At 34.3% G+C, this 57,671-nt stretch carries 48 protein-coding genes and 2 riboswitches (2 of these 50 cut by a window edge); of the genes, 8 read left to right on the top strand and 40 right to left on the bottom strand.

What is annotated here, in order from left to right; translation table 11 throughout:
• The 4 genes from ACNQF8_RS06525 to ACNQF8_RS06510 all read right to left on the bottom strand — a co-directional run.
• Positions 1–698: the 5' portion of an energy transducer TonB gene (locus ACNQF8_RS06525; protein ID WP_417951263.1), read on the bottom strand. It extends 100 nt beyond the left edge of the window; 698 of the gene's 798 nt are visible here — the first part of the coding sequence; it begins with the start codon at positions 696–698; its stop codon lies off the left edge, out of view.
• A 37-nt stretch (positions 699–735) separates the two neighbouring features.
• Entirely contained in the window at positions 736–1,284 is a 549-nt protein-coding gene (locus ACNQF8_RS06520; RefSeq protein WP_417951262.1) for an ExbD/TolR family protein, read from the bottom strand.
• 19 nt (positions 1,285–1,303) lie between these two features.
• On the bottom strand, positions 1,304–1,903 hold the full coding sequence (locus ACNQF8_RS06515) for an ExbD/TolR family protein (protein ID WP_417951261.1): 600 nt from the start codon (positions 1,901–1,903) through the stop codon (positions 1,304–1,306).
• 90 nt (positions 1,904–1,993) lie between these two features.
• Entirely contained in the window at positions 1,994–2,812 is an 819-nt protein-coding gene (locus tag ACNQF8_RS06510; RefSeq protein WP_315208847.1) for a MotA/TolQ/ExbB proton channel family protein, read from the bottom strand.
• A 374-nt stretch (positions 2,813–3,186) separates the two neighbouring features.
• On the opposite strand from ACNQF8_RS06510, the gene ACNQF8_RS06505 reads away from it, so the two are divergent.
• A complete protein-coding gene (locus tag ACNQF8_RS06505; RefSeq protein WP_417951260.1) occupies positions 3,187–4,707 on the top strand; it encodes a helicase HerA-like domain-containing protein in 1,521 nt (506 codons plus the stop codon).
• A gap of 60 nt (positions 4,708–4,767) precedes the next feature.
• Complete coding sequence (locus tag ACNQF8_RS06500; RefSeq protein WP_417953091.1) at positions 4,768–5,130, top strand: cupin domain-containing protein; 363 nt, start codon at positions 4,768–4,770, stop codon at positions 5,128–5,130.
• A gap of 56 nt (positions 5,131–5,186) precedes the next feature.
• On the opposite strand, the gene ACNQF8_RS06495 is transcribed toward ACNQF8_RS06500, so the two are convergent.
• Complete coding sequence (locus ACNQF8_RS06495) at positions 5,187–6,524, bottom strand: FAD-dependent oxidoreductase (RefSeq protein ID WP_417953090.1); 1,338 nt, start codon at positions 6,522–6,524, stop codon at positions 5,187–5,189.
• 62 nt (positions 6,525–6,586) lie between these two features.
• The gene (locus tag ACNQF8_RS06490; protein WP_417953089.1) at positions 6,587–8,977 is read right to left on the bottom strand and encodes a penicillin acylase family protein; all 2,391 of its coding nucleotides are present in this window, start codon (positions 8,975–8,977) and stop codon (positions 6,587–6,589) included.
• 163 nt (positions 8,978–9,140) lie between these two features.
• Between ACNQF8_RS06490 and ACNQF8_RS06485 the strand changes: the two genes are divergently transcribed.
• Positions 9,141–9,782: a flavin reductase family protein gene (locus tag ACNQF8_RS06485; protein ID WP_417951256.1), complete on the top strand. Its 642-nt coding sequence runs from the start codon at positions 9,141–9,143 to the stop codon at positions 9,780–9,782.
• Positions 9,783–9,785: 3 nt separating this feature from the next.
• Complete coding sequence (locus tag ACNQF8_RS06480) at positions 9,786–11,318, top strand: cryptochrome/photolyase family protein (RefSeq protein ID WP_417953088.1); 1,533 nt, start codon at positions 9,786–9,788, stop codon at positions 11,316–11,318.
• A 74-nt stretch (positions 11,319–11,392) separates the two neighbouring features.
• On the opposite strand, the gene ACNQF8_RS06475 is transcribed toward ACNQF8_RS06480, so the two are convergent.
• Together ACNQF8_RS06475 and kynU are read right to left on the bottom strand one after the other, a co-directional pair.
• On the bottom strand, positions 11,393–11,815 hold the full coding sequence (locus tag ACNQF8_RS06475) for a YMGG-like glycine zipper-containing protein (RefSeq protein WP_417951254.1): 423 nt from the start codon (positions 11,813–11,815) through the stop codon (positions 11,393–11,395).
• Between the two features lie 101 nt (positions 11,816–11,916).
• Positions 11,917–13,191, bottom strand: coding sequence for a kynureninase (gene kynU / locus ACNQF8_RS06470; protein WP_417951253.1), 1,275 nt, complete (start codon positions 13,189–13,191; stop codon positions 11,917–11,919).
• A gap of 177 nt (positions 13,192–13,368) precedes the next feature.
• Here kynU and ACNQF8_RS06465 point away from each other — a divergent pair, with 177 nt between their 5' ends.
• Positions 13,369–14,103, top strand: coding sequence for an SIMPL domain-containing protein (locus ACNQF8_RS06465; RefSeq protein ID WP_417951252.1), 735 nt, complete (start codon positions 13,369–13,371; stop codon positions 14,101–14,103).
• Between the two features lie 192 nt (positions 14,104–14,295).
• On the opposite strand, the gene queA is transcribed toward ACNQF8_RS06465, so the two are convergent.
• From queA to ACNQF8_RS06400, 13 genes are all read right to left on the bottom strand, one after another.
• Complete coding sequence (gene queA / locus ACNQF8_RS06460; RefSeq protein WP_282713097.1) at positions 14,296–15,345, bottom strand: tRNA preQ1(34) S-adenosylmethionine ribosyltransferase-isomerase QueA; 1,050 nt, start codon at positions 15,343–15,345, stop codon at positions 14,296–14,298.
• 174 nt (positions 15,346–15,519) lie between these two features.
• Positions 15,520–16,749 carry a 3-phosphoshikimate 1-carboxyvinyltransferase gene (gene aroA / locus ACNQF8_RS06455; protein WP_417951251.1) on the bottom strand — a complete coding sequence of 410 codons (1,230 nt, stop codon included), beginning with the start codon at positions 16,747–16,749 and terminating at the stop codon, positions 15,520–15,522.
• A 106-nt stretch (positions 16,750–16,855) separates the two neighbouring features.
• Positions 16,856–17,182, bottom strand: coding sequence for a nucleotide pyrophosphohydrolase (locus ACNQF8_RS06450; RefSeq protein WP_035668323.1), 327 nt, complete (start codon positions 17,180–17,182; stop codon positions 16,856–16,858).
• 2 nt (positions 17,183–17,184) lie between these two features.
• Positions 17,185–19,200 (bottom strand): transglutaminase family protein, encoded by a 2,016-nt coding sequence (locus ACNQF8_RS06445; protein ID WP_417953087.1) that lies wholly within the window; start codon positions 19,198–19,200, stop codon positions 17,185–17,187.
• A gap of 4 nt (positions 19,201–19,204) precedes the next feature.
• Positions 19,205–21,229: a transglutaminase family protein gene (locus ACNQF8_RS06440; protein WP_417953086.1), complete on the bottom strand. Its 2,025-nt coding sequence runs from the start codon at positions 21,227–21,229 to the stop codon at positions 19,205–19,207.
• 4 nt (positions 21,230–21,233) lie between these two features.
• Positions 21,234–23,144: a DUF3857 domain-containing protein gene (locus tag ACNQF8_RS06435; RefSeq protein ID WP_417953085.1), complete on the bottom strand. Its 1,911-nt coding sequence runs from the start codon at positions 23,142–23,144 to the stop codon at positions 21,234–21,236.
• Positions 23,145–23,191: 47 nt separating this feature from the next.
• Positions 23,192–23,644 carry a D-aminoacyl-tRNA deacylase gene (gene dtd, locus ACNQF8_RS06430; protein WP_417951247.1) on the bottom strand — a complete coding sequence of 151 codons (453 nt, stop codon included), beginning with the start codon at positions 23,642–23,644 and terminating at the stop codon, positions 23,192–23,194.
• A 30-nt stretch (positions 23,645–23,674) separates the two neighbouring features.
• Positions 23,675–24,652 (bottom strand): ribosome small subunit-dependent GTPase A, encoded by a 978-nt coding sequence (gene rsgA / locus ACNQF8_RS06425; protein ID WP_417953084.1) that lies wholly within the window; start codon positions 24,650–24,652, stop codon positions 23,675–23,677.
• 141 nt (positions 24,653–24,793) lie between these two features.
• Positions 24,794–25,876, bottom strand: coding sequence for a chorismate mutase (locus ACNQF8_RS06420; RefSeq protein WP_417951245.1), 1,083 nt, complete (start codon positions 25,874–25,876; stop codon positions 24,794–24,796).
• 63 nt (positions 25,877–25,939) lie between these two features.
• Positions 25,940–26,797 (bottom strand): prephenate dehydrogenase, encoded by an 858-nt coding sequence (locus ACNQF8_RS06415; protein WP_417951244.1) that lies wholly within the window; start codon positions 26,795–26,797, stop codon positions 25,940–25,942.
• A 67-nt stretch (positions 26,798–26,864) separates the two neighbouring features.
• The gene (locus tag ACNQF8_RS06410; RefSeq protein WP_417953083.1) at positions 26,865–28,016 is read right to left on the bottom strand and encodes a pyridoxal phosphate-dependent aminotransferase; all 1,152 of its coding nucleotides are present in this window, start codon (positions 28,014–28,016) and stop codon (positions 26,865–26,867) included.
• 51 nt (positions 28,017–28,067) lie between these two features.
• Complete coding sequence (locus ACNQF8_RS06405) at positions 28,068–28,895, bottom strand: prephenate dehydratase (protein ID WP_417951242.1); 828 nt, start codon at positions 28,893–28,895, stop codon at positions 28,068–28,070.
• Positions 28,896–29,284: 389 nt separating this feature from the next.
• Positions 29,285–30,538, bottom strand: a complete 1,254-nt coding sequence (locus tag ACNQF8_RS06400; protein ID WP_417953082.1) for a dicarboxylate/amino acid:cation symporter — start codon at positions 30,536–30,538, stop codon at positions 29,285–29,287.
• 148 nt (positions 30,539–30,686) lie between these two features.
• Between ACNQF8_RS06400 and gldA the strand changes: the two genes are divergently transcribed.
• Positions 30,687–31,583, top strand: a complete 897-nt coding sequence (gene gldA, locus ACNQF8_RS06395) for a gliding motility-associated ABC transporter ATP-binding subunit GldA (RefSeq protein WP_417953081.1) — start codon at positions 30,687–30,689, stop codon at positions 31,581–31,583.
• Between the two features lie 69 nt (positions 31,584–31,652).
• Here gldA and metF read toward each other — a convergent pair whose 3' ends face one another.
• From metF to ACNQF8_RS06310, 17 genes are all read right to left on the bottom strand, one after another.
• A complete protein-coding gene (gene metF / locus ACNQF8_RS06390) occupies positions 31,653–32,609 on the bottom strand; it encodes a methylenetetrahydrofolate reductase [NAD(P)H] (RefSeq protein ID WP_315208791.1) in 957 nt (318 codons plus the stop codon).
• 78 nt (positions 32,610–32,687) lie between these two features.
• Complete coding sequence (metH, locus tag ACNQF8_RS06385) at positions 32,688–35,366, bottom strand: methionine synthase (protein ID WP_417951239.1); 2,679 nt, start codon at positions 35,364–35,366, stop codon at positions 32,688–32,690.
• Positions 35,367–35,449: 83 nt separating this feature from the next.
• Positions 35,450–36,451: a homocysteine S-methyltransferase family protein gene (locus ACNQF8_RS06380; RefSeq protein WP_315208785.1), complete on the bottom strand. Its 1,002-nt coding sequence runs from the start codon at positions 36,449–36,451 to the stop codon at positions 35,450–35,452.
• 269 nt (positions 36,452–36,720) lie between these two features.
• Positions 36,721–36,840: riboswitch (SAM riboswitch) on the bottom strand.
• Positions 36,841–36,932: 92 nt separating this feature from the next.
• On the bottom strand, positions 36,933–37,985 hold the full coding sequence (locus ACNQF8_RS06375) for an NAD(P)/FAD-dependent oxidoreductase (RefSeq protein WP_417951235.1): 1,053 nt from the start codon (positions 37,983–37,985) through the stop codon (positions 36,933–36,935).
• A 110-nt stretch (positions 37,986–38,095) separates the two neighbouring features.
• Positions 38,096–38,686, bottom strand: a complete 591-nt coding sequence (locus tag ACNQF8_RS06370) for a precorrin-2 dehydrogenase/sirohydrochlorin ferrochelatase family protein (protein WP_417951234.1) — start codon at positions 38,684–38,686, stop codon at positions 38,096–38,098.
• A 2-nt stretch (positions 38,687–38,688) separates the two neighbouring features.
• Positions 38,689–39,462, bottom strand: a complete 774-nt coding sequence (cobA, locus tag ACNQF8_RS06365) for a uroporphyrinogen-III C-methyltransferase (RefSeq protein WP_417951233.1) — start codon at positions 39,460–39,462, stop codon at positions 38,689–38,691.
• Complete coding sequence (locus ACNQF8_RS06360) at positions 39,455–41,545, bottom strand: nitrite reductase (RefSeq protein WP_417953080.1); 2,091 nt, start codon at positions 41,543–41,545, stop codon at positions 39,455–39,457. The genes cobA and ACNQF8_RS06360 overlap by 8 nt, the downstream gene beginning before the upstream one ends.
• Before the next feature lie 67 nt (positions 41,546–41,612).
• A complete protein-coding gene (locus tag ACNQF8_RS06355; RefSeq protein WP_417951230.1) occupies positions 41,613–42,857 on the bottom strand; it encodes a sulfate adenylyltransferase subunit 1 in 1,245 nt (414 codons plus the stop codon).
• Positions 42,858–43,016: 159 nt separating this feature from the next.
• Positions 43,017–43,916 (bottom strand): sulfate adenylyltransferase subunit CysD, encoded by a 900-nt coding sequence (cysD, locus tag ACNQF8_RS06350; protein WP_099713587.1) that lies wholly within the window; start codon positions 43,914–43,916, stop codon positions 43,017–43,019.
• Between the two features lie 81 nt (positions 43,917–43,997).
• Positions 43,998–44,699 (bottom strand): phosphoadenylyl-sulfate reductase, encoded by a 702-nt coding sequence (locus ACNQF8_RS06345; protein ID WP_417951229.1) that lies wholly within the window; start codon positions 44,697–44,699, stop codon positions 43,998–44,000.
• A 14-nt stretch (positions 44,700–44,713) separates the two neighbouring features.
• A complete protein-coding gene (locus ACNQF8_RS06340) occupies positions 44,714–45,616 on the bottom strand; it encodes a sulfite exporter TauE/SafE family protein (protein WP_417951228.1) in 903 nt (300 codons plus the stop codon).
• A gap of 117 nt (positions 45,617–45,733) precedes the next feature.
• Complete coding sequence (locus ACNQF8_RS06335) at positions 45,734–46,144, bottom strand: RrF2 family transcriptional regulator (RefSeq protein WP_315208763.1); 411 nt, start codon at positions 46,142–46,144, stop codon at positions 45,734–45,736.
• A 93-nt stretch (positions 46,145–46,237) separates the two neighbouring features.
• Positions 46,238–47,410 carry a trans-sulfuration enzyme family protein gene (locus ACNQF8_RS06330; RefSeq protein ID WP_417951227.1) on the bottom strand — a complete coding sequence of 391 codons (1,173 nt, stop codon included), beginning with the start codon at positions 47,408–47,410 and terminating at the stop codon, positions 46,238–46,240.
• A 66-nt stretch (positions 47,411–47,476) separates the two neighbouring features.
• Positions 47,477–47,902, bottom strand: a complete 426-nt coding sequence (locus ACNQF8_RS06325) for an OsmC family protein (RefSeq protein ID WP_417951226.1) — start codon at positions 47,900–47,902, stop codon at positions 47,477–47,479.
• 147 nt (positions 47,903–48,049) lie between these two features.
• A complete protein-coding gene (gene thrA / locus ACNQF8_RS06320) occupies positions 48,050–50,464 on the bottom strand; it encodes a bifunctional aspartate kinase/homoserine dehydrogenase I (RefSeq protein WP_417953079.1) in 2,415 nt (804 codons plus the stop codon).
• An 18-nt stretch (positions 50,465–50,482) separates the two neighbouring features.
• Positions 50,483–51,445 carry an alpha/beta fold hydrolase gene (locus tag ACNQF8_RS06315; protein WP_417953078.1) on the bottom strand — a complete coding sequence of 321 codons (963 nt, stop codon included), beginning with the start codon at positions 51,443–51,445 and terminating at the stop codon, positions 50,483–50,485.
• 78 nt (positions 51,446–51,523) lie between these two features.
• Positions 51,524–51,661: riboswitch (SAM riboswitch) on the bottom strand.
• Positions 51,662–51,890: 229 nt separating this feature from the next.
• Positions 51,891–52,100: a hypothetical protein gene (locus ACNQF8_RS06310; protein WP_417953077.1), complete on the bottom strand. Its 210-nt coding sequence runs from the start codon at positions 52,098–52,100 to the stop codon at positions 51,891–51,893.
• A gap of 762 nt (positions 52,101–52,862) precedes the next feature.
• Here ACNQF8_RS06310 and metK point away from each other — a divergent pair.
• Positions 52,863–54,113, top strand: coding sequence for a methionine adenosyltransferase (metK, locus tag ACNQF8_RS06305; protein WP_417953076.1), 1,251 nt, complete (start codon positions 52,863–52,865; stop codon positions 54,111–54,113).
• Positions 54,114–54,199: 86 nt separating this feature from the next.
• Here the strand turns inward: metK and ACNQF8_RS06300 are convergent, their stop codons facing one another.
• Positions 54,200–54,325 carry a hypothetical protein gene (locus ACNQF8_RS06300; protein ID WP_417983470.1) on the bottom strand — a complete coding sequence of 42 codons (126 nt, stop codon included), beginning with the start codon at positions 54,323–54,325 and terminating at the stop codon, positions 54,200–54,202.
• A gap of 273 nt (positions 54,326–54,598) precedes the next feature.
• Between ACNQF8_RS06300 and ACNQF8_RS06295 the strand changes: the two genes are divergently transcribed.
• Positions 54,599–56,023 carry a DUF4153 domain-containing protein gene (locus ACNQF8_RS06295; protein ID WP_417953075.1) on the top strand — a complete coding sequence of 475 codons (1,425 nt, stop codon included), beginning with the start codon at positions 54,599–54,601 and terminating at the stop codon, positions 56,021–56,023.
• 54 nt (positions 56,024–56,077) lie between these two features.
• On the opposite strand, the gene ACNQF8_RS06290 is transcribed toward ACNQF8_RS06295, so the two are convergent.
• Positions 56,078–57,671 carry the 3' portion of a carboxypeptidase-like regulatory domain-containing protein gene (locus tag ACNQF8_RS06290; protein WP_417953074.1) on the bottom strand. 1,109 nt of this gene lie beyond the right edge of the window, so 1,594 of the gene's 2,703 nt are visible here — the last part of the coding sequence; its start codon lies beyond the right edge, outside the window; the stop codon is at positions 56,078–56,080.

The raw sequence follows: 57,671 nt of genomic DNA, 5'->3' as shown, positions 1-57,671 counted from the left end.
CGGATAGCCTCTTTTCCAGTACCGTAACCAATATCTCTAATTACTTTGATATCAGTTAATGAACCATCTTTTTCAACTACAAAAGTAACATAAACTTTACCTTTTAATCCTTCTTCTTCTGGAGTTTGATAGTTATTACCAACAAATTTATAAAACTTGTCAATACCACCTGGAAAATCAGGTTTAACTTCAATACCAGCAGTGTTATAAATTTGGTTATCAACCTCTTCTACAACAGCTGCAGTTCCTGTACCTACTGGTTCAACAGTTAAGACAGCATCAGGATCTCCTTTAATAGTTTCTGCACCTAATTTCTTATCTTTTATTTCGACAGTTTTAGGTGGTTCTTCGGTTACCTCTTCCGCTTTAGCAACAACAGGCTTAACAAATTTTACCTGATCTACTTTTGGCGGTGGTGGAGGTGGTGGAGGAACATCTTTTTTTACTTCTTCTTTTTTAGGAGGTAATTTGATACTAACAATTTTAGTATCTAAAGTATCATCACCATCAGAAGAATCAGGCAATAACCCTAAAATAAGTGGCATACTAACTGCTATAGCAAAAATAATTGCACCAAAGATAAGCGCTCTAACAGTAGTCTTGTTATTTGATTTTCTTAGTTCGTAAGCGCCATAAGCCTTATTACGACCTTCGAATACAATATCAAGCCATTGGTTTGTGAATATATCTAATTTCATTTTTCTTAATTATTAGGTTATAGAGTAAATATGAATATTATTTACTTTCTAACAATTTTAGTTCTTCTGGAGAAAAATCATTAACAATTGCATTAGAAGGTACTCCTACAATTGCCATCTCATCAAGTATATCTACTAAATTACGATAATTTGATTTTTTACTTGGTTTGATAATTACAATTAAACCTTTGTCTTTGTTCCCAGTGTATTCAACTACTGATTTTTTTCTTTTCAATAATTCCTTACGAATTCCTTCTTTACCATAAGAAATATCTTTAGGACCAGCAATTGGAGTTGCTAATAAACCCATATAATATACCATTTTATCATTGTCTCCTAATAAAACCGTTAGTGTGCGGTTTTCGTCAACTTTGATTGGCTTATCCTTAGTCTTATCATCTTCTTTATCTGGCAAACCCAAAGGCATCGATTGCGGTTTAGACAACGTAGTTGTAAGCATAAAGAATGTAATCAATAAGAATGCCAAATCCACCATAGCAGTTAAATCTACTTTTGAATTTGATTTTTTACTTCTTACTTTTCCACCTTTTTTGCCTCCACCGTCGCCAGTATTTAATTCAGCCATTTTAGTGTATTTTTTTTAGTTATTTATCTGTTGCTCTTAAACCAGTAACTAGGTTAAAGCTATTGATTTTTTGATCTTGTAAAACATCCATTACTTGTTTGATAGCAGGATATTCTTCTTTCGCATCACCTTTTATGGCAATTTGCAATTCTTTATCATTTACATCAATATTTGCAATACGAGAATTGTAAATCCATTCTTTCAATTGATTATCTAGTGAATCCTTAGGAACCCCTGATTGTACACCAGGCTTACTTCTGTCAGCAGTTTTCATAGCAATCAATTGTTTAAGTCCTGAAATTGGAACTCCAATACCTTCCATTAAACCAAAAGTTTCAGATTCACTTTCTGTAAATTCAACACCATATTTTTGTCCCATCAACTCAAGAGCTCTTTTTCTAACCTCTCTCCCTTTCAGGTCGTAGAAAACTTTTCCTTTACCAATAGTTATAGTAGCTAAATTATCTTCTGGCAACTTAGATTGAACCGTTGACGCAGGCGTATCTACTGGCAATGCTTCCGGTATCTTAGCCGTTGCTGTCATTACAAAGAACGACAACAAAAGAAAAGCGACATCACACATAGCAGTCATATCGGTAGACCCTGCTTTTTTCTTCATTTTTATAGCCATCAATATTATTTTTTATATTTACAAGAAAATAGGATCTTTCTTTTCAGACCACTATTTTCCTGTAAATTAAATTATTAATTATTTTTGTGTACTTCTGAAGTGTCTGTAAGTATTCACAATTGTATTACCCGCCTCATCAATAGAGTAAGTCAAAGTATCAATTTTAGAAGTAAAAAAGTTGTAAGCGATAATTGCTAATGCTGAAGTAGAAATTCCTGTAGCTGTATTAATCAATGCTTCAGAAATACCATTTGCAAGTGCAGCTTGATCCGGAGTACCAGCAGCAGATAAAGCACTAAATGCTTTAATCATCCCTGTTACTGTCCCTAATAATCCCGCAAGAGTTCCTAAAGATACCATTGTAGAAAGTACAGTCATGTGCTTCTCTAACATTGGCATTTCTAATGAAGTAACCTCTTCGATTTCTTTGTGGATAGTTTCTGCAGCAGCTTCGCTGTCTAAACCTTCTCTTTTAACTTCTTGATATTTCAATAAAGCTGATTTTATTGGATTTGCAACAGAACCTTTTTGTTTGTCACATGAAGCGATAGCTCCTTCAATATTACCTGCTTTAATATCTTTTTGTACACTTGTCATGAATTGATCAAGATTTCCTGTACCAGCCGCTTTTGAAATTACAGCATAACGCTCAAATGAGAACACAACAACCATTAACAATAATCCTAACAATACTGGTACAATAGGACCTCCCTTGTAAACCATTGCTAACATATTCCCAGGTAATGGATGACCTGTATTAACGCCGCCCTCGAAATTAGCGCCATTACCCATTATGAAATTCCAAATTAACCATCCAACAAAAATACATGCTACAATAATGATTCCTGAAATCATTCCTCCTCCGTTTGCCGCTTTTTCTTTTTTAACGTTTGCCATTTTTTTTTAATTTTAATAGTTTTAAATAAATTATCTTAGTTATATTAAACTTGTAGTGGAGCAAATTTATATTTTTAGTTTAAATAAAAAAACTTTTTTTTATTTTATTATAATTAAATTTATTTCAAAAACATATTCACCATTTGTTAGCTTACATTTATATCAATAAACACAATCAAATAGTCCTTTTTATATAAAATACCATATTTTTTTAAGAATAATTAACACAATATTTCAAAAATAAACTATTTAGCAAGAAAACTATTATTTTATACTATTAACAATAAAAAAGCAGGAAAACTGCAGTATGCACTAAAATTTCAGGTTTTGTAAAAAAAATAATACCTTGCAAATGATTTAAATCTATACTTATTATGAGCAGAAAAGCAGATTTCATACAACAAATTACAGACGGATATAGTTCTAAAGGAGAAAGCATTACTCTTGGGGGAGCCATATTAGACGGAGAAGCTTTGGCTGACGTACATGTAAAAATACCTCTAAAAACATTAAACCGTCATGGATTAATTGCCGGTGCAACTGGAACAGGAAAAACCAAAACCATACAAGTATTATCAGAACAATTATCATCCTTTGGAATACCGGTATTGATGATGGATATAAAAGGAGATTTTAGTGGTATTGCAAAAGAAGGAGAAGAGAAAGCATTTATTACCGAACGTCATGCTAAAATAAACATCCCTTATAATACGGCAAATTTTCCTGTTGAATTATTGAGTTTATCTGAACAAAATGGTGTACGTCTTCGCGCTACTATCTCTGAGTTTGGACCGGTTTTATTTTCCCGAATTCTAAATTTAAATGACACCCAAGCTGGAGTTGTTTCTGTTATTTTCAAATATTGCGATGATCATAAAATGCCTTTATTGGATTTAAAAGACATCAAAAAAGTAATTAATTATATCACTGAAGAAGGAAAAGACGAAATTGAGGAAAGCTATGGTAAGATTTCCACTTCAACAACGGGTACAATACTTAGAAAGATAATAGAATTAGAACAACAAGGTGCCGAACTATTTTTTGGCGAAATGTCTTTTGAAGTTGACGATTTAATGCGCATTGACGAAAATGGAAAAGGATACATCAACATCTTAAGATTAACCGACACTCAAGACAAACCAAAACTATTTTCAACATTTATGCTGAGTTTATTAGCTGAAATTTACCAGCAAATGCCTGAAAAAGGAGATTCGGATCAACCAGAATTAGTAATTTTTATTGATGAAGCTCATTTAATTTTCAACGAAGCCAGCAAAGCATTATTAGAACAAATAGAAACGATAGTAAAACTAATTCGTTCTAAGGGAATTGGAATTTACTTTATCACACAAAACCCAATGGACATTCCAAGTGGTGTTTTGGCGCAATTGGGTTTAAAGATCCAACATGCTTTGAGGGCTTTTACTGCCAATGATCGAAAAGCCATCAAACAAACTGCAGATAATTACCCTACATCTGAATTTTATAAAACTGATGAAATCTTAACTAGCCTAGGAATTGGTGAAGCGCTCGTTACAGCTCTGAATGAAAAAGGAATTCCAACACCACTTGCAGCTACAATGATGCGTGCTCCTATGAGCCGAATGGATATTTTAACCGAGAGTGAGATTCAAGAAATCAACAACAAATCTAAACTGGTGAAAAAATATAGCGAACTTATTGATCGCGAAAGCGCTTATGAAATGCTAAATAAAAAAATTACCGTTATTGAAGAAGAAGCTGCAGAGCAAGAACAGGAAAAAGCATCTGAAAAAGAAGAAAGTAAAGGTCCAAGCACCGCTAGTGTAGTGGGGAAATCTGTTTTAAAAGTATTGACAAGTGCTACTTTTATAAGAGGTGCTTTTGGTGTATTAACCAAAATGTTTAAAAAATAAAGTATAATACCCTTTTAGAATTAAACCTCTAAAAGGGTATTTTAAAAAATAACATTAAAAATGAAAAAATATTTTATTCAAAAAACACCTTTTGTTGTTCCAACAACTGATGGCAAATTGATAGAAGAACATCACGGAATTGCAACCACAAACAATCCTGAAATTTCAATCGCCCATATGATTGCTCCGCCTAAATGGAGCGAACCCTTTCAAATACCAGAATTTGAAGAGTACACCTATGTCATAAAAGGAAAAAAGCAATTCATCATCGAAGATGAAATTGTAATTCTTGAAGCGGGTCAATCTATAAAAATTGAGAAAAATACTCGGGTGCAATATTCCAATCCTTTTGACGAACCTCGTGAATATATTGCCATTTGTAAACCTGCTTTCGATTTTACTAAAGTTCACCGTGAAGAATAAACAGTGTGAGTAAAATAAATACTATCGTAAATATTCAAGTGAGTAACTTGGAAAAACTATCGCAACAGCTCTAGTATTTTATTTTCAACAGCTTCTGAATCCCATATTTCAGTAATATTCTCCATTTTCAAAACTTCTTCCATAATAGCATTTTGATAATCTCCAATAGCCAAAGCTTCTGCATAAGGACGATTACTAAAGGTAACTCTACTATAAAGTGGAATCCATTTTTCAGGATATTTATCTGAAAATGATTTTTCTATTTTCTTTTGCAACAAGAATTTCTCATCAGCCGTTTTAGAACTCATTTCCATAAAATTGCGATAGGAAAGTTCTGCAATGGCATCAGCATTAGGTTTACGGGATTTTTGGTATTCAGAGAAAATCGTTTCCCAATCATCGCCATACTTTTCAATCATATCATAAAGAATCGAAATATCCTCAAAGCCCGCATTCATTCCTTGTCCGTAAAATGGAACAATGGCATGACAAGCATCACCTATTAAAGCAATTTTATCTTCATAAGTCCACGGAAAACATTTCATGGTCACCAATGTACTTGTTGGATTTTTAAAAAAATCCTCAGTCAATTTTGGAATTACATCAATAGTATCCGGTAAATTCTTTTCAAAAAAAGCTTCTACCGCTTTTTGATCTTTCAAAGAAGCAAAAGAATTATCGCCTTCAAAAGGCATGAACAAAGTGCAGGTAAAACTTCCGTCCAAATTAGGTAATGCAATTAACATATATTCACCTCGCGGCCAAATATGAAATGAATTCTTGTCTAGTTTATGCGTTGCATCCGAATTTGCAGGAATATTTAATTCCTTATATCCAATAGGTAAAAATTCTTGGGAATAATCAAACATGCTTTGACGTTGCATGCGATGGCGGATTCTGGAAAAAGCTCCATCAGCACCAAAAACCATATCGTATTTCATTTCTTCCCAGGCACCTCTTTCAGTTTCTCCAATATGCAAAGTAGCATCATCAAGGGTTACATCCCAGATTTTATGTTCGAAAAAGAATTCAGCTCCTGCAGCTTCTGCCAAATCTATCATTTTCCTGTTCAAAGTCCCTCTGGAAATGGAGTAAATAGATTCGCCTACTTGTCCATAATTTTGAAAATTAAGTTTATCAACAAGATGAATGGCCCTTTTATCCATCGGGATGGCAATTTCTCGCACGGCATCACCCACTCCTACGCCATCAAGCGCTTTCCAGCCTCGGTTAGACATAGCTAAATTAATAGAACGACCGGAAAACTGAATTTGTCTAATATCTGGGCTTCTATCGAAAACATGAACCGTATGACCAGCTTTGCGAAGGTAAATAGCTAATAAAGATCCAACTAATCCAGAACCTACAACCGCTATTTTTTTTGGAATTTGCATTAATTTTTTATAAAAAGTTAAGCAAAATTACTGATTTTATTAGACTAAGAACTTTAAAACTATTAATTTTTACGTGGAATAAAAATCAATTTTGTTGAAGTCCTAACAATCTCCTCCTTGTTCAGCATCATTCTTCTAAATTTTCCTGCATTGTAAAGCTCCGCTTGATCACTGTAATGCGCGCTTAAAGGATTCCCCGATTGCCCTGTAGGTAGGACACTCCAGCTATTTTCTATATCCGAAAAATCAATAATCCTTCTCGTTGACGGACCTCCTTTTACGATATAATTTCCATCATCGGTAAAATCAAAAAACAAATTATTAATAACTTCTGTGGAACCTGAAACTTCAAAAGGACCTACATTGAAAATCCTTCTTAAAGCAGCCACTTTCCCCAACGGATGCTGATGTTCTACCGTATGCACTTTATTCCAAGTCCAATCAGTAACTGTCGCTCCCAATTGTTCTTCTAAAGCTATAATCGACTCTTTAAACGATTGTGATATAATTTTACTTCGGGTTTCTTTTTCGTTTTTAGTATTGACATTATCCCACCAAAGTGACGTTGCATTAACAATTTGCTTTGCGATAATTTGCTTCATAATATGAGTTCCTAAAAATTGCTTGAAATTAGCGGCGCCAAGTTCATCCTCGAAAGTATTTTTCAAATAGTTAAAAATCCATTTATTGTAAATCGTTGGCCCAACATCAGCAAGGTTATTCGAACCTTTCCATTCTTTCAAAACTGTCAAAGCTTCTTTCTCGTTTTCAGAAAGTGATTTCTCGTCCAAATTTGAGATTAACTGCTTCACTACTTCCGGGGAAACAGATGATGTATTATCAAAAATCATTTCCCCAACAGCAGTTTTATCCCAATTTGATTTTGGCTCTAATAACTGCGTAATTCTTTTTGCTCTGTCTTCAGGAAGGTAATAACCTGGATATAAAAATCCATCTATAGGTTCCGGCTGATTATTAGCAGAATATACATAATTCCATTTTGGATTTACTGCCGAAGGATTTTTGGAAAAATCTAAATATTCTTTAATATCATCTTTACCACTGGCACCATCCAAAATAAAATTAGGGTTTACGTCCGCATTATGCTTGTATAATTTTCCCGTTGCCCACCAAGCCACATTTCCTTTGGCATCACCATACATCACATTCAATCCTGGCGCCGCTATTAAACTGACCCCTTTCTGGAAATCGGCTTTACTTTTAGCGTGCGAAAGTTGATAAACAGCATCTAGAATTTGTATGGGTTGCTGCGTATAAATCCAAGACATTGCAACAGGTTTATCTTTTATTAAACCATCAATCAAGTCATTAACAACCGGCCCGTGGCGAGTCACTTTTACATTCAAAACCACATTAGCAGAATCTTTTACTTTTATTGTTTTTTTTCGAATTTCATACGCACTGAAACCAGTTGGTGTCTTATAAGCATTTGCATCATTTGGATTATTCTCCTCTTGGTACAAATCAATATCATCATTCTCAAACATTGTCAAACCATAAGCATACTCGCGATTGTGCCCCAATAAAGGATACGGAGTTCCAGCCAGATAACAACCATACAATTCAAAATCTGGCGTTACAAGATGTGCTTCATACCAAGTTCCCGGTTGCGAAAACCCAATGTGTGGATCATTAGCAAAAATGACTTTCCCGTTTTTAGTTTTCTTTGGAGCAATAACCCAACTGTTACTTCCTATAAAAGGAGAAATTGGAGACTGATCTAAAATCGAGGCTACTGACTTTGAAATAGCGCTATATTCTTGAGCAGTTTCTTTGGCATTTTTAATTCGGGTGGTATTAAACGAACCATCAATACCAAAATCTTTGAGATACTCCATTCCGTATTTGTTTCGAATATCAGTAAATAACGGATCTGATTTTTGAGCCATCGCAAAACTAAAAGACATGTATCCAAAAATATTATAAACGTCTTTGATTGTAAATTTCTCTTTTTTGACGCCTACCAAACTGAATTCTATTGGTGTAGTTCCTTCGTCCATATATTGATTGATTCCATCTAAGTAAGCCATCGTCAATTGATAACTTGGACTGTTTTTATCCAAGCCTGCGATTGCTTTGGAGGAAGCTTCTTCGATTCCCAATCCAGCAAAGAATTTATCGTTTTTCAATGCCACTGAACCAAAAATTTCTGATAATCGTCCCGGTGCAATTCGACGCATCAATTCCATTTGCCATAATCGATCTTGGGCATGCACATAACCCAAAGCCATCATCGCATCTTTTGAATTTGTTGCATAAATATGTGGAACGCCAAACTCATCAAAATACACTGTTGTTTCTTTTTGAATATTTTTCAGTTGCAATTTGCCTTCGTATTTTGGTTTTAAATAAAACCCATAAATAATTAAAGCTACCGCTAAAACGGCTACTACCGAAAGTAAAGTCAGAAGGACTATTTTAAGTTTTTTCATATTTAAATAAATTGATAAACAAATATATAGGATTTGAAAATGATTTAAAACAATTTATTTAAACGAGTGTAGTTTTAGTAAAATCGATTAAATACAATTATTTTGTTTAATTTATTTTAAAATTAATTAAACAAAAAGTATATTTGTTCCAAATTAAAAAGATATGAAACACATTTCTAGAGATGATATTTCTCAAATGGAGAAAGTCGAAAGATTGAATTTAATTAATTCTTGCACTGGTTATAAATCAGCTAATCTTCTAGCTACAAAATCCCTTGATGGAAAATCTAATGTGGCTATTTTTAGCAGCGTAACGCATTTAGGAAGCAATCCTGCTTTGATAGGATTTATCATGAGACCCACAACCGTACCAAGAGACACATATAAAAACATCCGAGAAACTGGTTATTTTACTGTAAATCATATTACGTTAAACATGATTGAAGATGCGCACCATACATCGGCAAATTATGAATTAGGTATTTCTGAATTTGACAAAACCAATCTGGAAGAGGAATATAAAAATGATATAGAAATTCCATTTGTAAAAGGAAGTCCCGTGCAATTGTATTGTAAGTATGTAAATGAATATTACATCAAGGAAAATGATACGATTCATGTGATTGCGTCAATCGAAAATTTATTTTTTGAAGAAGAATTAGAAAATAAAGACGGCTGGCTACAAATTGACAAAGGAAATGTTGTGGCACTAAACGGACTCGATGGGTATTGTTTACCCAAATTAGTGGATCGTTTTCAATATGCTCGAAAAGAAATTCCAACCACTTCATTTTTCAAAAAATAAAAAATGAAAAAGCTGCGATTAATCCTTGGTGATCAGTTGAATTTAGAACACTCTTGGTTTCAAGAAAGTGATGACAACACAATATATGTTTTGACCGAAATGCGTCAGGAAACGGATTATGTAAAACATCATATCCAAAAAGTAGTGGCGTTTTTTCTGTCGATGAGGAATTTTCACACAGCGATAAAAGAAAATGGACATCAAGCAGTCTATTTTCAAATTACCGATGCTGAGAATCCACAAAATTTAGAAAAAATCATTGCCTTTTGTATTGAAAAATATAAAATTCAAAAATTCGAATATCAATTACCCGATGAATACCGCCTGGACCAACAACTAAAAACGATTTGTTCCAATCTAAAAATCGAATCAGAGGCATTTAACTCCGAACATTTTTACACCACGCGTAACGAACTTTCTGATTTTTTTGAAGGAAAGAAGTTGTTATTAATGGAGAATTTTTATCGGAGCATGCGCAAAAAACACCATGTTTTAATGGATGGAAGCACTCCGTTAGGCAATCAATGGAATTTTGATGCTGATAATCGCAAAAAATATAAAGGTGAAGTTCCGGTTCCTTCAGAAAAAAATTTCCATACCAATGTTTCTGAAGTTATTGCACAAATCAAAGAAGCAGGAATCATGACTTTTGGAAACATCGATCCAGATAATTTCAGTTGGCCTACTTCGCGTGAGCAATCATTGGAGGTTTTAGATTATTTCTGCACTAATCTGCTGAAACATTTTGGTGATTACGAAGATGCGATGCATACAGATGAAAAATTCCTTTTCCATTCCCGTTTATCTTTTGCAATGAATAGTAAAATGCTTTCGCCAAAAGAAGTAATCGAAACCGTTCTTTCTTTTTATCATGTAAATGAAACTGAAATAACTATCTCACAAGTCGAAGGATTCGTAAGACAAATTTTAGGTTGGCGCGAATACATCCGAGGAATTTATTGGAAAGAAATGCCCAATTATGCCCAAATGAACATCTTGGAAAACACAAATAAATTACCAGATTTTTTCTGGACGGGTAAAACCAAGATGAATTGTATGAGCCATGCTATCAATCAAAGTTTAGACGAAGCTTACGCGCATCATATTCAGCGGCTGATGGTAATTGGAAATTTTACGCTACTCACACAAATTCATCCTGATGAAGTAGACGCTTGGTATCTTGGCGTGTACATAGATGCTATTGAATGGGTCGAAATGCCCAACACTCGAGGTATGTCACAATATGCAGATGGTGGAATTATAGCCACAAAACCCTATGTTTCCTCCGGAAGTTACATCAATAAAATGAGTAATAATTGTGCCAAATGCCATTACAATGTAAAAGAAAAATTTGGAGAAAAAGCGTGTCCTTTCAATTCGTTATATTGGAATTTTCTAGATGAGAAAAAAGAATATTTTAAGGGAAATCAACGCATGGGAATGATGTTGAATTTATTAAATAAAATGAATCCCGAAGAATTATATAAAATTAAAGTTAAGGCCAATGCCATTATTCAAGACATGGATTCCTATTAAACTGAAACATCCATAAATAAAAAGAGTGCTTAAATTCTATACGAACTTAAACACTCTTCATTATAAGAATAAATTTATTCCTTTTTACTTCCGTCTATAATAGCTCCTGTTCCCGCACCAATACCAGCACCTGCAACACCACCAATTATAGCTCCTTGAACTTTTTTCTTACTTATGATTGCACCTGTGGCAGCTCCAACTCCAGCTCCAATTACAGCACCTTTAGCAGTACTACTCCAACCTTTCTTTTGTGTGGTTGTAGTAGTTGTAGTGGTCGCAGCCGGTTGATTGACAACAACAACTTCTTTTTGAGTTTCAATTTTAGCTTCCTCAATTTTAGCCATTTCAACCTGCATGGAATCAATAACTCTTTGTTTTTCAATTTCTACTTTCATTGAATCTACAGTCGCTAGTTTCGCTTTTTCAATTTCCATTTTTCCTTGATTTTGACAAGAAACAACAACTGCAGCTATTAGTATAAAATATAATGCTTTCATAATTTTAAGTTTTGTAATTAATAACGCTACAAAGAAACATGTAAAACTATCAATAACCTTTATACAATTTAAACTATTTTTTATATAATTCAATGTCTAAATTATTTTAGAATACCCGATTTCAATATTTGTCCAAAGTGATACATGTCTTCAAAAGAACAATACAATGGAACTGGTGCTAACCGAATTACATTAGGTTCACGCCAATCCGTAATCACCCCATTTTTCATAAGATAATCAAACAAACTGCGTCCTTCCCCATGCAGTAGCACTGATAATTGTGACGCTCTTTCTGATGGATTTGACGGTGTAATAATTTCGAAAGTACTATCGACTTCTTTGTCTATTTCATGCAGAATGAATTCTAAATACGAAGTAATTGCATCTCTTTTTTGAATTAAAGCGTCCATTCCTATTTCATCAAACATTTCCACCGATGCTAAATAAGGTGCCAAAGAAAGCACTGGTAAATTACTTATTTGCCAACCATCGGCTCCATGAATTGGGTCAAAAGTTTGTTCCATTTTGAAACGACGTTCTTTATTGTGTCCCCACCAACCCGCAAATCTTGGTAACTCCGAATTGTTGTGGTGTTTTTCATGAATAAAACATCCTGAAGCATTTCCAGGACCTGAATTCATGTATTTATAACTGCACCAAGCTGCAAAATCTACATTCCAATCGTGCAATTCCAGTTTTATGTTTCCTGCAGCATGCGCTAAATCCCAACCCACATAAGCACCCGCTTTATGACCAGCAGCAGTTATGGTTTTCATATCAAAAACTTGTCCTGTGTAATAATTAACACCGCCAATTAAAACTAAAGCCAACTCGTCACCTACCTCATCAATTTTGGCCAAAACATCTTCTAAGCGAATGTTGTGTTCGCCTTCGCGACGCTTGATTTCAACAATCGCATCTTCTGGTTTGTAACCATGAAAATGAACCTGACTTTGAAACATATATTGATCCGAAGGAAATGCTTTTTCTTCGCAAATAATTTTATATCTTGTCTTTGTTGGTCGGTAAAAAGAAACCATCAACAAATGAAGATTTACGGTCAATGTATTCATCACAGTAACTTCACTCGGTAACGCGCCCACAATTTTACTCAACGGATTTGCAAATCGCTCGTGGTAATCCCACCATGGTTTATTACTGTAAAAATGACCTTCAACGGCGAGATTTGCCCAATCATTCATCACCTCATCTACATAATTTTTAGTACGTTTGGGTTGTAATCCCAGTGAATTTCCTGTAAAATAAATTACTTTTTTTCCATTTACCTGGGGAAAAATAAATTCATCTTGGTATTTATGTAATTGATCTTGTGAATCAAGTTGTTTTGCAAATTCAAGGGTGTTTTCGAAAGTCATGATTTGTATTTTGTTTTGTAAAAGTAGTAAAAAAGGACCGATAGATAAAAGACTTTTAACTGATTGGTATACCATAAAAGAGTTAAATTTTCGAATGCAAAAAAATAGTTTCAGATTCCTATACGGAATTAAGGAACTACTCGTTATTTAACTATATTGAATTTAAAACTCCTAACTATGCTTAAAAACAGTTTGAACGTTATTATTATTGCTATCGCCTTGGTAATTTCCTCGTATTTATTTTCGAATGCTTTTCAGAATCGAAATAAAAGTAATGATACCATAAGTGTTACTGGCTCGGGAAAGAAAGATTTCGTCTCGGATTTGATTGTTTGGAACGGTTCTTTTTCTAAAAAAAGCGTGACATTGAAAGAAGCCTACGCAGCATTGGATTCTGACAGAGAGAAAATAAAAAGTTATTTATCAGGCAAAGGAATTGCTCCGAATGAGATGGTATTCTCAGCGGTGAGTTTCAATAAAGATTTTGAAACTACCTTTAACGAAAACGGAACGACAAGACAGCAAATTTTTACTGGATTTACCTTAACCCAAAGCGTGAGCATCCAATCAAAGGAAGTAAATAAAATTGAGGAATTATCCAGACAATCTAGTGAGTTAATAAATTCTGGTGTGGAATTTTATTCGTCTCCTCCTGAATATTACTACACTAAACTTGCCGAATTAAAAATAAAAATGATTGCCGAAGCTACAAAAGACGCCAGTATCAGAGCTAAAAGTATTGCTGAAAATGCAGATGCGAGTTTAGGAAATCTAAAAAAATCAGACATGGGTGTTTTTCAAATTACGGGTCAAAACTCATCGGAAGATTTTTCTTATGGCGGTTCCTTTAATACGCAATCCAAAAACAAAACAGCTAATATTACGGTACGACTGGTGTACCAAGTGAATTAGGAATACAAATCATAAATCCTCCCGAAATTGTTTTGTGTGAGGGATGGAAGCGGCATCCTTTATTTTCTTTCTTTAAGAAAATAAAGATACAGCGTACAGCCCGACCCTTGGGGCACACACAAAAAAAAATCTCGCCATTACTGACGAGATTCTGTTATTTAGAATATGATTATCCCGAAGTTTCGGGACAGATTAGATGATTAACATCGCGTCACCGTAAGAATAGAATTTATACTCTTCTTTGATAGCTTCCGCATACGCTTTTTTCATTAAATCATGTCCACAAAATGCGGAAACCATCATTAATAAAGTTGATTTTGGCGTGTGGAAATTAGTAATCATACACGTTGGAATTGTAAAATCATGTGGAGGAAAAACAAATTTATTTGTCCATCCATCAAAAGGATTCAAAGTGTTTTGTGACGATACTGAACTTTCAACGGCACGCATAGAAGTGGTTCCTACGGTACAAATACGTTTCTTTTTAGCTTTGGCTTCATTCACAATATCACAAGCTTCTTGAGTAATTTTTAATTCCTCAGAATCCATTTTGTGTTTTGATAAATCCTCAACCTCAACTGGGTTGAAAGTTCCCAAACCTACGTGAAGCGTTACTTCGGCAAATTTAATTCCTTTGATTTCCAGTTTTTTTAATAAATGTTTCGAGAAGTGCAATCCTGCAGTTGGCGCTGCAACAGCTCCTTCTTCTTTAGCATAAATGGTTTGGTAACGTTCCGCATCTTCCGGGGTTACGTCTCTAGAAATATATTTTGGGATTGGAGTTTCTCCAAGTTCTGTTAATTTATTTCTGAATTCTTCATAAGAACCGTCGTAAAGAAAACGCAATGTTCTTCCACGAGAAGTCGTGTTGTCGATAACCTCAGCTACTAACGAATCGTCATCTCCAAAATATAGTTTGTTACCAATTCTGATTTTACGAGCCGGATCAACTAAAACATCCCAAAGTCTTTGCTCAGAGTTTAATTCTCTAAGTAAAAAAACTTCGATTCTTGCTCCAGTTTTTTCTTTGTTTCCATACAAACGCGCTGGAAAAACCTTAGTATTATTCAAAATTAAAACATCGCCGTCATCAAAATAATCGATAACATCTTTGAACATTTTATGCTCTATAGTTCCTTTCTTACGATCAATAACCATTAGACGTGCTTCGTCTCTGTTTTCAGCCGGATATTCAGCAAGAAGTTCTTTAGGTAAATCGAATTGAAAATGTGATAATTTCATTTGATAAAGTTATGAGTTATAGATTATGAAGTGTGAGTTTTGAGGTCATGCTTCTAAATCGTGTGCAAATATACGATTGTGAGATAGGCGTTGTCAAGTGTTTTGCTGTTTAATTTAGTTTCAAAATTGCAAAGTAACAAAGCAGCAAAGCTTTAGCCCCGTAAACATTGAGAATTAAGATGTAATTTCAGATACATTAAAATCTAATTTTTTCATGTCTTCCCAAAAATCAGGGTATGATTTAGAAACTACTTCGGCATTTTCGCTAATTATTGGCACTTTTAAAGCTAATGGGGCAAATGCCATCGCCATTCTGTGATCGTTATAGGTAGCGATTTTAACATTGTGATTGATTTCATTTGAAGCCACAAGCGTCAAGCTATCATTAGTCACTGAAATATTGGCTCCTAATTTTGTTAACTCAATTCTAAGTGCTTCGAGTCTGTCAGTTTCTTTAATTTTCAAGGTGTGAAGCCCAGTAAGATGGCAACCAATTCCTAGTCCAAGGCAAGTAACCACTATCGTTTGAGCGATATCTGGCGTATTATTTAATTCTAAGTTTAAAGTTTCGGGTTTAAAACCCACTTGTTTTGTAAGCGTCATTTTGTTTTCTTCAAAATGCGTTTCAACTCCCATTTGTTTGTAGATTTCAACCAAAGCCGAATCGCCTTGTAAACTGGTTTTTTTATAACTGGTCAATGAAATAGTGGCATTTTCAGCCAAAGCAGCCAAACTAAAAAAGTACGATGCAGAACTCCAATCGGATTCTACGGTCATTACTTTCGTTTCAACTTCTTGTTTTGGATAAACGGTAATTACATTCCCTTCGAAACTGGTTTTAATATCCAAATCATTCAACAAAGCCAATGTCATTTTTATATAAGGAACTGAAGTAATCTCACCTACTAAAGTGATTTCGATACCATTTTCCAGTTTTGGCGCCACTAATAACAATGCCGATATGTATTGACTGCTTACATTTGCAGGAATATTAACCTTAGAAGCTGTGATTTTTTGTCCTTTGATTCGAATTGGCGGATAACCCACTTCTTTCTCGTAAGAGATTTTCGCACCCAATTGTTCCAAGGCTTCCACCAAAACTTTTATGGGACGCTCTGTCATTCGCTGAGAACCAGTTAAAATTACTTCACGACCTTCGTTTACTGCAAAATAAGCCGTTAGAAATCGCATCGCTGTTCCCGCATGATGAATGTCAACTATTTCTTCATTTCCCTTTAAAGCTTTTTGCATCACTTCACTGTCATCTGAATTAGAAGTATTGGCCAAAGTAATATTTGGAAACAAAGCTTGCAATAATAATAGTCTGTTGGTTTCGCTTTTTGAACCGGTAACTGCAATTTGAGCTTGTAAATTAGAATGGGAAGTTTGTAACAGTAAATTCATATTTTTAATTATGAGTTATGAGTTATAGCTTTCGCTTACGACTCAAAAAATTTAAGGTCGCAATTTACCACTACTCACTCACAATTCATAATTTACAATTCACAAATTATTTGAGTTTTTCGTTGTTTTTGTGACGATCTTTGTCTCGAATAGATTTTAAATCCATCTTTTTATCGAAAGCAGCCTGCAAATCGATTCCAGTTTGATTTGCTAAACACAATACTACAAAAACCACATCAGCTAATTCTTCACCAAGATCTTTGTTTTTATCACTTTCTTTTTCGGATTGTTCTCCATAACGGCGGGCAATAATTCGGGCTACCTCACCTACTTCTTCAGTAAGTTGCGCCATATTGGTCAATTCGTTAAAATAACGAACGCCGTGTTCTTTGATCCAAGTATCTACGTCGAGTTGGGAATTTTTTAGGTTCATGATTATATTTTAATTAATACTATTCTCTCATTTTGTTTTTCAATCATTTTTTGATAAAACTCTTTCAACATTGGATAATAATCTGCAACAACGATTGGTACGTTTATTTGATGCGTAAGTACTAACTGAATCAAGTTTCCAGATGTATTTATCATAAATTTAAATCCTCCCAAATTATCCTCCATATTTAAAAGTAGCGGAGTAGGAATTGTTTCGACTTTATAACCGTCTGGGATTTTAATTGTAATGTTATATTTATCGATAAAAGGAAATCCATAATCTACAGGATAAGCCCTATTTTCTTGTTTAAAAGGATTTTGTTCTACAGCAAAAAAAAGCATTGGATTTATATAAATTGCACCACCAATGTTCTCACTAAAATTTGAACCAGAAAACGAAAAATTCTCCACAATTGGTAACTTTAAATCATTTTCGTTTGTTCTTGAATACTCACTTATCTCTATTTTATTATTATCATTCTCTAATTTTTCAAGATAAGCATCTTCTTTAACATTCTTGATATTTCCTCTAAAAATAATCGCATTATAATCTGTTCTTTGACGTTTCAACTTTCCAGAAACTTGTCCGTTAATATCAATCTCATAGCTCATCATTACTACGTCATTTGATGGGACCTTCGCCATTAAATCTACTTCTATAGAAGTACCGTCATTGCGTATCAATCTTCCTACCCAATTCAAAGCCCTCAATGGTAAAACATTTGGAGTTGAAAATCGATCCGTAGCATCTAGCAACACCAACCCTTTAGGCGTTTCAACTGCAGCAATAACATAATTAAAAGCAGTTCTATTAGGAAACAGTGCAATTCCGTTAGAGCGAGTACTCACTAAAACAGGATTTGCAGTTAATCCTGCATAACGCAACATGGCTGTAAGCATCAGATTAATTTCGGCTACATTACCCGTTTTGTCTTTATATGCTTTTTTCACCCCATCATTGCAGGAATAACCATAATAATCATTCCATTTTACAGTTTCTTTTACATAATTAAAAATTGCTAAAAACTTTTCTTCAGGTGAAGAAAGCCCTGCAATAACAACTTTTAAATCTTCCTCAAAATACCCTGTTTTATTCAATTCAGGCCCAAAATCATCATAATCATAAATTGTTTTAGTTACTGATGCCCAATCGGCAGATAACGTCTTGTAAGGTTGATTCGGGAATTTTATAACAGAAAGTTCGTGAGAAACACTTGTAGTGTAGTTTGCAATATTATTCACATAAGCTTCCTCTTTCATAGCAGGAAGATTTTCTGCAACATAAACAGTTCTAGTTTCTACAAATTCTAACTTTTCTTGAGTAGAAATACTACCCAATCTCTCTCCTGGACTTGCTTTTGGTCTATAAGAATAACTTAAAGACTTACTGCTACTCTCCTTGGTGATTTTCGGAGAAATAAATCCTTTTATGTTTGGATTGTACACAAAATACTCTGGTATAAAAGTTTTAAATTCAGAGTAATTAACGGGAATACTCGATTGAAAACTCCACTCTGTTAACTCACTAAAGCGTGATGAACGAACTATGTACTTAAATTCTACAACGGACCCAACTTTTACATTGGGTAGTGTTATTTTTTTCTGACCCCAATATTTATTTACCTTTTCATCAAACTCGCCATCACTTTTTAGTTTCGTTTTCTCAATCTTGCCATCTATAAAATTATAAGTAACAACATCTGAAAAAGACACTACTTCTTTCGCATTTGAACCTATGTAATAACTAACTGCTTTATTTGCCCACTCATATCCCTCTTTTTTATAAATTTTGATACGAGTTGTAACCTCTGTAATCATCTTAAAACCATCATCTTGACTATATTCAAAATCAACTGCTCCTTTTTCAAACAGAATAGCAGCAACGGCGGTAGAATCTGTCGGGTTATTTTTTTCCTGGAGTTCTTCTATTGAAACTTTCCCTAATTTAAATTCTTGTGCGTTTGTATCTAAAACAAATAGAACAAGAAATAACGATGCTATAACTTTGATTATTTTCATTTAACTACATTTTTTTAAGTACTATTTTTTCATTCTGCTTGTCAATCATTTTCTGAAAGAATTCTTTTAAAGCAGTATAATAATCCGCTGGAACTATTGCTGTGTTAATATCAGAGGTAATTGAAATTTGGATTTTATTTCCAGTAGCCCCAATAATATATTTATATGTTCCAATGTTATCTGGCGTAGCAATATTCATTGAAACAGGTAAAGATTCTACAGCATAACCTTCTGGTATTTCTATCATAATATTATATTTATTCTCGATAGGATAACCAAAATCAATCGGATATGCTCTTACTTCCTGTTTAAAAGGATTTACTTTAGTTGACAAAAACAATAATGGAGCTATATAGATTTTTCCATTTATACTTTCAAAATCTTTGGAATCTTTAAAAGTATATGTTTCAAGAATTGGCTTAGCCAGGTTCAAATCATTTTCTCTAACATAATCTGTTATTTCAATAGCATTGTTTTTATTTTCTAATTCTTCCAAGTAATTATCTTTACTTGTTATTATGTTTTTTTGTCTAAAATAAAGCGCCTCATGATCGGTAAGTTGCTTTCTAACTTTCCCGGTAATTACACCATTGCTATTGATAACAAAACTAGTATTTATGATTTCTTTCGAAAGTGTTTTTGGCATCAAGTCCACTTCTACAGATGTTCTATCTTTTCTAATCAACCTTCCAAACCAGTTCAGGTCTCTTAATGGCAAAACATTAGGTAACGAATACTTCTCAGTTGCATCCAATAAAATTAAGCCATCTTGTATTTCTACAGCTGCAATTACATAATCAAAAGCTGTTCTATTAGGAAATAATGCTACTCCGTTAGCACGTGTACTTAACAATACCGGATTAGCGTTGATTCCAGCATAACGCAACATAGCAGTAAGCATCAGGTTAATTTCGGCTACATTTCCTGTTTTATCTTTATATGCTTTTTTCACACCATCATTACACGAATATCCATAATAATCATTCCACTTTACACTAGATTTAACGTAATTAAAAATAGCTGCTATTTTTTCTTCTTGGGTATTCAACCCTTTGATTAAAGCATTTATATCATCTTCAAAATAACCTGTTTTATCCAATTCTGGTCCAAAATCATCATACTCATAAATTGTCTTTACTACTGATTTCCAATCAACCGAATAGGGTTTCAAAGGCTGATTAGGGTATTGTGTCATTGATAATTCCTGTACCAAACTTGATGTGTAATTATCAATATTATTTACAAAAGATTCTTCATCCATTGCCGGTAAATTCTCTGCCAAATAAGTGGTTCTGGTTTCTTCATATTCCAGTGTACTTTCATAAAATGATGTATTGACATTACTGGAGCTTGTTCCAGCTTGTTTACTTTCCATGTCCAAAAATTTAATTGTTTTTGGTTTTTTCTCTACCGTTACTTTTGGAAAAATGAATCCTTTTTGATTGGTATTATAAATAAAATATTGTGGGATAAAAGTCCTGTACTCTGAATAATTTACCGGAATTGTGGTCTGGAAGCTATACTCTCTCGGCATTCCAATACTCAATGATCGAATTGTGTACTGAAATTCTATTACAGTCCCTTCTTTTACATTTGGCATTGTTATCTTTTTCTGCCCCCAAAACCTATTGATGGTCTCATCAAATATTCCATCACTTTTCAATTTCGTCTTCTCTATTTTTCCATCTAGTAAATTGTAAGTTACAGCATCCGTAAAAGAGATATTTTCTTTAGAATTATTTCCTAAATAGTAGCGCACTTTTTGATTTGCCCAATCATAACCTTCTTTTTTATAAATCTTAATCCTGGTTTTCACCTCAGTTATCATTACAAAACCTTCGCTTTTAGTATATTCAATACTCATCTTTCCCTTTTTGAATAATATCGCCGCTACTGCCGAAGGGGTTTTAGGATGTTCTTTTTCTTCTAATTCCGCAATCGAAACTTTACCCAATTCAAAAGTTTGTGCTTTGGTATTTAAAAAAAATAAAGTAAAAAAAAGAATAATGAGAAACTGGTTCCATTTCATAGTTTTATTGGTTTTGGGTTAGAATAATTTTGGCATTATCATTTTTTGAAATTTGTTCTATAAAAAGACGATATTCGTCATATTCTTTGTTCGAATACAAACCTTTTTTTACAAATAAGGTTCTTTTATAAACCAAATTAGCGGCATCCGTTTTTATAATCTCAGTTTTATAATTACCGAATTTACTGCTCAGTTCATAATTTTCAGGTAAAAATTCAGTAGAAAAACCAGAAGGAAGAGTTATAGTTATCTCATCTTCGTCCAAAAAACCTCTTTGTATCTCTAAAGGATTTTTACGGTTTCTTATTCTCTTGACATAAGCATTTGTTTTATTAAAGGCATTAACAACAAATATCAACTTATTTGAGGTAAGACTTCCGTAATTCACAGCTTCTATAGCTACATTTTCAGTTAAACGAATCTTATCTTTATCATTAGAAAATGATATTTTATTGATTTTCAAATTATTAATATGTCCCCAATACTCTTTATAATGCGCCTCTTTTTCGGTTGGCTGTCTATTTTCAATAAGCGCTTTTTGATTGTATTGTGATCCTTCCGAAGCAATTGTAATTTTTCCAGAAAAATCTCCATTTGTTGATAAAACATATGTTCCTTTACTAATTTGAGTGTTTCCATTATCTTCATAAACTTTGGTTCTAACAATCTCGCCTCCATCCGGTTTTATTACTAAAACCTCTCTATCATCTGTAAAAGTACCTTGATATCCAAAGGGATCATCTTGACTGGTACATTCTAACCAAGTGTAATTATTTCCATTTGGAATAGACAAAATAACGTGATTTCCTTGCATAGATACAAAATCAGACTGAATGCTTAGTTTTTTCCTATCTCCATAGAGAATAGTATAATAAGATGGCACATTTACCACATCCAGTAAGGCCTTAGTATAATTAGTCAATGCTTTACAATCTCCATATCCCAAACGATCTACATCACTGGCAAGCATAGGTTTCCATCCGCCAATTCCAACTTGAATACTGATATATCTTACTTTTTGTTGTACAAAATTGTAAATTAATTTTGCTTTTTTAATTGGGTCTTTTTCATCTCCAACAAGGGCCTTTACTTTCATTTTGGTTTCATCTGGTAAATCAGTTGTTCCCAATAAAATTTTATCAGAATACCATTGTCCAAACTCCTTCCAAGTCTTTGCATTTCCGTCTACTCCTTCTAAATGAAACAACTCTAATCCCATCATCACTTTTGGAAAAATAGAACTGTAAACCGGACTGTAATCTTCTTGTTTTTGAGCCAGAATATTGGTAGCAGTATATGAAAGTTGCGTTGCAGTATCAATAGTTTTATCAATTTTGGAATTTGAAAAATTGAATTCCATTTTCTTAAAACCTAAATTATCAGGATATTTTACATTCAAAATACTTTTTTCGACACTTACAAAATAATCACTTGAAGGATACCATTTCGGAATAAAAGCAGTAGTAGAAGTTTCTATCTCGCTATCAAAAACTATTGTAAATGGATATTGGACGGGAGTATAATCTAAATAAAGATAACGGTTATCCGAGAAAAGGGTACCACCATCAACTGCGCTTTGGTCTTTGAAATCTTTACGCTTAATTTTTTTGATTTCGTTTCCTAAAATATCATAAACAGTAGCTTCGATATTTCTAATATTAGTCCTTTTATCATAACTTTCAATTGCATCAATTGCGCTAAGACCTTTTTCATTTAGAACCGTAACTACTCTTTTAGTTATGATATTCATGCTTCTTTGTGAAGCAATAACTATGTCTATTTCATTTAGACGAACAACAGCATTAGCATTTTCTTTTAAGCTATCGGAAATATTCAAAGAGTTATATTCTATCTTTTGAGCAAAAATAAAAGAAGTAAAAAACAAAAATAGGAAAGAGATATTTTTAAAAATCATAAAATTCTTTTTATCAAAAATATAAGAATTTTTCGATTAAAGAAAACTTAATCTCTATTTTTACTGTCAATTACTATCGTTACAGGACCATCATTCAGCAAAAGCACTTTCATATCCGCACCAAAGATTCCCGTTTGTACTTTTTTACCTAGTTCTATTTCTATTTTTTTTACAAAATTCTCATACAATGGAATGGCCACTTCTGGTTTTGAAGCTTTAATATAGGAAGGACGATTACCTTTTTTTGTAAAAGCATGCAATGTAAATTGACTAACCACAATAATATCTCCGTCAACATCCTTTACAGATAAATTCATCACATCATTTTCATCCCCAAAAATGCGGATGTTAGTAATCTTATTAACCAGCCAATCTATATCTTCTTGAGTATCGGCATCTTCAATACCAACTAAAACCAATAGTCCTTTTTGGATATCGGCTACAATTTTATTGTCTATAGTTACGGAGGCGGAGGAAACCCTTTGAAGGACGATTTTCATTTTTGAAATTGATTTTTGAAATTGCTATTGTTATTCCCTCGTTTTATCACTAATTATCCTATCTTCATTATGAATATCAGTACGGTAATTTTCATCATCGCCTTCCAGAATTTTAAGATAACTTCTATAACGGGACCAAGCGATTTCGTCTTTTTCTAATGCGGTTTTAATAGCACAATGCGGTTCGTCTTTATGCAAACAATTATTAAATTTACATTGTTCTTTCAATTTGAAAAATTCAGGGAAATAGCCGCTAATTTCTTCTTTTTCCATGTCTACAATTCCAAAACCTTTGATACCTGGTGTGTCAATAATTTTAGCATCAAAAGACAAATCGTACATCTCGGCAAAAGTTGTCGTGTGTTGTCCTTGCTTGCTTGCTTCAGAAATTGTTTTTGTTTTTAAATGTAAAGAAGGCTCCATTGCATTTACCAATGTTGATTTCCCAACGCCGGAATGCCCAGAGAACATACTCACTTTTCCAATCATCATTGCTTTCAATTCCTCAATTCCTTTCATTTCAGTCGAAGAAACGCGCAAACATTTATATCCAATTTCCTGATACACATGTTGCATATACAATTGTTCGTCTAGCGTAGCATCGTCAAACGTATCTATTTTGTTAAAAACTAGTATCGTTTCAATTCCATATGCTTCGGCAGTAACCAGAAAACGATCTATAAAATTAAAAGTCGTTGGCGGATTATTAATGGTAACCAACAAGAAAACCCTATCAATATTAGACGCAATAATATGCATTTGATGTGATAAATTCACAGATTTCCGAACGATATAATTCTTCCTGTCGTGAATCTTGTGAATGGTTCCCGTAACGGTATCTGAGGATTCTTCGAGTTCATAATCCACAATATCGCCCACAGCAATAGGATTGGTACTTTTGATTCCTTTAATTCGGAATTTCCCTTTCATACGGCATTCGATAAAATCACCTTGTTCAGATTTTACGGTGTACCAACTTCCTGTAGATTTGTATACTAGTCCTGTCATGGTGCAAAGGTAAAATTTTGTTTCAAGTTTATCCCGACACTTCGGGATAAAGTTTAAAGTTTTTGAACTACCTATAAATAAAAAATCCCCACACCTTTTGAAAAAAGCTGTAGGGATTTATTTTTTGAAAAAAAACAATGATTATGCGTTCAATACTTTTTCTTGGTGACCAATACTTTCTTGGTGAATCGCTTTGAACATTTTTAATACAAATTCCTCAGTCAATCCTTTTTTCTCACCCTCTAAAATCATTTTTCCTAGAATTTCGTTCCAACGATTGTTTTGCAATACAGCAACGTTAGCATCTTTTTTCACTTGACCTATTTCGTCTGCTACCTTCATACGCTTCCCTAATAATTCCAATAAAGTAGCATCTAAAACATCTATATTAGCTCTTAACTTAGCCATTTTTTGAGTAAACTCATCAGATACATCATTTACTTTTCTCACTTTCAAATCAATAAAAATTTGTTTCAAAGCGTCTGGTGTAACTTGTTGTGCAGCATCACTCCAAGCATTGTCTGGATCGTAATGTGTTTCGATAATCATACCATCATAATTCAAATCCAAAGCTTCCTGCGTTACTTCAAGAATCATTTTACGGTCTCCTGTAATATGAGACGGGTCAATGATTAAAGGTAAATCAGGGAATTTATTTTGCAATTCGATAGCAATCTGCCATTCTGGAATATTTCTGTATTTTGTTTTTTCGTATGTAGAAAAACCTCTGTGAATTACTCCTAATTTTTCAATTCCTGCCATGTATAAACGCTCAACACCACCCAACCATAAAGACAAATCTGGATTTACCGGATTCTTAACCAATACGATTTTTTTAGTTCCCGCTAAAGCATCTGCAATTTCCTGCATTGCAAATGGATTTACGGTCGTTCTGGCACCAATCCATAATACATCGATATCATATTCCAAAGCTAATTTTACGTGAGCAGCATTTGCCACTTCCGTTCCCATTAGCAATCCGGTTTGTTCTTTAGCTTTTTTTAACCATTTCAATCCAATTTCACCAACACCTTCAAATCCTCCCGGACGTGTTCTTGGTTTCCAAATTCCTGCTCTAAAAACACTTACATCTGAATCTTTCAATTCATGTGCAATTTTCAATACTTGTTCTTCTGTTTCAGCACTACAAGGTCCTGCGATCACAAATGGATGAGTTAAATTGAATTCATTCAACCAATTTCTCATTTCTTTCTTGTTTTCCATCTTTTCTAATTTTATTTTTTTAGTTTTTTGTGTTGTTCTTTTTTAACTGTAAAATGTGACTGATCACTTTTTCACGTTCATTCCGTTTAATATTTCCTTTATTTTATTGACGCTTTGCATTTCATTGTAAATCGCATCATAATCTTCCTTTTCTAATAATTCTTTAAACTTTGACAAATTCGAAATGTATTCTTCCAAAGTTTTTACAACATGCTTTTTATTCTGTTTAAAAATTGGCGTCCACATTGCTGGGGAACTTTTGGCTAATCGAACTGTGCTTTCAAAACCGGAACCTGCCATATCAAAAATATCCTGTTCATCCTTCTCTTTATTGATTACCGTTTTTCCCAACATAAAGGCACTGATATGCGATAAATGCGAAACATAAGCAATATGTTTATCGTGTGATTTTGGATCCATATAACGTATTCTCATTCCCATTGCGGTAAAAAGTTCCAACGCCTTTTCTTGTAACTTGAAAGTTGTTTTTTCGACCTCACAAATTATATTCGTTTTCCCTTGAAACAATCCTTTTATTGCCGCCGAAGGTCCTGAAAACTCTGTTCCTGCAATAGGATGTGTGGCAATAAAATTCCGCCTTTTAGGATGATTGGCAACCACTTCACAAATAGGAGTTTTTGTAGAACCTACTTCAAAAACAATCGTATTATCCCCAATAACATCCAATACTTTTGGCAATACTATTAGCGCTACATCAACAGGAACCGAGACGATTACAAAGTCTGCATCCACTAAATCTTCAAATGTAGCACCAGCATCCACAACTCCTAAAGCTATGGCTTCCGCCAAATGACTTTCGTTGCTATCAATTCCATAAATTTTGGCTTCAGGATGCAGTGTTTTAATGTCCAATACCATCGAACCGCCTATTAATCCTATTCCAATTACGTATATTTTCATATTTTATATTATTTGGGATTCGGGATTTTCGAATTAGGATTAATTTGAATTCCTAAATCAAAAAATCCTAATTCCTAAATCTTTCTATAGCTTCCTGTACTTTTTCTTCTTTTACACAAAGTGCAAATCGTATGTATCCTTCTCCATTAGAACCAAAAATGGTTCCCGGTGTAATGAAAATAGATTTGTCATATAAAATTTCATCAATAAATTTCTCTGCTGATGTAATCCCGTCAGGCAATTTTGCCCAAACAAATAATCCAACACCTTCCTTATACACTTTACAACCTAATTTCTCAGCCAGTTGTTCGGTAAGAATTCTGCGTTTTCTATAAATCGCATTCATCGATTCAAACCAAGTCTTGTCACTTTTCAATGCTTCAATTGCGCCCTTTTGAATCCCGTAAAACATTCCGCTGTCCATGTTGCTTTTTACTTTTAAAACTGCATCGATACAAGCTGCATTTCCTAGAAGCATTCCAACTCTCCAGCCCGCCATGTTGAAAGTCTTACTCAAAGAATTCAATTCTAAAACCACATCTTTTGCGCCTTCCACTTGCAACAAACTCATTGGATTGTCATTTAAAACAAAACTATACGGATTGTCATTGACTAATAAAATATTATTTTTTTTGGCGAAAGCCACTAATCTTGAAAACAACTCTAAACTTCCTCTTGCTCCTGTTGGCATGTGCGGATAACCAATCCACATTATTTTCACTTTCGATAAATCCAGTTTTTCCAAAGCTTCAAAATTCGGTTCCCAATTATTCACTTCTTTTAAGTCATAATAAACTGGAACTGCTCCTACTAAATTAGTCACCGAAGTGTATGTTGGATATCCTGGATTTGGAATCAGCACCTGATCGCCTTCATTCAAGAAAGCCAGCGAAATATGCATAATTCCCTCTTTGGAACCCATCAAAGGCAAGATTTCGTTAGCCGGATTCAACACAACTCCGTAATTATTTTTATAAAAATCAGCCATGCCTTGACGCAATTCCGGTAATCCTTGATAACTTTGGTATTGATGCGCATTTTCATCTTGCATTGCCAGAACTACTGCATCAATTACTGCTTGTGACGGTTGTAAATCCGGACTTCCAATTCCCATATTAATAATTGGTTTCCCTTCAGAAGCCAGTTGTCTTACTTCTCTCAATTTTGATGAGAAATAATATTCTTCAATTATATCGAGACGTTTTGCTGTAGTAATCATGTTTAAATTTTAAGATTCTTTTGACTTTGTAACTTTGTAGCTTTCGACTAATTATAATTTTGTGTTTTTATATTCGCCTAACACTTTGAAATACTCCGCCATAATGATCAATAGTGACTTTGCTTTTGCATAATCCTCGTATTTCTCGAAAGTAACATCCACAAAAAACGAATATTTCCAAGGTGTTTCTATTTTTGGTAACGACTGAATTTTGGTTAAATTCAATTTACAATCGCTCATTACATTTAGTACTGCAGCCAAACTGCCACGTTTGTGATCCAATTCGAATTTAATGGACGCTCTGTTTATTTCGTTTTCCGGGACAAAAGAATTGTCCTTTTTGATAATCACGAAACGAGTCATATTATTTTTAATTGTTTGAATTTCCGGAGCCAAAATCTCTAAATCATACATTTCCGAAGCGGTTTTACTGGCAATTGCGGCAATTCCTTTCAATTGTTTTTCCTGAATTCTACGTGCCGTTTCAGCAGTATCTTTGTCTTCGACTAATTTTATGTTTGGGTATTTTTTCAGGAATTCCATACATTGTAAAATAGCCATAGGATGCGAATGTACTTCCAGAATATCTTCCATTGTTTGACCTTTTAAAGCCATTAAATTCTGATGAATTCTCAAATAATGTTCTCCTATTATGTGCAAATTGTTTTTGTCAATCAATGCGTAATTTGGAATAATAGGACCCGCAATAGAATTTTCTATCGCCATAACCGCTTGATCTGATTTGCCTGAAAGCAGGTTATCCACTAATTCTTCAAAAGACAAACATTCATCGACAGCAACTGCCTGACTGAAATATTCTTGCGCCACCTGATGGTGAAAAGAACCCGTTATCCCTTGTATTCCAATTATTTCATTCATTTTTACACCTTTTTAAGCAAAAAAAAATCCCGATTTTCATCGGGATTGTATATTTATAGTATCAATTTAATTTTATAATCAAATAACCATACAACAATCCCTTTCTACTTTCCAGAAGAAATAATAAGAATTGCTAAAATAAAATCGGTTACTCAACATCTTGTTGTTTTTTTGTATTAATTACTCTGCGAATGTATACATAATTTCTAGCTAACCCAAAAAAAAAGCTGAATTTATTAAACAAAAAAGGGATTCGCTAAAAAACTGGTTATTAATTATGTAATAATTAAAAAAAGGCTTTTAAAATATTTTTTAATCAGCGTGTCTTTATGATTTTCAGAAATTGAAATATTCTTTTTCCAGAATTTCACCCTTAAATTCAAACCAAATTACGCTACTAATTTTTCAGTAAGCCATTTTTTCCCTTCCGAAATTCGGGTTACCATCATTGCCGATACTAAATCACCATTCGCATTCAACAACGTCGCCATTGGATCTACCAAAGTCCCCACAATCATTGCAGCCGGCAAAGCCTGCTCCATAGGAAATCCATAAACGGTTATCGCCAGAATTTCTCCTATATAACCTCCATTTGGAATTCCGCCTTCAACTACTGAAACAATTACTGTAATTCCCAAAGCCATCAATAAGGTATTGGGGTCTGTGAAATCTTTTCCAAACATGGCAAAAATTACTGCAATTTTTATAATGGACGACATACTAGAACCGTCTTTATGCAAAGGTGCGCCAAGTGGAATAACTACATTCCTGATGTGAGTCGGAATATTCATTTTTTCAGCACCTTCCAGATTGGCAGGAATTGTCGCAATGCTGCTACACGTTCCTAAAGCTGTTAATGAAGGTGTAATATTATTTTTCCAAAACACTTTAAATCCTAATTTTCCTCCGGCGATAAAAGCGTACAAACTAAAAAATACTACAAAATAAAACGCACAAACCGCATAATACAATCCCAAAGGTTTTGCATAAGCACCAAATAATTGCGGTCCAAAAATCCCAACTTGATACGCAAAATAAGCTCCCAATCCTATTGGAGCCGTTTTCATAATGATGTGTAACAATTGTTTCATCACTTCATTGCCTGAATTCAAAAACCGACTGAAATCTTTCCCTTTTTCGCCCGATTGCAAACTAGCAAATCCTATTAAAAACGAGAATATGATGAGCGCCAACATGCTTTTTCGAGAAAGTAGCTCATAAAAATCTCCCGCTGTAAGCAACTGGGTAATTTGTGAACCTGTGGTGCTTTCCTGAATAGTTTCTAATGGGATTTTAGAAATGATAATATCTTGCTGAATGGGAAATAACAATACACCAACTATCATCAAAATAGCAGAAATCAGTACTGTACTTAAAAATACTCCAATGACAATGACAAACAATTTTCCTAGTTTCTCTGATTTTTCTAAATTAGCAATCGAAGATGCGATCGTAAAAAAAATCAACGGGATAATTGCTGTAAACAATAAATTCAGAAATATATCGCCCAAAGGCTTAATCACCTCTACTCCTTTTCCAAAAACTAAACCCAAAATACTTCCTGCCAGAATTCCGCCAAGTAGCAATAAAATACTTTTGTAATTTTTCAAGAAACTGCCCGATTGTGTATTTTTCAAATTCATATCTATATAGTTTAGGGTAAATATATAAATCTAAAATAGAATATCATCCCGCTTTGTAAAACTTTGACAAAGGACTTTTTAGCTATTGAGCTACAAAAAACAATAAATCAATGCTTTTTCTGTTTACTTTTGCAACAAATAAAATTCCATGTCAATAGAAGTAAATAATATATCAAAAAGTTACGGTGCCCAAAAAGCATTGGATAACATTTCATTTTCTATAAAAAAAGGAGAAATCGTTGGTTTTTTAGGTCCAAATGGAGCCGGAAAATCAACTTTAATGAAAATATTGACAACCTACATTAATGCCGATGAAGGTTCAACAATCGTAAATGGAAACGATGTAAACACTCAACAAAAAGCCGTTCAACTTTCTATTGGTTATCTTCCAGAACACAATCCATTGTATTTGGATTTGTATGTTAGGGAATATTTGGCTTTTAATGCTGATGTGTATAAAGTAGCCAAATCCCGAATCGAAGAAGTAATTCAATTGACCGGTTTAAGTACCGAAAGTCATAAAAAAATAGGGCAATTATCTAAAGGATATCGCCAGCGTGTAGGTCTTGCCAATGCTTTATTGCACAATCCTGACGTCTTGATTCTTGATGAACCAACTACAGGTTTAGACCCAAACCAATTGATGGAAATTCGTAATGTGATTAAGAATGTCGGAAAAGACAAAACGGTTTTCCTTTCTACGCACATTATGCAAGAAGTTGAAGCGATTTGTGACCGCGTGATTATAATCAATAACGGAAAAATTGTTACCGATAAAAAATTGGACAACTTAATTTCTGAAGATACAGCACAAGTTATCGAAGTAGAATTTGATTATAAAATAGAAGAACAAGCTATTTCCAAAATTGAAAATCTTGTTTCTTATAAAAATACGCACGATATGATTTGGGAATTGACTTTCAAAGCGGATAAGGACATGCGCCCGGCAGTTTTTGATTTTGCAAATGCCAATGGTTTAAAAACCTTGCAGCTGAATCAGAAGAATAAAAATTTGGAGGCCGTATTTAGAGAGATTACGAAATAGTTACAACAACAAAAAAGCTCGTTCAAATCCAATTTTAAACGAGCTTTTTTTATGAAATACGATTGAAAATTAAAAAATCTTACTCGCAATTTGTCTAATATTTTCTGATTTTCCCATAGAATAATAATGCAAAACGGGAACGCCGGCTGCTTTCAATTCTAACGATTGTTGAATCGCCCATTCTATTCCTACTTGTCTGATATCCGCATTGTTTTTACATTGATCAACTGCATGAATTAAATCTTCAGGCAAATCAATTCGAAAAATTTGCGGCAATACTTGTAAATGTCTTTGTACTGCGATTGGTTTAATTCCTGGAATAATAGGAACTGTAATTCCCATTTCTCTGGCTTTAGCAACAAACTCAAAGTATTTAGCATTATCAAAAAACATTTGCGTCACCACATAATCAGCACCTGCATCTACTTTTTCTTTCAATCTTTTCAAATCGGAAATTAAAGATGGAGATTCCAAATGTTTCTCCGGGTATCCCGCAACTCCAATACAAAAATTGGCTTTGTTATCAACATCCATCACATCATGCAAGTACTTCCCGCAATTCAGTTGGTTAATTTGTTTTACCAAATCAACAGCAAAATCATTTCCTCCTTGTTTAGGAACAAAAGACTGCTCGTCCTTCATCGCATCGCCACGCAAAGCCATCACATTATCAATTCCCAAATAATGACAATCGACTAATAAATATTCGGTTTCTTCTTTGGTAAAACCACCGCAAAGCACATGAGGAACTGTATCTACATTGTACTTATGCTTGATTGAAGCACAAATCCCAAGAGTTCCAGGACGCATTCTGGTAAGTTTTTTTTCCAATAATCCATTCCCTTTATCTACATAAATAAATTCTTCGCGAGAAGTGGTTACGTCGATAAATGGCGGTTTGAACTCCATCAACGGATCAATATTATCGTATAATTCCTGAATGCTTTTGCCTTTTTGAGGCGGAATAATTTCAAAAGAGAATAAAGTTTCTCCTTTTGCTGCTTCTATATGCTGTGTTACTTTCATTTTATTTGTTTAAAGTTCCAAGTTTAAAGTTTAAAGTTCTCTCGAGGAACTTGAAACCTTAAACTTTAAACAAAATTCCTAATCTGCTATATTGGGGTTCAACCATTTCATGGCTACTTCTGTCGAAACGCTTCTTCGTTTGGCGTAATCAATAACTTGGTCTTCTTTTATTTTTCCAAGTCCAAAATACTTACTTTCCGGGTTTCCAAAATAATATCCAGAAACCGATGAAGCCGGCCACATCGCCATACTTTCCGTTAAAGTCACACCTATTTCTTGTTCTACATTTAGTAATTTCCAAATCGTAGGTTTTTCTAAATGGTCAGGACAAGCCGGATAACCCGGTGCTGGGCGAATTCCTTTATAAACCTCTTCAATCATTGCCTCGGTAGATAAATTTTCATCAGCAGCGTATCCCCAAATTTCCTTTCGGATTTTTTCGTGAAGGTATTCGGCGAAAGCTTCTGCAAAACGATCCGCCAATGCTTTCACCATAATCGAATTATAATCGTCTAAATCTTTTTCGAATTCAGCCGCCCATTCATCCACACCAAAACCGGTCGTTACACAAAACGCACCCATATAATCCGTTTTACCACTGTCTTTCGGAGCAATAAAATCAGATAAAGCGATATTTGGAGCACCTTTGGTTTTTTGTGATTGCTGACGCAGAGTCAAGAATTTCTCTAATACTTTTCCACTTTCATCGCTCAATTCAATATCATCATCATTTACTTGATTTGCAGGAAAGATTCCGTAAATTCCTTTGGCAGTCAATTTCTTTTCTTTCAAAATAACTTCCAACATTTCTTTGGCATCCGCAAAAACTGAAGTAGCTTGTTCACCTACAACATTATCAGTAAGAATCGCAGGATATTTCCCGAACAATTCCCATGTTCTAAAAAACGGTGTCCAGTCAATATAAGGAACCAAAACATCCAAATCAACTTCGATTGTTTTTGTTCCAATAAAATTAGGTTTCATTGGGTTGTAATTATCCCAATCTAATTTCAGTTTATTGACACGAGCTTGCTCAATTGTCAAGAAATTTTTGTCTCGTGAACGATTCAAAAATGTTTCTCTAAAAGCATCATATTCTGCTCTGATGTCACTTGCATATATTTTTTTCTCACTGTTCAATAAATTTCCCGCAACCGTTACGGCTCTCGAAGCATCATTTACGTGAATTACAGTCGATTTATATTGTGGTGCAATTTTCACGGCAGTGTGCGCTCGTGAGGTCGTTGCTCCACCAATCATCACCGGAATTTTTATATTTCTTTTGTCTAACTCTTTAGCGAGATAAACCATTTCATCAAGCGAAGGTGTTATCAATCCGCTTAAACCGATAATATCAACGTTGTGTTCTATTGCTGCCGCGATGATTTTCTCAGGAGCAACCATGACACCTAAATCGATGATTTCGTAATTGTTACAAGCCAAAACAACAGAAACAATATTTTTTCCAATATCGTGTACGTCGCCTTTTACCGTCGCCATTAAGATACGACCTGCAAAGCTAGAAACACCATCTTTTTCGGCTTCAATAAATGGCAATAAATAAGCTACCGCTTTCTTCATTACACGAGCTGATTTTACCACTTGTGGCAAAAACATTTTTCCCGAACCAAATAAATCTCCCACGACATTCATTCCTGCCATTAAGTTGATTTCGATAACTTCAATAGGTTTTGTTGCTGCCTGTCTGGCTTCTTCAACATCGATTTCTATAAATTCATCTACTCCTTTTACTAACGAGTGCGTCAATCGTTCCTGAACAGTTCCTGAACGCCATTCTTGGACTGCTTTTTCATTACTCTTTACATCTCCTTTTACATTTTCGGCAAAGTCTAATAATCTCTCGGTTGCATCATCGCGTCTGTTTAGAATAACATCTTCAACGCGTTCTAAAAGATCTTTTGGAATTTCGTCGTAGATAGAAAGCATTTCCGGATTTACGATTCCCATAGTCATACCATGTTGAATCGCATGGTACAAAAACACTGAGTGCATCGCTTCTCGAACCGTGTCATTTCCTCTAAATGAAAACGAAACATTACTTACTCCACCACTGATATGTGCATGAGGAAGATTTTCTCTAACCCATTTGGTTCCTCTAAAGAAATCCAATGCGTTCAAGCGGTGTTCTTCCATTCCAGTTGCCACTGGGAATATATTTAAATCGAAAATGATGTCTTGCGGAGGAAAACCAACTTTGTTTACCAAAATATCATACGAACGTTGGCATATTTCTATTCGACGTTCATAATTATCCGCTTGACCAACCTCATCAAAAGCCATAATAATTGCCGCAGCTCCGTATCGCTTAATCAATTTAGCGTGATGAATAAATTGTTCTTCTCCTTCCTTTAAAGAAATAGAATTTACGACACTCTTTCCTTGAACCACTTTTAACCCCGCTTCTATAATATCCCATTTTGAGCTGTCAATCATGATTGGCACTCTGGAAATATCCGGTTCGGCAGCAATTAAATTCAGGAATTTTGTCATGGCATATTCACCATCCAGCATTCCTTCATCCATATTAATATCGATGATTTGCGCGCCACCTTCTACTTGCTCTTTAGCAATACTGAGTGCTTCTTCGTATTTTTCTTCCTTGATTAATCGAAGGAATTTTCTAGAACCTGTAACATTCGTACGTTCACCAATATTCACAAATACGCTTTCCGGCGTAATGATTAAAGGCTCTAATCCCGATAATACAAGGTTTCTTCTAGTTTCTGCTTGTGCCATTTTTTATTTTTTTGTGCCTCAAAACCAATAATTACAATGAATTCATGGCTATAATTCAGACGCGGTAAAGCGCATCTTTACGTTTACATTGTTGCTGTTGATACTCTTGGTTTGTAATCCTTAGCAATATCTGCAATCAACTTGATGTGTTCTGGCGTTGTTCCGCAACAACCACCTATGATATTTACTAGATTATCGTCTAAATATTCTTTGATGAAAGCTTGCATTTGTTCTGGTGTTTCATCGTACTCTCCAAAAGCGTTTGGCAATCCTGCATTAGGATGTGCCGACACATTGAAGGAAGTATTTTGCGACAAAGTTTGCAAATAGGGCTTCAACAAATCAGCTCCCAAAGCACAATTGAAACCTACGCTCAACAATGGAATGTGTGAAACCGAAACCAAAAAAGCTTCCACGGTTTGTCCTGAAAGTGTTCTTCCTGATGCATCGGTAATGGTTCCGGAAACCATGATTGGAATGTCGATATTGCGTTCGTCTTTGACTTCTTCGATGGCGAAAAGTGCTGCTTTTGCGTTTAACGTGTCGAAAATAGTTTCTACTAAAAGTAAATCACTTCCTCCGTCAATTAAGGCTTCTACTTGTTGCTTGTAAGCAATACGCAAATCATCAAAAGTTACGGCTCTGTATCCCGGATCATTTACATCTGGTGACATGCTTGCCGTTCTGTTTGTTGGTCCTATTGACCCGGCTACAAAACGAGGTTTGTCTGGATTTTTGGCTGTAAATTCATCGGCTACTTCACGGGCAATTCGTGCCGATTCGTAGTTGAGTTCATATACCAAATCTTCGAGATGGTAATCTGCCATTCCAATTGTAGTTCCTGAGAAAGTATTGGTTTCAACGATATCCGCTCCTGCTTCAAAATAAGCTGCATGAACTGCTTTGATAGCTTGTGGTTGCGTAAGTGATAATAAATCGTTATTCCCTTTTAAAGAATGTGGAAAATCTTTGAATCGTTCTCCTCTAAAATCTTCCTCTGAAAAATTGTAACGTTGCAACATGGTTCCCATAGCTCCATCGAGTACGAGTATGTTTTTTTTAATTGCTTCTTGAATTGTTGACATCTTTTGTTTTATTCTCGCCAATACTAAGTATTAAGCGCTTATTATTAATTACAAAAGTTCACTATTTTAACTCTTTAGCCCCGATTGAAGCGATATCCTTTTTTTTCTGGTCCCGACGGTTCGGGACAGAAAAAAAGATATAGCGGAAAGCGGGAACGGTATTGGCAAAAAAAACGCCAAATGTTCGCTCCTGATACTGAAATTAATTCATCAGGCTAAAAATATATGTTGTCAAGAAAAGGTTTGAGAAATACTAAGTGAGTATTCGTGTGTTATCTATCTTAAATACTGAAATTGGTTCAGTACAAAGTAGAATGTAGCACCTTCTTTAAAGATAAAGGGTTGCTAAGGTTTCATTGGGTCTTTCCCTCCGCCTTTCGTGATAACTTTCAATAAATATATGAACAGTGCAAAGTAAAGACATAGCGCTAATACTTGCAAGTATTAGCGCTATATTTTTTAACTAGTTTGTGCTAAGTTGTTAAACTATGGCTTTCACAACGGCTTTTGGAGCTTCTTTACGAGTTCCGTCAAATCCGTCAACACCTGAAACTGTAGTATATTTCAATACATATTTCTTACCTGGATTGATGATTTGGTAGGCTGCCTGACACATTAATGTTGCTTCATGGAATCCACAAAGAATCAATTTTAATTTGCCTGGATATGTATTTACGTCACCAATAGCGAAAATTCCAGGAATATTCGTTTGGTAATCCAATGCATTATTTACTTTGATTGCATTTTTTTCAATGTCTAATCCCCAGTCTCCGATAGGACCTAATTTTGGTGTTAATCCAAAAAGCGGAATAAAATAATCCGTAGCAATAGTTCTGTGCGCTCCATTTTCTTCAATATCAATTGATTCTAAATGCTCGGCTCCGTTTAAACCAACTACTTCTGCCGGTGTAATCATTTTTATTTTTCCTGAGTTCTTCAATTCCTGTACTTTTTCTACAGAGTCTAAAGCGCCTCTAAATTCGTTTCTACGGTGAATCAAAGTTACCTCAGAAGCAACATTCGACAAGAAAATACTCCAGTCCAAAGCAGAATCTCCTCCTCCGGCAATCACTACTCTTTTGTCTCTGAATTTTTCCGGGTTTTTAATAAAGTATTTAATTCCTTTGTCTTCGTAAAATTCGATGTCTTCGATTAATGGTTTTCTTGGCTCAAAACTTCCTAATCCTCCAGCAATAGCAATTACTGGCGCATGAAATCTTTTCCCTTTATTTGAAGTCACAATAAAACTTCCGTCTTCTTGTTTTTCAATCGTTTCAGCACGTTCACCAAGAGTGAATCCTGGTTCGAACTGCTTGATTTGTTCCATTAGATTATCTACTAAATCTCCTGCTAATACTTCCGGAAATCCCGGGATATCATAAATCGGTTTTTTAGGATATAATTCAGATAATTGTCCGCCTGCTTGTGGCAAAGCATCTAAAATATGACATTTCAGTTTTAACAATCCTGCTTCAAAAACTGCAAATAAACCTGTTGGTCCGGCTCCTATTATAAGTATGTCTGTTTTAATCATTTTTATATTCTTTATGTAATGTAATTGTGCTAAACTATTTAATTGCAAATTAACGATTGATATTTACTACTTTAAATGATAAATATCAGTTGAATTCTTTGCTCTTTATTCTATTCTCTTGGCTCTTTATTCTTCAACGACTCGGTAATTTCATTCATCTTTTGAACTTTTTCTTCGAAATTTCCTTTCAGCGTTTTACGATATTCATTCAGGTTTTCGACCATTTTATTGATATCGTCCGGAATGATTTCTTCAAAAAACTCCCGTAATCTTTTGGCAGTTGTTGGTGATTTTCCGTTGGTCGAAATAGCGATTTTCACATTTCCTTTAGTTACAATTCCGCCCAAATAATAATCACATAATGGCGGTGTATCAGCAATGTTGCAAATTAAAAATCTTTTTCGGGACAAATCGTATACTCTTTTATTTACTTTTAAATCATCGGTGCAGGCAATTACCATGTGGCGTTTGCGAAGCATCCAGCGATTGAACTTTTTATGGGTTAATTTTACCGAAGGATGTTTTGCGGCTAAGCTTTCCAGTTCTGGTAAAAACTTTGGGGCAACTACCTCAACATTCGCATTCGGACTCGATTTCAACATGAAAGATAATTTTTCTAATCCCACATTGCCTCCACCTACAATAAGTACATTGAGGTTGTGCAATTTTAAAAATATTGGATATAATTCGTTCCTTTCCAATGTTATTGTATTTCTTTTGATATGAATTCTTCGTAAAACCCTTTCAATTTATTGCTTTCTTTGACTACTTCTCCAATCACAATAATGGCTGGCGAACTTAATTTGTTTTCTATAACCACTTCTTGGATTGTGTCAATCGTTCCAACTCCAATTTTTTCTTGTGGAGTAGTTCCGTTTTGAATAATCGCAACGGGAGTTTCTCCTTTGGATTCCTTTTGGAATAATGAAACAATTTGTGATAATTTACTCATTCCCATCAAAATCACAACAGTTGCCGATGATTGCGCTGCTAAAGCCACATCATTTGACAATTTTCTATCAGAGGTTGTACCCGTAATTACCCAAAAACTTTCCGAAACACCTCTTTTTGTCAAAGAAATTCCTTGATAAGCGGGAACTGCTATCGATGATGAAATTCCGGGTACTACAAATGTAGGGATTCCAAAACTTTCTGCGAATTCTATTTCTTCGCTTCCACGACCAAAAATAAATGGATCACCACCTTTTAATCGAACGACATTTCCATAGGTAAGCGCATTATCAACAATCAACTGATTGATTTGGTCTTGTGTATATTCATGACAGCCTTTTCGTTTACCAACAAATATTTTGATAGCATTTTTTGGTGCATGAATCATTATTTCATCATTGGCCAGCGCATCATACAAAACCACATTTGCTTCAGCAAGTGCTTTTACTCCTTTAAGAGTAAGCAAATCCGGATCGCCAGGACCAGCGCCTACTAAAGTTACTTTGGGTTGTACTGTATTATGCATTAGCTAAATCTTTTGCTCTGTATTTTTCTATGTTTTCAAAAAAGGCAACTCCTTCTTGAATGTATTTTTGTGCAAATTCCGCAGAAGGCTCATTCGCTCTGATTTGGTATACTAAATCTTTGAACGTTGAGTCCAACTCGATTTTATTGCTTTCGATGAAAACCGTGTCAAACAAATCGATGATTCCTGCATGGTGGTTTGTTTTTTGGTTTTCAGCAAGCAATAATGCTTTAGCTCCATTTACAAATCCAGCGTATGCCAAATAAATTGCATCAGCCCATTTTCCTTCATCAAAAGCTTCTTGTGCAAAAGTCATTTTATCTTTAGCTTCTAATATCAAAGTAGCTACTAAATCAATAACAACTCCAGCACATTCTCCTACTCCAACAGCTTTCACGTAGTTATCAGCATTTCCCCAATCTACAAAATCAGCTTCGGTAAGATTAGTCAAATCGGCTAATGGTTTCAAAAATTCATAGAAGTATTTTTCCCCTTTGGCATCATAATAATTCAAAAATGATTGTCCGTTTCCGTTCGCTTCAAAATCATTTAAGATGAAACGTAATGCATCAGGTCCTCTTCTACTTGGAATTTTTATTACTTTATCAGAAAATCTTCCGTTTCCATTTCCTAAATTTCCTCCGCCTAATAACACTTGAAGTGCTGGCGCCACTAATTTCCCTGAATTGATAGACATTCCCTGGAAACCAATTTCGGCCATATTATGTTGTCCACAAGCATTCATACAACCACTGATTTTAATCGTGATTTCCTGATTGTTGCTGTATTGTGGATATTCCGTTTCTAAAACTCTTTCTAGTTCTACTGCAATTCCGGTGCTGCTTGCAATTCCTAAATTACACGTATCTGTTCCCGGACAAGCTGTAATATCTGAAATGGTATTGTAACCCAAAGCCACAAAATCTAATTTGGCTAATTCTTGGTAGAAAAACGGTAGGTTTTCTTCTTTTACGTGACGTATTAAAATATCCTGTCTCAAAGAAAAACGCAATTCATTAGCCGCATAATTTTTGATTAATTCTGCCAATGCTCTAGCTTTATCGGTATAAATATCACCCAATAAAACTTTGATTCCAATCGCCACATAACCAGCTTGTTTTTGTGCGATTACATTTGATTTTTTCCAAGCTTCGAAAGCTGCTGTGTCTTCGATTACTACTTTTGGTGCTTCCAATAAAGGAGCTGGAATTGCACCATCAAAAACAGTTGTATCGATTTCAACTGTTTGGTAAGACAAGGCTTTTTTCTCTTCTTCCACTAATCGTAAAAACTCGTCTCTTCCCAAATCTTTGATTAGGAATTTCATACGTGCTTTCAAACGTTTCGCTCTTTCGCCGTAGCGGTCAAAAATTCTCAAAACGCCTTCGGTTGTTGGAATAATTTGGTTTACCGGAATAAATTCGGACAGCAATTCGGCGTGGTGTGGCTGTGAGCCTAATCCTCCACCAAGCATAACTTTGAATCCTCTTTCGCCATTTACAATTTTTGGTATAAATCCTAAATCATGCAAATAACTCAAAGCGGTATCTCTATCCGATGAAGAGAATGAAATCTTTACTTTTCTACCCATTTCTTGGTTGACGGGGTTTCTTAATAAAAACTGAAACAAAGCGTGAGCATACGGTGAAACATCAAAAGGTTCTTCTGAATCAATTCCTGCTGTTTCGCTCGCCGTAATATTTCTCACAGTATTTCCACAAGCTTCACGAAGTGTAACATCATCTTTTTCCAGTTCAGCCCAAAGTTGTGGCGTTCTGTCCAAACTAACATAGTGAATTTGGATATCCTGACGTGTAGTAATGTGTAAACGTCCGGTTGAATACTCATCTGAAACTTTAGTAATACGCAACAGTTGTTCGCTGGACACTTTACCAAAAGGCAATTTGATACGAATCATTTGTACGCCTTCCTGACGCTGACCGTAAACTCCTCTGGCCAAACGAAGGCTGCGGAAACGCTCATCGTCAATTTTTCCGTCACGGAATAAAGCAATTTTTCTTTCTAAATCGATAATGTCTTTTTGGACAATCGGATTTTCTATTTCGGTTCTAAAACTTTCCATCTTTTCTTGACTTTAGGCTATTGGATATTAATTATGTTTGGATTTTATTTTTGGCTTAAGCCAAAAACTAACGAATAAATCCAACTCCCGCTGTGGTATTAGTAGCAACATCTATTAAAATAAAAGCGCCGTTTGATTTGTTGTCGTTGTAGGCATCAAAATACAACGCTTTACTCAATTTAATATTTACTTCACCAATTTCGTTAATGCTCAACTGAGTTGCTGGCGTTACCCCAGAATAATCGGTTGCGATTACATTTTTCACACTTTCAATTTTTGCTAAAACTCTGTTGGTATTATGTTGTACCAAATATTTAGCACCTGGAACTAACTTTTTGCTGTCCATCCAACAAATCGTTGTATTAATATCTTTTTCGATTCTGGGAAGCTCATTCGATTTTACAATCATGTCACCTCTTGTTACATTGATATCATTTTCCAGTTCCAAAGTAATCGAAGAACCTGCTGTAGCTTCATCAAATTGTTTGTCAAAAAAGTGAATATTAGTCACTTTAGATTCTGTCAAAGAAGGAAGAACGGTTACCGCATCTCCAACTTTAATATTATTACCGTATAATTTTCCGGCATATCCTCTGAAGTCATGATACTCTTCCGTTTTTGGTCGGATAACCGTTTGAACTGGGAAACGTGCTTTTCCTGTTTCAAAAACATCTTCTGGCTCTAAAGCTTCTAAATGTTCCAAAACCGTTTGTCCAGTGTACCAAGGCATGTTTTCTGATTTGTCTGCAACGTTTCCTCCGTTAATAGCACTCAACGGAATGTAACTTACGTTTTGCTCTTTAAAAGCACTTTTGCTATTTAATTCCTGAAAATCAGCTTTGATTTTGTTGTATACTTCTTCTGAATAATCAACTAGATCCATTTTGTTTACCGCAACAATCACTTCTTTTACTCTCAATAAATTATTGATGAAAAAGTGACGGTACGTTTGCTCAATAACTCCTTTACGGGCATCAATCAAAATGATAGAAACCTGCGAAGTCGAAGCTCCCGTAACCATGTTTCGTGTATATTCTACGTGACCTGGGGTATCGGCAATAATGTAACTTTTCTTGGCAGTCGAAAAATAAATATGTGCCACATCAATCGTGATTCCTTGCTCTCTCTCAGCAACCAAACCATCGGTAGCCAAAGAAAAATCTAAATAATCGTATCCTTTTTGCTTGCTGCTTTTTTCTATTGCTTCAATCTTATCTGTAGTCAACGATTTTGTATCGTATAATAATCTTCCAATTAAGGTACTTTTTCCGTCATCTACACTTCCTGCTGTCGCTATTTTTAAAACTTCCATCTGAATTTTGTTTAAAGTTTAAAAGTTTAAGGTTTCAAGTTTCCCAAAACACCTTACATACACTTCTAAATTTGATTTTTTTATTTTAAATGTTGAATTTTAAATTTTAAATGTCTCGGAACAATTCATAATTTTAAATTCATAACTTATAATTATTTTCTAAAAGTACCCTTGTTGTTTTCTTTTCTCCATTGCAGCTTCAGAACGTTTGTCATCAATTCTGGCTCCTCTTTCTGAAATAGTCGAAGATCTGATTTCGCCTACTACTTCTTGAATTGTTGCTGCGTAAGAATCAACAGCCGCGGTACAACTCATATCGCCAACGGTTCTAAAACGAACAATTCTTTCTTCAATTTCCTCATCTTCTTCTTGGTACACAAATGGAGAATGAGACCAAATCATACCGTCTCTCAAGAATACTTTACGTTTGTGTGAAAAGTAAATAGATGGAATTTCGATTTGCTCTTGCTCAATATAACTCCAAACATCAAGCTCAGTCCAGTTCGAAATTGGGAAAACACGAACGTTTTGACCATTTTCAATTTTTCCGTTCAAAATATCAAACAATTCTGGACGTTGGTTTTTCTCATCCCATTGACCAAAATCATCACGAACAGAAAAAATACGTTCTTTAGCTCTTGCTTTTTCTTCATCACGACGCGCACCACCAATACAAGCATCAAATTTGAATTCTTCGATTGCATCCAAAAGTGTTGTCGTTTGCAAACTATTTCTGCTGGAATATTTCCCAGATTCTTCTACGACTTTACCTTCGTCAATAGCATCTTGCACATTACGAACGATTAATTCCAATCCTAGTTCAGCAACCAATTTATCTCTGAATTCAATCGTTTCAGGAAAATTATGTCCGGTATCTACGTGCAACAATGGAAAAGGAATCTTAGCAGGAAAAAATGCTTTTTGTGCTAAACGCACCAATGTAATCGAATCTTTTCCACCAGAGAAAAGTAAAACCGGCTTGTCAAACTGAGAAATAACTTCTCTAAATATGTATATCGCTTCGCTTTCTAAAGCGTTTGTTTTTAATATGGTACTCATTTTTTTAATTTAAAGATTTAAATGATTGAAAAATTTAAAGATTCCAACAATCATTTATAATTTATAATTCATAATTTAAAATTACTTCTGGTGCAAGCCACATTCTTTATGACTCGATTCCCAAGACCATCTTCCTGCTCTGATATCTTCTCCAGGCACAATTGCTCTGGTACAAGGCGCACAACCAATGCTTACAAAACCTTTTTTATGCAAGGTGTTTTGTGGCACATTATTATCGTCTATATATTTTTGAACCTCTTCTAAAGTCCATTTTAATAACGGATTGAATTTGATGATATCAAAATGTGCGTCATATTCAAAAAAAGCCAAATCATTTCTGTTTTCGGATTGCTCGGCTCTTAAACCCGTAATCCAAATGTCATTTCCCTTCAAAGCTTTAGTCAAAGGCGCTACTTTTCGAATGAAACAACATTCCTTTCTATTCTCTACCGATTCGTAAAAGCTATTTGGCCCTTTTTGATTCAACAAATTTTCTACTTCAGAAGCTTCGGGGAAATACGTTTTAATATCGATTTTATACTTTTTTAATGTTTTATGGAAAACATCATACGTTTCTTGAAATAATCTACCAGTATCCAACGTAAAAATGTTAATTGGCAAATTATTTTGACCAATTAAAGCTGTTATTACTTGATCTTCCTGCCCAAAAGAAGTAGAAAAAACCACTTTATCTTTGTATTCATTAGCTAAAAACGAAAGTGTTTCTTCAATTGAAAAATCCTTTGTTTTATCTAATAAAGTATTGGTTATTGCTATGCTCATAATATTGTTTCTCTTTATAATAATTTAGACAGTGTTTTTAAACTCAAAATAATAATTAAAATCCCTACCAAAATCATCATAGGTTTTCTCTTTATTCTATTGACTAAAATTGCGGCAATTGGAGCGGCAATCACACCACCTAAAATCAACCCTATAATCACTTGCCATCCTTGTATTCCTCCAAAAAGCATAAATGTAACACCACTTGCAAAAGCTACTGCAAACTCGGCTGCATTCACAGAACCGATAGTGTATCTAGGATTTCTGCCGTTTCCAAGTAAGGTTGAAGTCACGATTGGCCCCCATCCACCACCACCAACAGCATCCATAAAACCTCCAAAAGAAGCCAAAACACCTAATTTTTTAGTTTTCTTTTTAATGATATTCTTTTTTAATGCTTTTCTAATAATTATAACTGCCAGCGCAATCATATACACTGCTATAAAAGGCTTTATCGCATCTCCATCAATCACATCCGACAATAAATAAGCACCTGCAATAGAACCTAAAACACCCGGAATCAACAAATGTCTCACTAGTTTTTTATTAATATTCCCAAATCGATGATGAGAAATGGCAGAAGCTCCAGTAGTAAACATTTCAGCAACGTGAACACCTGTACTGCTGATTGCAGGCGGAATTCCATACGCCAATAAAAAAGAAGTCGAAGTCGCTCCATACCCCATTCCTAAGGTTCCATCTACTAATTGTGCAAATATCCCAATACAGAAAAAGATTAAAAACTCCTGATTAAATCCCGCTATGAAACCATCCCAAGAAAATTCTGCATGATGATTGTACACTAATGTAGAAATTAAACCTACTAATAAGACAACCGGAACAATAACCCACAAGCGTTCTTTAAAAGTCGTTTCCGATTTTACATTGATATTAATGGCTTTCAATTCTTTGCTCATGCTTTTAAAATTCAACTGTTTTAATTATTTATATCTATTACCCCATCGGAATAGTAGATTATTATGCAAAAGTAGAACTTTTTACTTAACTACAAAATTTATTTTGTGATTTATTGTCTAAAAAGCGATATCTGCTAGCGTATTGTTTTCCAATATCATAAGCGTATTGTCACGAACCTCTGTCATTAGTTTACGGACCGCACAAGTGGATTCATCTGTACAGTCATCACAAGGCTCATAAAAATTATGACTGGCACAAGGAAGTAACGCAATTGGGCCCTCGAGAATTCGATACACATGAGCCATATTTATTTCCTTAGGATCTTTTATCAAATAATATCCTCCGCCTTTTCCTTTTTTGGCACCTAAAAAACCAGAATGGCGTAACAGTAGTAAAATACTTTCCAAAAACTTAATCGAAATATGTTCACTCTTTGCTATTTCAGCAATTTGTATCGGCGTTTGATCTTTCTGGCGTGCCAAAAAAGTCAATGCTTTTATTCCGTATTTTGTTTTCTTTGAAAGCATTTTGAAAAAATATTTATGAATGATATATAAAATACCGATTTTTAATTGACCTCAAATCTACAATCAAAAATCGGTATTCTGAAATCTAAATTTTTACGAAAGTGCCTGTTCTAAATCAGCAATTACATCTTTAACTGTTTCCAGTCCTACAGAAACACGCACTAGACCATCCGTAATACTCACCGCTAATCTTTCTTCAACAGTTAATTTACTGTGAGTTGTAGATGCTGGATGCGTAACAATTGTTCTGGTATCTCCTAAATTTGGCGAAAGCGAACACAATTTTATTTTATCTAAAAAGGCTCTTCCCGCTTCAATTCCGCCTTTGATTTCAAATGCAACGATGTTGCCTCCTAATTTCATTTGCTTTTGAGCAATTTCGTATTGCGGATGCGATTTCAAGAAAGGATACTTCACTTTATTAACCTGGGGATGGCTTTCCAGAAACTCAGCCACTTTCAAGGCATTTTCACAATGTCTATCTAAACGAATCGCTAAGGTTTCTAAACTTTTTGATAATACCCAAGCATTAAATGGAGATAAGGAAGGACCGGTAAGTCGAGAAAATAAATAGATTTTTTGAATCAATTCAGCATCACCGACAGTTATTCCGCCCAAAACTCTACCTTGACCGTCCATTAATTTTGTAGCTGAGTGTACCACTAAATGTGCACCCCATTTTATCGGTTGCTGCAAATAAGGTGTCGCAAAACAGTTGTCAATAATCAAAATCAAATTATGTTTTTTGGCAATAGTACCTAACAGTTCCAAATCGATAATATCTACCGCTGGATTGGTTGGAGATTCAGCAAAAAGAATCTTTGTATTTGGTGTAATAAAACTTTCAATGGTTTCTGGCTTATTAATATCAAAATAGGAGGTTTCAATATTCCATTTTGGAAAATAATTGATAAATAAAGAATGTGTCGCCCCAAAAACACTACTAGAAGAAACAATATGATCTCCAGATTTCAATAAAGCTGCCAAGGTTGAATACACTGCTGCCATTCCAGAAGCAAAAGCAAAACCTGATTCAGCACCTTCCATTTTACAAATTTTCTCTATAAATTCATTGGTATTGGGATTGCTGTATCTACTATAAATATTTCTATCCTTCTCCTCAGCAAAAGAAGCACGCATATCTTCGGCATCCTCAAATACAAAACTTGATGTTAAGTATAAAGGAACCGAGTGTTCTTGAAATTGTGTTCTTTCTAATTGGGTGCGTATGGCTTGAGTTTCAAAACCAAATTCTTGTTCGTTCATTTTATTTTTAGTTTAAAGTTTAAGACTTAAAGTTGTTCGGATATTCAAATCCAATCTTTAATTAAACTATAATGATTTATTATTCAAAACTACTTTGTAATGTATAGTCGCTGTTGGCTCTAATGTTTTAGAAACCGAACAGTACTTTTCGAAAGAAAGTTGTGCCGCCCTAGCTGCTTTTTCTTCATTAATAGGACCTTCCAAAAAGAAGACTACTGTAATATCCTTGAATGGTTTTGCTTCTCCTACTTGCACACGCTCTCCTTCAACCTCTGCTTTGAAAGAAGTGATTTCTTGGCGTTGCTTCTTTAAAATCGAAATCATATCAATGGCACTGCAGCCCGCAACACCCATCAATACTAATTCCATTGGACTTGGACCTTTATCGTCTCCACCAAATTCTGGTCGGCTATCAACATTTACTATGTGACCACGCTCGTTTTTTAATTCAAAGTGGAAATTGTCATTTACTCTGTTTAGTGTTATTTTCATTTTTCCCCTCCCCAACCCTCCCCACAGGGAAGGGAGCCAAGACTGGAGGCAGTCCCTTTTTTTAATAATTTATATTGCACGCAGATGAAACGGATTTTTGTTTTTTATATCTGAAATCTAAATTCAAAAATCTGCAATCTTAAATCTTTACCCTTTATCCGATAATCTCAAAATATCTCCAAAAACACCTCTCGCCGTTACTGCTGATCCTGCGCCTGCGCCTTGAATCACGATTGGTCTGTCGCCATACGATTCCGTGTAAATTTCGAAGAAAGAATCCGAACCTTTCAATCCGCCTAAAGCAGTATCTGATGGTACAGAAACCAGTTTCACTTCCAGATTTCCTTTATCATTTTGCAAATCGCCTGACAATTCACCTATGTACCTTAAAACGTGATTTGGCTTTTGTTCGGCTTTTATTTTAGCATAAATTGGATCAAATTCCTTCAATTTATTTAAAAAATCAGAAACATCACCTTCACGTAAATGTTCTGGAATTAAATTTTGAATACCAATTTCTTCAAACTCATTTTGTAAGTCTAATTCTCTTGCCAAAATCAATAATTTTCGACCTACATCATTCCCACATAAATCTTCTCTTGGATCTGGCTCTGTATATCCGTTATCAATTGCTTCTTTCAATATTTCACTAAACGGAGCGTCTTTTGCAGAAAAATTATTGAATAAATAACTCAATGTCCCAGAGAAAACGCCTTTAATCTTAGTGATATTTTCACCAGAAAGGTGCAATAATTTGATCGTATCTATTAACGGTAACCCCGCTCCAACATTGGTTTCATAAAGATAACTCTTTTGATTATCTGCTAATACTTTTCGTAGTTTTTTATAAAAACTATAACTTAACGTATTGGCCACTTTATTAGACGATATCAAATCAAAACTGCTTTCTGCCAAAGGAATGTAATTTTCAACAAATGTGGCACTTGCCGTGTTATCAATCGCAATCAAATTCTCCAAGTGATGCTCATTCGCGTAAGCAATTACATCATCGATAGTATAAGAAAAGCCATTATTTTGGATTTCATTTTTCCAGTTTGGAGTAACACCGTTTTTATTTAAAAGTACATTACTTGAATTGGCAATAGCAAAAACATTCAACTTAATGTCTTTTCGTTTTTCGATGGTTGCTGCCGATTCCAATATTTGGTTTATCAACGTACCACCGACTAATCCATGTCCGAAAATAGCGATATTGATTTTCTTTGAAACTCCAAAAATCTCACCGTGAATTACATTTAAGGCTTTGTTCAGTTGGGATTTTTTTACAACCAAACTCACGTTTTTACCGGTAACAGTATTATTAAAAAGAATTGGGACAATTTTATTTTTTATCAAGGCCGTATAAGGCTTGTGAAAAGTGCTCAAATCCTGGCCAATGATAGAAATCACCGAAACATTATCGGTTACCGTGATTTTATTCACATCTTTTGAATAGAAATCATTTTCGAATTCTTTTTCTAATTCGATCATTGCTTTAGTCGCTTTATCAGCGGCAACTACCAAACCAATTCCTCTTTCTGAAGAACCTTGAGAAATGATGCTTACGCTAATGTCATTGTCTCCCATCACTCTGAAAATACGTGCATCAACGCCCGTTTTTCCTAGCAATCCTCTTCCTTCCAAGTTCACCAAAGATACATTTTCAAGCACCGAAAGCGTTTTAATTCCTTCTTTGTTAGAATTAGATGTGATTAATGTCCCTTTGTTTTCATGATTGAAAGTATTCAAAATACGTAGCGGAATATTTTTTTCCAGTAAAGGAATAATAGTCTTTGCATGAAGAATGGTTGCACCAAAATTAGCCAACTCATTCGCCTCGTTAAAAGTCAAATGGTCAATTTTTTTAGCATCAAGTACTAAGTCAGGATTTGCGGTGTAAATTCCGTCTACGTGTGTATAATTCTGTAATTCGTCTGCATTTAAATAATTCGCAATCAAAGAAGCGGTATAATTACTGCCGTTTCTTCCTAAAGTAGTTGTGTCATTATTGTTGTTAGAACCTATGAAACCGGTAACAATATTCACGGTTGTTCCGTTGTTTTGTTTGAAATAATTGATGACATTTTTCTTCGAAATTTGTTCCAAAGGTTGCGCATCACCAAATTTAGAATCAGTTTTTATCAATTCTCTTGTATCGGCAAAACGGGCATTTATGCCATTTTCAACCAAAATAGCCGTGAGTAATTTTGCCGAAAGCAATTCTCCTTTTGATAAAATTTGGTCTTTTATTTTGTTGCTGTAATCGCCAATTAAACTTACGCCTTCAAATAATTTTTCTAGAACATTGAATTCCTCAGACAAATCTACGTCTTGATAATCGTCTTGTTGGTACTTTTTGAAATCTTCAAAAAGCGGTTTGTAATCTCCGTTTTTAGAAGCAATACTTAAAATTTCTTCCAATTCATCCGTAGCATTTCCTCTTGCTGATACTACAATTGCAATTTCTTCTCCTTGATTTACTTTATCGGTAATAATCGCAATCACTTTATTTATTCCGTCGCCATTCGATAACGATTTACCTCCAAATTTTAATATTTTCATTGTGTTGTGTTTTTTGGCTTAGAATATATCCTGAAGCAAATTGTCTAATTGTTTGTATTCTATCAAAAAAGCGTCATGTCCGTGAATGGAAACTATTTCCTGATAGGTAACATTATTTTTATATTTTTTTAATTCCTCGAAAGTGGCTTTATTTTCATTTGCAGTAAAAAACAAGTCTGAATTGATTCCGATGATATGAATATCAGCTTCAATTTTTGATGTCACTTCTTCGAATGAATTGCTGTTTCTGGTAATATCTATCGTTTTCAACAATTGATTCATCATTTTATAAGACGAAATTTGAAAACGTTTTTGAAGCTTTTTACCATGATGACTCAGCCAGCTTTCTACATTGAAAATGGCTAATTCCTCATTAGTAGTTCTCTGGAATTTTGCAGTAAAAGATTCGGGAGTTCTGTAGCAAAGCATGGCATGAATTCGAGCATCTTCAATAGGTTTTGAAGAATTTTTGAGAATTTGCTCTTGCAAAAAGCAATTGGCAATTAACCAGTCTGTCGATTTCCAATCGGTTGCAATAGGAATTAAATGTTGTGTGATTTTTGGTTCCAATGCAACCAATTCCCAAGCAATTCCTCCGCCAACAGAACCGCCAATAATGGCATAAAGCTGTTTGATTTTAAGAAAATGAATGCCTTCAATAAAAATTCTGGCAATATCTCTGGTATTAAAATCCGAATAATTTTCAATGATAGCATCATCAAAACCATTTCCCGGAACATTAAAAGCCAGTATTGTATATTTATTGGTATCGATGGTTTTGTTTTCACCAATTAAATCATTCCACCAACCTTTGTCTCCCACAACTTGTGAATTTCCAGTCAATGCATGATTTACCAAAACGATTGGAGCTGTATGTAAAGCTGGTCCAAAAACTTGAAAACTTAAGTTTATGGTAGCATAAAAAGCCCCACTTTCGGTGGTGAAATTTTGTAATGTAATAGATGTTGGTTTATTTTCCAATTTCAAATCTTTTATGATTTTTGATTTGTGTCTGGAAATATTAGAAAGAAAGCTAGAAGTGAACTAGAAGAATTCTTTGTGTTATCTTTCCTTTAGATTCTGAAATATCCCGAAGTTTCGGGACAGAATAAAGGTAGAATGCAGCACCTTCTTCGATAAATCGAAGGGTTGCTAAGGCTTCATCGGGTCTAATCCCTCTGCCTTTCTTTATAACATTTCAATACGTTTTTGAACTTAAAGGCACAAATTAACTACTATTTTTTTAAACATCCAAATTTTTATCAAATTGGTTCTAATTGATTTATTGCAAATTGACTTGAAAAAATCATACAGAATCATCATCCCGACAAAAGATAAAACAATATAGCATTGTTTTATCTTTCGTCGAAATCATAATTTGAGATTTACTATCGGCGATTCAAAAGCTAAAATGACTATCCCTTTTTTAAATAAAAAGTTCTTCATTTTCTTTTGAATACATTTGAAACAGTAATGAACTCGGCACTATTTTCTGCGCCAAAGGATCATTTTTTGATATTTCAAATCTTGGATTGGTCAATTCATTTTTTGAATCGTTTTCCTTTTCTGTTTTGGTTCTGATACTAAAGCCTTTTAGTAACCGTAATCTCTTCGGAAAATTTTTTAATGTGCTCATACTATTTGAATTTACGATGTTAGTTTTGTTTTAAATTATTTTTTGATTTCTGAAATGTTTCTATACTTCCAAACTAATCTGAATGAAAAAACCCTTTTAGATACGTATCCAAAAGGGTTTTAAGTTGTGCTATAAACTTATACTTTTGGAATCAACAGACACGAATGCACATAATGGCATTGGCGCAAATCATATTTTTGACTTTAAAATTATTTGTATTCTGGATTTTCAGGTTATTCATTCTATAATTAATCTTGTTATGTTTTCAACTAAATAGATTTCAAAAAAAAAACCTCCCATTTTCTTGGGAGGCTTTTGCTATATAAATTTTAATTTAAATTTAAGCAATAGACGACCCACAGGACTTTTCCTGAATGGCTTTTGACATATTACACACATTAAATTTCATCTTTCGTTTTTTGTTATAACAAATATGCTAACTATTTCTGAATTTTCCAAATAAGTTTTAAAAAAAACACAAAGAAAATCCAGCCTCACATTCCCTTTTATATTTATATGAGTAGATGAAAAGATTTATCAGCAAAAAAAAAGTTAAGATTAATTTGCAATTCAAAATGGTTTCATACATTTGCACCCGAATACAAGAGGAAAAATTTGAACTGATTGCAACCTCTTCATAATGAAATCAATTCATTATGAATACTGAAAATTTTTCAGTAGAAAAAATGCTAAAGCAGAAACTCTTCTTTAGTCCTTTTCAGCAATTATTTTTTCTCGCTTAATTTTAAAATAATAATTATTATGGCCTATTTATTTACGTCAGAATCTGTAAGCGAAGGACATCCAGACAAAATTGCAGATCAAATTTCGGATGCATTAATTGATAATTTTTTGGCATTTGATGCTGACTCAAAAGTAGCTTGCGAAACTTTAGTAACTACTGGCCAGGTAATTTTGGCTGGTGAAGTAAAATCAAATACCTATTTAGACGTACAACAAATCGCTCGTGACGTAATCAAGAAAATTGGTTACACGAAAAGCGAATACATGTTTGAAGCCAATTCTTGTGGAATTCTTTCAGCTATTCACGAACAATCTGCTGACATTAATCAAGGTGTTGACAGGAAAAATCCTGAAGAGCAAGGCGCTGGTGACCAAGGAATGATGTTTGGTTATGCTACTAATGAAACGGAAAATTATATGCCATTGGCACTTGATTTATCTCATAAATTATTGCAAGAATTAGCCATTTTAAGACGTGAAAATAACGAAATTACCTATTTGCGTCCTGATGCTAAATCACAAGTAACTTTAGAATATAGCGATGACAATAAACCAACTCGTATTGATGCTATTGTAATCTCAACACAACATGATGATTTTGACGAAGAAGCTACAATGCTTGCAAAAATCAAAAAAGACATCGTTCAAATATTAATTCCAAGGATTATTGCAAAAAATCCAACGCATGCACATTTATTCAATGATGCAATCCAATACCATATTAACCCAACCGGAAAATTCGTAATTGGAGGACCGCACGGAGATACTGGATTGACAGGAAGAAAAATTATCGTTGACACTTACGGTGGAAAAGGTGCTCACGGTGGTGGTGCATTCTCTGGAAAAGATCCAAGTAAAGTAGATAGAAGTGCGGCCTATGCTACACGTCATATCGCTAAAAACTTAGTTGCAGCGGGTGTTGCTGAAGAGATTTTAGTACAGGTTTCTTATGCGATTGGTGTGGCTAAACCAATGGGTATTTTTATTGATACCTACGGAACATCAAAAGTAAACTTGACTAATGGTGAAATTGCTAAAAAAGTAGAAGCTATTTTTGATATGCGTCCGTACTTTATTGAGCAACGTTTGAAATTAAGAAACCCAATCTATAGCGAAACTGCTGCTTACGGGCACATGGGACGTACTCCAGAAACAGTTACTAAAACTTTTTCTGCTCCAGGTGGAAACGAAAAAACAGTTACTGTTGAATTGTTTACTTGGGAAAAATTAGATTTTGTAGAACAAGTTAAAACAGCATTTGGATTGTAATTTTGGTTTTAGAACCTTAAAAATTTAAATCTAATACATATTCAAACCCCGAATTCTGTTACTGCGACTTCGGGGTTTTTGTTTGCCTATATGCGGTATTTTTCTTTACTTAGTAAAAAATAATTTACCAAAATCATGGCTAAATTCCCTTCTTTCCAAAGCGTATTACAAGCTTCACAAAAAACCATTTCCAGATTCCCGCTAGAAACCATACTAACGATTTTAGGGACGGTATTCGCAATTATACTCTCAGAAGAAAGAAATGATACAATAGAGAATTTTTATACTAAAAGCATCATGTGTTGCTCGCTGTGTTTGGTTTTATTTCTTTCCGTTAGTTTATATTTCTCAGCGACTCACAAAAACAGTTGGATTCGATTTTTAATCAGTCTAATACTTGGTGGATTAGTAACTGCTTTTATATTTAGCTTTTCGGAAAAAATAACAGAGGTTGAAGCATTGCAATTTTTGTACTTAATATTGCTTTGCATCTACTGGTTTCATTTGCTGGTTTTTTACCAAAAGCCTATGAGCAAGATGAATTCTGGGAATTCAACAAACAGCTTTTTCTTCGTATTCTAACCGCTAGTTTGTATAGCGTTGTGTTGTATTCCGGATTATCCTTGGCTATTTTAGCGGTACACCATTTATTCAATGTAGATTTTTATGACACAATATACCTACACCTATTTTTTATCATCGCAGGGGTATTTAATACGATATTCTTTTTATCTGGCGTTCCTGAAACCAACAACGAATCGTCTCCTCATATTTTAAAATATCCAAAAGGTCTTAAAAATTTCACTCAATATGTTTTGCTTCCATTAATCAGCATTTATTTGGTGATTTTGATTTGTTACGAAACAAAAATTTTAGTCACACTTTCTTTACCTGTGGGCTGGGTTTCTAATCTCGTTTTGGTTTTTGCCATTTTTGGAATACTTTCTTTTTTACTAGTGCATCCTATTGCCGAAGAAACTGGAAATCTTTGGATGCGAACCTTTAACCATTGGTTTTATTATTTATTAGTCCCGTTATTGGGATTGTTGTTTTGGGCTATTTTATATAGAATCCACCTATACGGATTCACACATGAGCGCTATTATGTATTGGCATTATCAATTTGGTTAACCATTGTAGTAGCCTATTTTATAATCAAAAAAGAGCCTAAAATAAAATTTATTCCTATCACGATGTGCATAACGGCTTTGCTTACCATTATTGGACCGCAAAGTGCAGATTCTATATCCAAAAACAGTCAGCTTTCCAGATTTGAGTCCTATTTGCAAAAAATAGAAAAGGAAAAACTCACTTTTGAACAAGAGCAAGATTTAAGCAGTATTGTTGATTTCTTAGAAGAAAACTATGGTTTAGAAGCGCTTCTTCCATTTACAAAAGACAAACTAACTGCCTTGATTAAAAAGGACAAAAACCCAAATTCCTCCCAAATCATGAAAGCACTGGGACTCGATTATCGCGCTCAATATGACCAAAAAATAAACAACAACAACAACGAGTATTTTTATAATTTTTACGAAAACAACAATCAAAATATAGAAAACATTCAAGGCTATGATGTGTCTTTTTCCATTGCAAATAGCGAAGATTTAGAATGTACCGAATGTATTACAATCGACAATAAGTCCTATTCTATTATTTCTACTAAAAAAGAATACGGAGTAGACTTACAAATCAATCAGGACATCGTTCCGTTGAAGATAGTCGATTTTGTCAGCCAAACTCCCGATTTTGATTATAAAGAAAATTGGAACCACAAGATTACACAAAAAATTGAAACTCCTAAATACACGATTTTAATATACTATATAAACGTAAGTGGTAAAAGAAAAGGAAATAAAAAAACGGTCGATCAGTTCCATATCGATGTATTGGTAGGAATTAAAAACTAAAAAAAAGCCTTTGAAGAATGAACTTCAAAGGCCTTTTATCTTCTGGCAAATCTACTACAAATTATACTTTAAAGAAAAAATTACATACCGAGGCTGAACGGTGTATTGTGAGGTTCTGGTTGCAAACTGACTGAAATTATCGTCATTTAATGAGGTTGTGTTCAATAAATTAGTTCCGCTTACTTTATATTCTAACTTGCTGCCTTTCTTTTGATAAATTAAACTGGCGGTTAAGAAATCATATTCATTATCGACCGTTTTAGTGTTGTTATAATAATGATAAAACTCATATTCAGCAACAAAAGAAAAACTCTTTAAAAAGAAATAATCCAGTTTAGCAAAAGGCTTTTCTGTGTAAAAAGTAGCATTATTATAATCGTTGGTTACAATATTATATCCCAACTCTAAATTAGGCATGTTTTTATAATTCGTCGATGCTTTCAAAGTATAGTTTTGGGTAAAACTCTCGTTTGTTGACAGCACATTATTCTGGATATTATTAAATTTAGACCAATTGAGAGAGGCCCCCAAAGAGGCTTTATAATTTTTCAAAAAAGAACGTCCATAAGAACCATTTCCTGACAGTGTTTCATCTGCAAAATCAGAATTAAATGGAGATGACGTTTGATTGACTCCGTTGAATACTGCTCGAGTTTTTATCGCATCAACTCTTCTGGAATAATTGACAAAAGCGGTAATGTTTTCAAAATTAAACATGTTGTATTTAAAGTAGCGTAACGAATGTACTTGTGCGGTGGCGTTCTCTAAAAGTCGATTTCCTCTGGTCAGGCTGTTGTAATTTGACAAAACAAATCCTTCAGCCAGTTGATTGATATCCGTAAAATTATTGGTGTACGAAAAATTATAGGTTAATGTTTCCGCTTTTTTGATTTGATAAATCGCTAAGAAATCAGGTAATGCTCTAAAGAAATTTTGACCATTACTGCTTCCTAATTGCTCATTTGTCATAGTATAGGTATGCAAACTTACTCCTGGTGTAAAGGTGAATTTCCCGCTCAAAATCTTATAATGTAATCCTAAAAACGTATCATTGAAATTGTAATTCACATCATTTGTATTCGCTACATCGTCTAAAGTATTGACCGTTTCGTTATCTAAAATCTGAAAAATATTGGAATTGAAATTTTGATGGGAGTACGTATTTCCTAAAGTAACATTGATATTACTTTTTGGTGTAACCATGTAATAATAATCCAATTTAGCGTCAATCTTACTGGTTTTTACAAACCGACTTTGATTGATGTTATTTCTGTTTTGACCAGAAATATAATCAGCTAAATTAAAAGGTTGCGATTGCAAATTAGCATTGTAAAAAGGATCTTCCTCTTGGTACAAATGTTGCATTTCGAAAGCAAAAATATTTTTATCGCTTTGCGTATAATATAAACTCAAGTTCTGATTTACCGAAATTGGGTCTTGTTTTTTTAACGTATTGATATTTTCAGTTGTAGCATTATTGCTTACAATAGATTCTCTTAAAAGTGAATTATTCTCATCTTGCTTGGACAACTTGGTCAGAACATCATAATCAAATTGAAGCCTCGCACTTGGTTTATAACTAGAACTCAATTTGAACAATCCTAAATTACTTTTTTGATTTGCTATTTCCTGACGATTTTCTGTAGAA

The organism is Flavobacterium labens, from assembly GCF_048286755.1.
Classification (GTDB): domain Bacteria; phylum Bacteroidota; class Bacteroidia; order Flavobacteriales; family Flavobacteriaceae; genus Flavobacterium.
This window is presented reverse-complemented; position numbering and strand designations above follow the sequence as displayed.

Excerpts from the sequence above, each read along its gene's own strand:
- ACNQF8_RS06520 (WP_417951262.1), bottom strand. The coding sequence starts at position 1,284 with ATGGCTGAATTAAATACTGGCGACGGTGGAGGCAAAAAAGGTGGAAAA.
- ACNQF8_RS06515 (WP_417951261.1), bottom strand. The coding sequence starts at position 1,903 with ATGAAGAAAAAAGCAGGGTCTACCGATATGACTGCTATGTGTGATGTC.
- ACNQF8_RS06510 (WP_315208847.1), bottom strand. The coding sequence starts at position 2,812 with ATGGCAAACGTTAAAAAAGAAAAAGCGGCAAACGGAGGAGGAATGATT.
- ACNQF8_RS06505 (WP_417951260.1), top strand. The coding sequence starts at position 3,187 with ATGAGCAGAAAAGCAGATTTCATACAACAAATTACAGACGGATATAGT.
- ACNQF8_RS06500 (WP_417953091.1), top strand. The coding sequence starts at position 4,768 with ATGAAAAAATATTTTATTCAAAAAACACCTTTTGTTGTTCCAACAACT.
- ACNQF8_RS06495 (WP_417953090.1), bottom strand. The coding sequence starts at position 6,524 with ATGCAAATTCCAAAAAAAATAGCGGTTGTAGGTTCTGGATTAGTTGGA.
- ACNQF8_RS06490 (WP_417953089.1), bottom strand. The coding sequence starts at position 8,977 with ATGAAAAAACTTAAAATAGTCCTTCTGACTTTACTTTCGGTAGTAGCC.
- ACNQF8_RS06485 (WP_417951256.1), top strand. The coding sequence starts at position 9,141 with ATGAAACACATTTCTAGAGATGATATTTCTCAAATGGAGAAAGTCGAA.
- ACNQF8_RS06480 (WP_417953088.1), top strand. The coding sequence starts at position 9,786 with ATGAAAAAGCTGCGATTAATCCTTGGTGATCAGTTGAATTTAGAACAC.
- ACNQF8_RS06475 (WP_417951254.1), bottom strand. The coding sequence starts at position 11,815 with ATGAAAGCATTATATTTTATACTAATAGCTGCAGTTGTTGTTTCTTGT.
- kynU (WP_417951253.1), bottom strand. The coding sequence starts at position 13,191 with ATGACTTTCGAAAACACCCTTGAATTTGCAAAACAACTTGATTCACAA.
- ACNQF8_RS06465 (WP_417951252.1), top strand. The coding sequence starts at position 13,369 with ATGCTTAAAAACAGTTTGAACGTTATTATTATTGCTATCGCCTTGGTA.
- queA (WP_282713097.1), bottom strand. The coding sequence starts at position 15,345 with ATGAAATTATCACATTTTCAATTCGATTTACCTAAAGAACTTCTTGCT.
- aroA (WP_417951251.1), bottom strand. The coding sequence starts at position 16,749 with ATGAATTTACTGTTACAAACTTCCCATTCTAATTTACAAGCTCAAATT.
- ACNQF8_RS06450 (WP_035668323.1), bottom strand. The coding sequence starts at position 17,182 with ATGAACCTAAAAAATTCCCAACTCGACGTAGATACTTGGATCAAAGAA.
- ACNQF8_RS06445 (WP_417953087.1), bottom strand. The coding sequence starts at position 19,200 with ATGAAAATAATCAAAGTTATAGCATCGTTATTTCTTGTTCTATTTGTT.
- ACNQF8_RS06440 (WP_417953086.1), bottom strand. The coding sequence starts at position 21,229 with ATGAAATGGAACCAGTTTCTCATTATTCTTTTTTTTACTTTATTTTTT.
- ACNQF8_RS06435 (WP_417953085.1), bottom strand. The coding sequence starts at position 23,144 with ATGATTTTTAAAAATATCTCTTTCCTATTTTTGTTTTTTACTTCTTTT.
- dtd (WP_417951247.1), bottom strand. The coding sequence starts at position 23,644 with ATGAAAATCGTCCTTCAAAGGGTTTCCTCCGCCTCCGTAACTATAGAC.
- rsgA (WP_417953084.1), bottom strand. The coding sequence starts at position 24,652 with ATGACAGGACTAGTATACAAATCTACAGGAAGTTGGTACACCGTAAAA.
- ACNQF8_RS06420 (WP_417951245.1), bottom strand. The coding sequence starts at position 25,876 with ATGGAAAACAAGAAAGAAATGAGAAATTGGTTGAATGAATTCAATTTA.
- ACNQF8_RS06415 (WP_417951244.1), bottom strand. The coding sequence starts at position 26,797 with ATGAAAATATACGTAATTGGAATAGGATTAATAGGCGGTTCGATGGTA.
- ACNQF8_RS06410 (WP_417953083.1), bottom strand. The coding sequence starts at position 28,016 with ATGATTACTACAGCAAAACGTCTCGATATAATTGAAGAATATTATTTC.
- ACNQF8_RS06405 (WP_417951242.1), bottom strand. The coding sequence starts at position 28,895 with ATGAATGAAATAATTGGAATACAAGGGATAACGGGTTCTTTTCACCAT.
- ACNQF8_RS06400 (WP_417953082.1), bottom strand. The coding sequence starts at position 30,538 with ATGAATTTGAAAAATACACAATCGGGCAGTTTCTTGAAAAATTACAAA.
- gldA (WP_417953081.1), top strand. The coding sequence starts at position 30,687 with ATGTCAATAGAAGTAAATAATATATCAAAAAGTTACGGTGCCCAAAAA.
- metF (WP_315208791.1), bottom strand. The coding sequence starts at position 32,609 with ATGAAAGTAACACAGCATATAGAAGCAGCAAAAGGAGAAACTTTATTC.
- metH (WP_417951239.1), bottom strand. The coding sequence starts at position 35,366 with ATGGCACAAGCAGAAACTAGAAGAAACCTTGTATTATCGGGATTAGAG.
- ACNQF8_RS06380 (WP_315208785.1), bottom strand. The coding sequence starts at position 36,451 with ATGTCAACAATTCAAGAAGCAATTAAAAAAAACATACTCGTACTCGAT.
- ACNQF8_RS06375 (WP_417951235.1), bottom strand. The coding sequence starts at position 37,985 with ATGATTAAAACAGACATACTTATAATAGGAGCCGGACCAACAGGTTTA.
- cobA (WP_417951233.1), bottom strand. The coding sequence starts at position 39,462 with ATGCATAATACAGTACAACCCAAAGTAACTTTAGTAGGCGCTGGTCCT.
- ACNQF8_RS06360 (WP_417953080.1), bottom strand. The coding sequence starts at position 41,545 with ATGGAAAGTTTTAGAACCGAAATAGAAAATCCGATTGTCCAAAAAGAC.
- ACNQF8_RS06355 (WP_417951230.1), bottom strand. The coding sequence starts at position 42,857 with ATGGAAGTTTTAAAAATAGCGACAGCAGGAAGTGTAGATGACGGAAAA.
- cysD (WP_099713587.1), bottom strand. The coding sequence starts at position 43,916 with ATGAGTACCATATTAAAAACAAACGCTTTAGAAAGCGAAGCGATATAC.
- ACNQF8_RS06345 (WP_417951229.1), bottom strand. The coding sequence starts at position 44,699 with ATGAGCATAGCAATAACCAATACTTTATTAGATAAAACAAAGGATTTT.
- ACNQF8_RS06340 (WP_417951228.1), bottom strand. The coding sequence starts at position 45,616 with ATGAGCAAAGAATTGAAAGCCATTAATATCAATGTAAAATCGGAAACG.
- ACNQF8_RS06335 (WP_315208763.1), bottom strand. The coding sequence starts at position 46,144 with ATGCTTTCAAAGAAAACAAAATACGGAATAAAAGCATTGACTTTTTTG.
- ACNQF8_RS06330 (WP_417951227.1), bottom strand. The coding sequence starts at position 47,410 with ATGAACGAACAAGAATTTGGTTTTGAAACTCAAGCCATACGCACCCAA.
- ACNQF8_RS06325 (WP_417951226.1), bottom strand. The coding sequence starts at position 47,902 with ATGAAAATAACACTAAACAGAGTAAATGACAATTTCCACTTTGAATTA.
- thrA (WP_417953079.1), bottom strand. The coding sequence starts at position 50,464 with ATGAAAATATTAAAATTTGGAGGTAAATCGTTATCGAATGGCGACGGA.
- ACNQF8_RS06310 (WP_417953077.1), bottom strand. The coding sequence starts at position 52,100 with ATGAGCACATTAAAAAATTTTCCGAAGAGATTACGGTTACTAAAAGGC.
- metK (WP_417953076.1), top strand. The coding sequence starts at position 52,863 with ATGGCCTATTTATTTACGTCAGAATCTGTAAGCGAAGGACATCCAGAC.
- ACNQF8_RS06300 (WP_417983470.1), bottom strand. The coding sequence starts at position 54,325 with ATGGTTTCTAGCGGGAATCTGGAAATGGTTTTTTGTGAAGCTTGTAAT.